51 protein-coding genes and 2 pseudogenes (1 of these 53 running past the window's edge) are annotated in these 57,671 nt (G+C 70.5%); 28 read left to right on the forward strand and 25 right to left on the reverse strand.

The genetic code is table 11. The features are described 5' to 3' along the window. Together ACIQRW_RS35930 and ACIQRW_RS35935 are read left to right on the forward strand one after the other, a co-directional pair. On the forward strand, positions 1-1,405 hold a 1,405-nt coding region (locus tag ACIQRW_RS35930; protein ID WP_403768890.1), incomplete at its 5' end, for an AMP-binding protein. Then, positions 1,402-2,229, forward strand: a complete 828-nt coding sequence (locus ACIQRW_RS35935; protein WP_403768893.1) for an N-acetyltransferase — start codon at positions 1,402-1,404, stop codon at positions 2,227-2,229. The genes ACIQRW_RS35930 and ACIQRW_RS35935, both read left to right, overlap by 4 nt. A gap of 130 nt (positions 2,230-2,359) precedes the next feature. Here ACIQRW_RS35935 and ACIQRW_RS35940 read toward each other — a convergent pair whose 3' ends face one another. The 9 genes from ACIQRW_RS35940 to ACIQRW_RS35980 all read right to left on the reverse strand — a co-directional run bounded on the left by ACIQRW_RS35940 (position 2,360) and on the right by ACIQRW_RS35980 (position 23,250). Then, positions 2,360-3,388 (reverse strand): SAM-dependent methyltransferase, encoded by a 1,029-nt coding sequence (locus ACIQRW_RS35940; RefSeq protein WP_403768896.1) that lies wholly within the window; start codon positions 3,386-3,388, stop codon positions 2,360-2,362. Between the two features lie 171 nt (positions 3,389-3,559). Next, complete coding sequence (locus ACIQRW_RS35945) at positions 3,560-4,552, reverse strand: TauD/TfdA family dioxygenase (RefSeq protein ID WP_403768899.1); 993 nt, start codon at positions 4,550-4,552, stop codon at positions 3,560-3,562. Positions 4,553-4,638: 86 nt separating this feature from the next. Next, on the reverse strand, positions 4,639-5,469 hold the full coding sequence (locus tag ACIQRW_RS35950; RefSeq protein WP_403768902.1) for a DUF6071 family protein: 831 nt from the start codon (positions 5,467-5,469) through the stop codon (positions 4,639-4,641). Positions 5,470-5,519: 50 nt separating this feature from the next. Then, a complete protein-coding gene (locus tag ACIQRW_RS35955) occupies positions 5,520-5,717 on the reverse strand; it encodes an MbtH family protein (RefSeq protein ID WP_093436133.1) in 198 nt (65 codons plus the stop codon). 36 nt (positions 5,718-5,753) lie between these two features. Further along, on the reverse strand, positions 5,754-7,577 hold the full coding sequence (locus ACIQRW_RS35960) for a non-ribosomal peptide synthetase (RefSeq protein WP_403768905.1): 1,824 nt from the start codon (positions 7,575-7,577) through the stop codon (positions 5,754-5,756). 83 nt (positions 7,578-7,660) lie between these two features. Beyond that, entirely contained in the window at positions 7,661-8,668 is a 1,008-nt protein-coding gene (locus ACIQRW_RS35965; RefSeq protein WP_403768908.1) for a cupin-like domain-containing protein, read from the reverse strand. 1,233 nt (positions 8,669-9,901) lie between these two features. After that, the gene (locus ACIQRW_RS35970; protein ID WP_403768911.1) at positions 9,902-20,623 is read right to left on the reverse strand and encodes an amino acid adenylation domain-containing protein; all 10,722 of its coding nucleotides are present in this window, start codon (positions 20,621-20,623) and stop codon (positions 9,902-9,904) included. Then, positions 20,583-21,887 carry an MFS transporter gene (locus tag ACIQRW_RS35975; RefSeq protein ID WP_403769052.1) on the reverse strand — a complete coding sequence of 435 codons (1,305 nt, stop codon included), beginning with the start codon at positions 21,885-21,887 and terminating at the stop codon, positions 20,583-20,585. Before ACIQRW_RS35975 ends, ACIQRW_RS35970 begins: the two co-directional genes overlap by 41 nt. Positions 21,888-22,365: 478 nt before the next feature. Next, positions 22,366-23,250: a transposase gene (locus ACIQRW_RS35980; RefSeq protein WP_403768914.1), complete on the reverse strand. Its 885-nt coding sequence runs from the start codon at positions 23,248-23,250 to the stop codon at positions 22,366-22,368. Between ACIQRW_RS35980 and ACIQRW_RS35985 the strand changes: the two genes are divergently transcribed. The 8 genes from ACIQRW_RS35985 (at position 23,226) to ACIQRW_RS36020 (ending at position 29,539) form a co-directional block, all read left to right on the forward strand. Next, a complete protein-coding gene (locus tag ACIQRW_RS35985) occupies positions 23,226-23,471 on the forward strand; it encodes a response regulator transcription factor (RefSeq protein WP_403768917.1) in 246 nt (81 codons plus the stop codon). The two genes, ACIQRW_RS35980 and ACIQRW_RS35985, sit on opposite strands and share 25 nt — an antisense overlap. A gap of 475 nt (positions 23,472-23,946) precedes the next feature. Further along, entirely contained in the window at positions 23,947-25,410 is a 1,464-nt protein-coding gene (locus ACIQRW_RS35990; RefSeq protein ID WP_403768920.1) for an aminopeptidase P family protein, read from the forward strand. 87 nt (positions 25,411-25,497) lie between these two features. Further along, a complete protein-coding gene (locus tag ACIQRW_RS35995) occupies positions 25,498-26,940 on the forward strand; it encodes an aminopeptidase P family protein (protein ID WP_403768923.1) in 1,443 nt (480 codons plus the stop codon). Between the two features lie 311 nt (positions 26,941-27,251). Next, positions 27,252-27,545 (forward strand): hypothetical protein, encoded by a 294-nt coding sequence (locus ACIQRW_RS36000; RefSeq protein ID WP_403768926.1) that lies wholly within the window; start codon positions 27,252-27,254, stop codon positions 27,543-27,545. 225 nt (positions 27,546-27,770) lie between these two features. Next, positions 27,771-28,055: a DUF3253 domain-containing protein gene (locus tag ACIQRW_RS36005; RefSeq protein ID WP_403768929.1), complete on the forward strand. Its 285-nt coding sequence runs from the start codon at positions 27,771-27,773 to the stop codon at positions 28,053-28,055. Positions 28,056-28,168: 113 nt separating this feature from the next. Then, complete coding sequence (locus ACIQRW_RS36010; RefSeq protein ID WP_403768931.1) at positions 28,169-28,546, forward strand: ArsR/SmtB family transcription factor; 378 nt, start codon at positions 28,169-28,171, stop codon at positions 28,544-28,546. Then, on the forward strand, positions 28,543-29,052 hold the full coding sequence (locus tag ACIQRW_RS36015; RefSeq protein ID WP_403768934.1) for an SRPBCC family protein: 510 nt from the start codon (positions 28,543-28,545) through the stop codon (positions 29,050-29,052). The genes ACIQRW_RS36010 and ACIQRW_RS36015 overlap by 4 nt, the downstream gene beginning before the upstream one ends. Before the next feature lie 202 nt (positions 29,053-29,254). After that, the gene (locus tag ACIQRW_RS36020; protein WP_403768937.1) at positions 29,255-29,539 is read left to right on the forward strand and encodes a hypothetical protein; all 285 of its coding nucleotides are present in this window, start codon (positions 29,255-29,257) and stop codon (positions 29,537-29,539) included. Between the two features lie 135 nt (positions 29,540-29,674). Here ACIQRW_RS36020 and ACIQRW_RS36025 read toward each other — a convergent pair whose 3' ends face one another. Continuing rightward, a complete protein-coding gene (locus ACIQRW_RS36025; protein ID WP_403768940.1) occupies positions 29,675-31,453 on the reverse strand; it encodes an acyl-CoA dehydrogenase in 1,779 nt (592 codons plus the stop codon). A 352-nt stretch (positions 31,454-31,805) separates the two neighbouring features. Here ACIQRW_RS36025 and ACIQRW_RS36030 point away from each other — a divergent pair. Next, a pseudogene (locus ACIQRW_RS36030) lies at positions 31,806-32,680 on the forward strand (aldo/keto reductase). A gap of 25 nt (positions 32,681-32,705) precedes the next feature. Here the strand turns inward: ACIQRW_RS36030 and ACIQRW_RS36035 are convergent. Beyond that, entirely contained in the window at positions 32,706-33,854 is a 1,149-nt protein-coding gene (locus ACIQRW_RS36035) for a DUF475 domain-containing protein (protein WP_403768943.1), read from the reverse strand. 462 nt (positions 33,855-34,316) lie between these two features. On the opposite strand from ACIQRW_RS36035, the gene ACIQRW_RS36040 reads away from it, so the two are divergent. Further along, positions 34,317-34,571, forward strand: coding sequence for an LLM class flavin-dependent oxidoreductase (locus tag ACIQRW_RS36040; RefSeq protein ID WP_403768946.1), 255 nt, complete (start codon positions 34,317-34,319; stop codon positions 34,569-34,571). Beyond that, a complete protein-coding gene (locus ACIQRW_RS36045) occupies positions 34,568-35,143 on the forward strand; it encodes a hypothetical protein (RefSeq protein WP_403768949.1) in 576 nt (191 codons plus the stop codon). The genes ACIQRW_RS36040 and ACIQRW_RS36045 overlap by 4 nt, the downstream gene beginning before the upstream one ends. A gap of 107 nt (positions 35,144-35,250) precedes the next feature. Here the strand turns inward: ACIQRW_RS36045 and ACIQRW_RS36050 are convergent, their stop codons facing one another. The 3 genes from ACIQRW_RS36050 to ACIQRW_RS36060 are packed head-to-tail and all read right to left on the reverse strand — an operon-like array spanning position 35,251 to position 36,571. Next, positions 35,251-35,508, reverse strand: coding sequence for a hypothetical protein (locus tag ACIQRW_RS36050; protein WP_403768952.1), 258 nt, complete (start codon positions 35,506-35,508; stop codon positions 35,251-35,253). Next, entirely contained in the window at positions 35,469-36,023 is a 555-nt protein-coding gene (locus ACIQRW_RS36055; protein ID WP_403768955.1) for an FAD-dependent oxidoreductase, read from the reverse strand. The genes ACIQRW_RS36050 and ACIQRW_RS36055 overlap by 40 nt, the downstream gene beginning before the upstream one ends. Next, on the reverse strand, positions 36,020-36,571 hold the full coding sequence (locus ACIQRW_RS36060) for a hypothetical protein (protein WP_403768958.1): 552 nt from the start codon (positions 36,569-36,571) through the stop codon (positions 36,020-36,022). Before ACIQRW_RS36060 ends, ACIQRW_RS36055 begins: the two co-directional genes overlap by 4 nt. Positions 36,572-36,766: 195 nt before the next feature. Here ACIQRW_RS36060 and ACIQRW_RS36065 point away from each other — a divergent pair. The 3 genes and pseudogenes from ACIQRW_RS36065 to ACIQRW_RS36075 all read left to right on the forward strand — a co-directional run. Further along, positions 36,767-36,889 (forward strand): annotated as a pseudogene (locus tag ACIQRW_RS36065) (TerC family protein); the annotation flags it as partial. Positions 36,890-37,056: 167 nt separating this feature from the next. After that, complete coding sequence (locus tag ACIQRW_RS36070) at positions 37,057-37,518, forward strand: NAD(P)/FAD-dependent oxidoreductase (RefSeq protein WP_403768961.1); 462 nt, start codon at positions 37,057-37,059, stop codon at positions 37,516-37,518. Between the two features lie 214 nt (positions 37,519-37,732). Continuing rightward, the gene (locus ACIQRW_RS36075; protein WP_403768964.1) at positions 37,733-38,182 is read left to right on the forward strand and encodes a Rieske (2Fe-2S) protein; all 450 of its coding nucleotides are present in this window, start codon (positions 37,733-37,735) and stop codon (positions 38,180-38,182) included. Here ACIQRW_RS36075 and ACIQRW_RS36080 read toward each other — a convergent pair. After that, a complete protein-coding gene (locus tag ACIQRW_RS36080) occupies positions 38,169-38,849 on the reverse strand; it encodes a cysteine hydrolase (protein WP_403768967.1) in 681 nt (226 codons plus the stop codon). The genes ACIQRW_RS36075 and ACIQRW_RS36080 overlap by 14 nt on opposite strands. A 173-nt stretch (positions 38,850-39,022) precedes the next feature. On the opposite strand from ACIQRW_RS36080, the gene ACIQRW_RS36085 reads away from it, so the two are divergent. Then, positions 39,023-39,493, forward strand: a complete 471-nt coding sequence (locus ACIQRW_RS36085) for a pyridoxamine 5'-phosphate oxidase family protein (RefSeq protein WP_403768970.1) — start codon at positions 39,023-39,025, stop codon at positions 39,491-39,493. Between the two features lie 57 nt (positions 39,494-39,550). Here ACIQRW_RS36085 and ACIQRW_RS36090 read toward each other — a convergent pair whose 3' ends face one another. Further along, the gene (locus ACIQRW_RS36090; protein ID WP_403768973.1) at positions 39,551-40,465 is read right to left on the reverse strand and encodes a LysR family transcriptional regulator; all 915 of its coding nucleotides are present in this window, start codon (positions 40,463-40,465) and stop codon (positions 39,551-39,553) included. A 74-nt stretch (positions 40,466-40,539) separates the two neighbouring features. On the opposite strand from ACIQRW_RS36090, the gene ACIQRW_RS36095 reads away from it, so the two are divergent. Beyond that, positions 40,540-41,685 carry a DMT family transporter gene (locus ACIQRW_RS36095; protein ID WP_403768976.1) on the forward strand — a complete coding sequence of 382 codons (1,146 nt, stop codon included), beginning with the start codon at positions 40,540-40,542 and terminating at the stop codon, positions 41,683-41,685. On the opposite strand, the gene ACIQRW_RS36100 is transcribed toward ACIQRW_RS36095, so the two are convergent. Continuing rightward, entirely contained in the window at positions 41,672-43,003 is a 1,332-nt protein-coding gene (locus tag ACIQRW_RS36100) for an aminotransferase class I/II-fold pyridoxal phosphate-dependent enzyme (protein WP_403768978.1), read from the reverse strand. The two genes, ACIQRW_RS36095 and ACIQRW_RS36100, sit on opposite strands and share 14 nt — an antisense overlap. A 36-nt stretch (positions 43,004-43,039) precedes the next feature. Between ACIQRW_RS36100 and ACIQRW_RS36105 the strand changes: the two genes are divergently transcribed. Next, entirely contained in the window at positions 43,040-43,735 is a 696-nt protein-coding gene (locus ACIQRW_RS36105; RefSeq protein WP_403768981.1) for a pyridoxamine 5'-phosphate oxidase family protein, read from the forward strand. Between the two features lie 80 nt (positions 43,736-43,815). Here ACIQRW_RS36105 and ACIQRW_RS36110 read toward each other — a convergent pair whose 3' ends face one another. The 3 genes from ACIQRW_RS36110 to ACIQRW_RS36120 form a co-directional block, all read right to left on the reverse strand. Further along, the gene (locus ACIQRW_RS36110; RefSeq protein ID WP_403768984.1) at positions 43,816-44,775 is read right to left on the reverse strand and encodes a DMT family transporter; all 960 of its coding nucleotides are present in this window, start codon (positions 44,773-44,775) and stop codon (positions 43,816-43,818) included. Positions 44,776-44,934: 159 nt separating this feature from the next. Further along, positions 44,935-45,966: an EamA family transporter gene (locus tag ACIQRW_RS36115; RefSeq protein ID WP_403768987.1), complete on the reverse strand. Its 1,032-nt coding sequence runs from the start codon at positions 45,964-45,966 to the stop codon at positions 44,935-44,937. A gap of 111 nt (positions 45,967-46,077) precedes the next feature. Then, positions 46,078-46,620 carry a Clp protease N-terminal domain-containing protein gene (locus ACIQRW_RS36120; RefSeq protein WP_403768990.1) on the reverse strand — a complete coding sequence of 181 codons (543 nt, stop codon included), beginning with the start codon at positions 46,618-46,620 and terminating at the stop codon, positions 46,078-46,080. Between the two features lie 244 nt (positions 46,621-46,864). Between ACIQRW_RS36120 and ACIQRW_RS36125 the strand changes: the two genes are divergently transcribed. Both ACIQRW_RS36125 and ACIQRW_RS36130 read left to right on the forward strand, forming a co-directional pair. After that, complete coding sequence (locus ACIQRW_RS36125) at positions 46,865-47,059, forward strand: hypothetical protein (protein ID WP_398068782.1); 195 nt, start codon at positions 46,865-46,867, stop codon at positions 47,057-47,059. Between the two features lie 79 nt (positions 47,060-47,138). Further along, positions 47,139-47,570, forward strand: coding sequence for an SRPBCC family protein (locus ACIQRW_RS36130; protein ID WP_403768993.1), 432 nt, complete (start codon positions 47,139-47,141; stop codon positions 47,568-47,570). 110 nt (positions 47,571-47,680) lie between these two features. On the opposite strand, the gene ACIQRW_RS36135 is transcribed toward ACIQRW_RS36130, so the two are convergent. After that, positions 47,681-48,289 (reverse strand): PadR family transcriptional regulator, encoded by a 609-nt coding sequence (locus ACIQRW_RS36135; protein ID WP_403768996.1) that lies wholly within the window; start codon positions 48,287-48,289, stop codon positions 47,681-47,683. Positions 48,290-48,749: 460 nt separating this feature from the next. On the opposite strand from ACIQRW_RS36135, the gene ACIQRW_RS36140 reads away from it, so the two are divergent. The 3 genes from ACIQRW_RS36140 to ACIQRW_RS36150 all read left to right on the forward strand — a co-directional run bounded on the left by ACIQRW_RS36140 (position 48,750) and on the right by ACIQRW_RS36150 (position 50,252). After that, positions 48,750-49,130 carry an RNHCP domain-containing protein gene (locus tag ACIQRW_RS36140; RefSeq protein WP_403768999.1) on the forward strand — a complete coding sequence of 127 codons (381 nt, stop codon included), beginning with the start codon at positions 48,750-48,752 and terminating at the stop codon, positions 49,128-49,130. A 24-nt stretch (positions 49,131-49,154) separates the two neighbouring features. Continuing rightward, positions 49,155-49,586, forward strand: a complete 432-nt coding sequence (locus ACIQRW_RS36145) for an RNHCP domain-containing protein (RefSeq protein ID WP_403769002.1) — start codon at positions 49,155-49,157, stop codon at positions 49,584-49,586. A 123-nt stretch (positions 49,587-49,709) separates the two neighbouring features. Continuing rightward, positions 49,710-50,252 (forward strand): FBP domain-containing protein, encoded by a 543-nt coding sequence (locus ACIQRW_RS36150; protein WP_403769005.1) that lies wholly within the window; start codon positions 49,710-49,712, stop codon positions 50,250-50,252. On the opposite strand, the gene ACIQRW_RS36155 is transcribed toward ACIQRW_RS36150, so the two are convergent. After that, on the reverse strand, positions 50,249-51,217 hold the full coding sequence (locus tag ACIQRW_RS36155) for a helix-turn-helix transcriptional regulator (RefSeq protein WP_403769007.1): 969 nt from the start codon (positions 51,215-51,217) through the stop codon (positions 50,249-50,251). The genes ACIQRW_RS36150 and ACIQRW_RS36155 overlap by 4 nt on opposite strands. Before the next feature lie 134 nt (positions 51,218-51,351). On the opposite strand from ACIQRW_RS36155, the gene ACIQRW_RS36160 reads away from it, so the two are divergent. Together ACIQRW_RS36160 and ACIQRW_RS36165 are read left to right on the forward strand one after the other, a co-directional pair. Then, positions 51,352-51,747, forward strand: a complete 396-nt coding sequence (locus ACIQRW_RS36160) for a RidA family protein (protein ID WP_403769055.1) — start codon at positions 51,352-51,354, stop codon at positions 51,745-51,747. 452 nt (positions 51,748-52,199) lie between these two features. Beyond that, positions 52,200-53,456, forward strand: coding sequence for an MFS transporter (locus ACIQRW_RS36165; protein ID WP_403769010.1), 1,257 nt, complete (start codon positions 52,200-52,202; stop codon positions 53,454-53,456). A gap of 16 nt (positions 53,457-53,472) precedes the next feature. Here ACIQRW_RS36165 and ACIQRW_RS36170 read toward each other — a convergent pair whose 3' ends face one another. Continuing rightward, complete coding sequence (locus ACIQRW_RS36170; protein ID WP_403769013.1) at positions 53,473-53,739, reverse strand: dihydrofolate reductase family protein; 267 nt, start codon at positions 53,737-53,739, stop codon at positions 53,473-53,475. A 66-nt stretch (positions 53,740-53,805) separates the two neighbouring features. On the opposite strand from ACIQRW_RS36170, the gene ACIQRW_RS36175 reads away from it, so the two are divergent. Then, complete coding sequence (locus tag ACIQRW_RS36175; protein ID WP_403769016.1) at positions 53,806-54,627, forward strand: PhzF family phenazine biosynthesis protein; 822 nt, start codon at positions 53,806-53,808, stop codon at positions 54,625-54,627. 60 nt (positions 54,628-54,687) lie between these two features. Here ACIQRW_RS36175 and ACIQRW_RS36180 read toward each other — a convergent pair whose 3' ends face one another. Further along, positions 54,688-55,467, reverse strand: coding sequence for a CPBP family intramembrane glutamic endopeptidase (locus ACIQRW_RS36180; RefSeq protein ID WP_403769057.1), 780 nt, complete (start codon positions 55,465-55,467; stop codon positions 54,688-54,690). 185 nt (positions 55,468-55,652) lie between these two features. On the opposite strand from ACIQRW_RS36180, the gene ACIQRW_RS36185 reads away from it, so the two are divergent. Continuing rightward, entirely contained in the window at positions 55,653-57,443 is a 1,791-nt protein-coding gene (locus ACIQRW_RS36185; RefSeq protein WP_403769019.1) for a substrate-binding and VWA domain-containing protein, read from the forward strand. A 53-nt stretch (positions 57,444-57,496) separates the two neighbouring features. Here the strand turns inward: ACIQRW_RS36185 and ACIQRW_RS36190 are convergent, their stop codons facing one another. Further along, positions 57,497-57,671, reverse strand: the 3' portion of a protein-coding gene (locus ACIQRW_RS36190) for a glutamate--cysteine ligase (protein WP_403769022.1). The gene runs 1,331 nt beyond the window's last position; only the last 175 of its 1,506 coding nucleotides appear in the window; the start codon falls outside the window, past its right edge; the stop codon is at positions 57,497-57,499.

Here is a 57,671-nt window from a genome sequence, read left to right on the forward strand (position 1 = left end):
CACCACACCCCACACACCCCAACCCCACGACCTCGCCTACGTCATCTACACCTCCGGATCCACCGGACAACCCAAAGGCGTAGAAATCACCCACGGTTCCGTGGCGAACCTGGCGATGGCGTTCCGCAAGGAGTGGGGCGAGCGCAACGTCTACGCGCCCGGCATGCAGAGCCTGTTGCTGTCCTCCCTGTCGTTCGACTCCGCCGTGAAACTGTTGCTGCTGATGTGCGAGGGCGTGACCCTGCACGTGCTGGACGAGGCGACACGACGCGATGCCTCCGCGGTCGTCCGCTACATGCGGGAGCAGCGGATCGATGCGTTCAGCTGTACCCCGTCTCTCCTCCGCGGCCTCATCGACTCGGGCGTATTCAGCCGCGAGTACGCGCCGCGCTTCAGCCTGATCGGCGGCGAGGCCATCGATCCCGAGCTGTGGCTGATGCTCACCGCACTGTCCGCGCGCCACGGGCACGAGGCGTACAACCTCTACGGCCCGACCGAGTGCACGGTCGACGCCACCGTGGCACGGGTGGAAGGCAACCGCCCGGTGATCGGCAAGCCGATCACCAACACCCGGCTCTACGTCCTCGACGCCCACCAGGCCCTCACACCCGCCGGCGTCCCCGGCGAGCTCTACATCGGCGGCGCCGGCGTGGCCAACGGCTACCGGAACAACCCCAGGCTCACCGCCGAGCGGTTCGTGCGCGACCCGTTCGGGGGGCCCCGCGACCGCCTTTACCGCACCGGCGACCTCGTGCGCTACCTGCCCTCGGGAGACCTGGAGTTCCTCGGTCGAATGGACGACCAGGTCAAAATCCGCGGCTACCGCATCGAGCCGGGCGAGATCGAGGCCGCCCTGCGCGACCACACGAGCGTGGGCCAGGCAGTCGTCGTGGCACGGGGGAACGGACCCGACGCCCTACGGCTCGTCGCCTACGTCACGCCCGCTCCCGGGCACGGGCGACTGGCAGGTACGGCCGGCCAAGAGTTCCCCGACCCGCAGCTCCGCGAGGACCTGGCTCGTCGCCTGCCGAGCTACCTGGTCCCCTCCGTCATCGTCGGTCTGGAGGAGCTCCCGGTCGGCCCCGGCGGAAAGCTCGACCGCCGCGCCCTGCCCGAACCCGACGGGGCGCGCCCCGAGCTGGACGCAGCCTTCCAGGCGCCCACCAATCCCGCCCAGGAGGCCATCTCCGCCATCTGGTCCGAGCTCCTCGACATCACCCCCATCGGCATCCACGACGACTTCTTCCAACTCGGCGGCCACTCCATGCTCGCCATCCAAGTCATCTCCCGGGTCAACGAGACGCTTGACAGCGAGGCCAGTCTGCAGGCGGTCTTCGACCACCCGACGATCGCCGCGCTGGCAGCCCATATCCATCCCATACCCTCCGCCGGAGACAGCGCATGAGCCCGCGCGAGGTGACGCCCGAGCAGGCCGGTCGCGGCCAACTGGCAACAGAGCAGAGGAACATCATGATCGAAGACCTTCGCTTGACGACCCTGGCAGAGCGGCCCGAGCTGACCGGACGCGCCGAAGCCCTCAAAGGCAGCTGGCCCGAGTTCATGACGCACGAGCCGATCGGCGAGAGGTTCTACATCGACGCGGCCCGGCACTACGCCGAGTTCACGCTCGTCGCCTTCTCGGCCGATGCACCCGACAAAGTGCTTGCACGGGCGCATTCGATACCCGTCGGCCTGGCCGACGCCCCGCCGGACGGGCTACCCGACACCGGATGGGACGGCATGGTGCGTCAGGCCCATCTCACGCGGCTGGCCGGCTACAGGGGCGACGCCGTCTGCGGTCTGGAGGTCATGGTGCGCCCGGAACTGCGGGGGTCGGGGCTCGGGACCCAGATGCTCCGCGGACTCCACGCGAACGCCAGGGACAAGGGCTTCCGCCACTTCATCGCGCCGGTCCGACCGCCAGGGAAGGCGGATGCCCCGCACGTCTCCATGAGCGACTACGTGGCGCGGTCGACGGAGGCAGGACTGCCGGCGGACCCGCTGCTGCGCGCACACGTCAAGCTCGGCTCCGACATCGTCGGGATAGCCCCTGCGTCGATGGTCATCCCCGGATCGGTGGATCAGTGGCGGCAGTGGACCGGCCTGCCCTTCGACGAGAGCGGCCCGGTGATCGTTCCGGACGCCTTGACGCCCGTTCACTGCGACCTGCTCAACGACTTCGCCGTCTACGTCGAGCCCAACGTGTGGGTGCACCAGCGTCTTTCCTGATCGGCACGGCGCCGGCGCCGCATGCCCCCCATTACCGGGCGGGCACGCAACCGGGGGCGGGTCACCGGGCAGCTGCCCGGTGACCCGCCCCCGGTTGTGCGCTACGCGCAGCAGGCGTGGACGGTCCCGCTCACGCCTCCGTCACGGGAATCAGCTCGAAGAAGTAGCCGTTGGGCGGAGTGGTCGTCTGGTGGACCGCCGCGCGCTTCCAGCCGCTCTCTACGAAGGCCTCCTGCCACTGGTCGTACGTCGGCAGGTAGTCGCCCATCAGCGCGTGGACCGACTCGAAGCCCAGGGTGAAGATGGTGGTGTCGGGGCCGGGCAGTTCGCTGGTGCGGACGACGTCGCAGATGAACAGCCGCTCGACCGCGGGGAACGCCGTCCGCAGCCGGCGCAGGGTGTTCACGCAGCTCTCGTACGGCCAGAAGTCGTGCCCCATGAAGACGCAGGTGATGGTGTCAACGTCGGCGAACTCGGGGAGCGGTTCGAGCTCTAGAGCATTCCCTTGGAGCACGGTGATCCGGTCCGCGAGATCGGCCTCCTGGACCGACTCGGTGGCCAGCTGGACCGCGGCGGTCGACAGGTCCACTCCGACGCCGTTGACGCCTGGGTGGTTTCCGGCGATGCGGATGAGGCGCTGCCCCGACCCGCATCCGAGGTCGGCAACCTTCTTGACGGGGAGGTCGGCCAGGACCTTGTCGAAGAGCCGCTCGACCTCCTCCTCACCGATCAGCCGCGACCCGATGGCCACCGCGCGCATGTCGCGGTGGTAGAAATCGCCCACCCGCTGGTCTTCACGGGCCACGTCCGGTGCGAGGCTGAAGAGCTCGCCACAGCCCTTGACCAGCCAGTAGAAGTAGCCGCGTGCGGCGTAGGCCTCCTCGAAGCGCGGTCCTGGTATGACCAGGCCGTTGTCCTTGACCTGGACGATCTTGGCCCAGTGGAGCGCGCGGTAGACGTTCCGTACGACGTTCACGTCGAGTCGGTCCTCGGCGCTGTCTCTGAGGCGTGCCTCGCCCTTTTCGGCCAACCGGTCAAGGAGTCCCAGCTGGCACGCTGTGGACATCGCGGAGGAGGCCACGTAGGAGGAGTACAGGTCGGCGACCGGACCACGGGTCCAGTCAGACGGGGACAGGGCGCTGGCGTGGGAAGAAGACATCTAGTCATACCCTTCAATCAGCTGGTGCAATCCGGGCCGCCCGGGCGACCGGAACCGTGCTCTTAGCCGGTAGGCGGTTATGAGGCATGCGGGATGGTGATGAGGCGTGTGGGATGGTCAGGGGCGTCCAGGAGTCCCCAACGCGCATAGGACACGGTGCGCGGGCGGCCGTCAGAGGTCAGCCGTGCGCGGCTCCGTCATCCCGACGATGATCTGGCGGGGCGGAGTGAACGACTCGCGGGCATGGGCCACGAACATGTTGTCGAGCATCAGGACGTCACCCTCGCGCCAGGGGACGACCACCTTCTCCGCCAAGTACGCCGCGCGGAGCTCCTCGATGACTTCCGGCTCGATGTCGGCGCCGTCGCCGTAGTAAGTGTTGTTGGGGAGCTGGTCCTTCCCCATCGACATCAGGGCCTTCACGGTGGCGGGGTCGAACATCTGGACGTTGAAGAAGACCAGGTGGTTGAACCACGTGACCTCACCGGTGACAGGGTGCCGCGCGACGACCGGGCGTATCTGATGGGTGGTCAGCGCGTCGTTCTCGCCCCAGGCGTAGCTGATGTCGTTCAGCCGACAGTACTCCTCCACCTCACTGCGGTCCTCCGACTGGAAGGCCTCGCGCCAGCTGAGGCCGAGCCGGCCGCCGAAGTGGCGCACGTAGCGGTACTTCCGCTCTTCGAGCTTGGTGCGGGTGGCCTCGGAGATGCGGTGGTAGATCTTGCGGGAGTCGGCGATCGGCGTGCCGCCACCCGCGGCTGGCTGCACCACGCAGTGGAAGAAGATGCGCAGCGGCCACGAAGTGTTGTATGACTGCTCGTTGTGAAGGAAGATCTCCTGCGCCGCGGGGTAGTCCGTCGAGGTGTAGACCTTGTTGCCCACCTCATGGCGCGGTGAGGTCCGTTCAAGGTATTGGAGCGGCTCGCCGGACAGCTCGGTCATAAGGCTGCGGAACGTCTCGGCCGTGACGCCGGAGAAGCCGCGGAACAGCACCCCGCCGTAGCGCAGCATCCGATCCCGGATCTCCTCCTTGTGCCGTGCGGCGAGCTCGATCAGGTCCAGCCCCGCCACCTCGGGTTCGAGGATCAGCGGCAGGTGCTGTCCGGGCGCGGCCCACGACTCCCGTACCTGAGGCAGCCCGGGATCGTCCGTTCCAGCGACCACGAACTCGTGATCAGTTGCGTGAGAATACGATTGCGACATGTTTCGAAGCACCCTTCTCGAGTTCTGCAGTCTCCGTCGTCCCCCGGCTAGACAATGCCGGATTCCTTCATCTCCGAATGGAGCAACGTCGCCCAGAGCCGGTGCGCTTCGGAAAGCGGATGCTGGGCGGATGCGCGGGGCGCCCCAGAACGCACCAGCCATTCCTCGAAGGTGTGTCCGTCCTTGAAGCCCATTTCGCCGTGCCCGATGGAATACACGGATCGGTGGACGCCCGGCCGGATGAATCGGAGCAGATGCTGCGTCAGGAGCGAGAACCGGGCAATGGGCTCGGCGTTGGTCGCCAAGGCGTCGTGGAAGTGGAAGCGCACCCCCATCGAGGACAGTGCGAACTGCATGTTCAATATCTGGTGCACATAGGTGACCGTTGCCTGCTCCTCGCGGAACAGGTGTCGGTAGTAGAGCCTGTTGGCACGTAGGGCGGCGCGGTTGGCGCCGTGCTTCTGCGGGGAGAGGTTGGTCTTCATCAGTCCCCAGCCGTCGTCGAACGGCGCGTCGGACCTGACGTCCACTCCGGGCATGCTCTCGAAGCGCTCGGTCCTGACGAGGTCCGTGAATCCCAGGCAGACGAGAAGTTCATCGGCCTCGCCGCCGGCGGCGAGGTAGCTGCACACGTAGTCGTACGCCATGCGCACCGCGCGGGCGTTGGATCCCCCGCTGCGACCTGCGTTGACGACCGTGTCGACGCCCAAGATCTTTCCCAGGTGGCTGGGCCACGCCTTCTTGTTGCGATAGTCGCGGACCAGCAGTTGGGTCTTGATGTCCTTGCTGCTGCCCGCCAGGCGCAACTCGGGGTCCTCTTCCTCCAGTTCCTTCCCCTCGGTGAAGCTGCATCCGTTGGCGTAGAGCGTTTTGATCACGTCAGTCGTCCCCTCGAAAAACCAAACAGCCATTGCCGCCAGACCTGCGTCTACTGACCGCGCAAGCTCAGGGGGCGCATGTCCGTCCATTCCCGCTCGATGTGGTCGAGGCACTCTTCCCGACTGCCACGCACGTTGATGTCCTGCCAGCCTTCCGGGACGTCACGATGGGCCGGCCAGATCGAGTGCTGTCCCTCGGCGTTCACCACTACGACGTACGCCTGCGCATTCTCCACGGTTCCATCCATGAGTCGTCTCCCTTTCACAAGCGGTAGCCCTCGCGGTCAGCTGGTCTGAGCGCGGGCCCTCAACTCCGTCACGCGAGCGGCGAGCGCGGCGAGCGTGCGGCCTTCCAAGATGTCCCTGAACCGGATTTCCACGTCGAACGCCTCATTGAGGCGTGCGGCGATGCGCATTCCGGAGAGCGAGTTCCCGCCGAGCTCAAGGAAGTCGTCTTCAGGCTCGCTCTCTGCGATGCCGAGCGCCTCGCACCAGACGGCCTGCACCTCGTCGTCGCGGTGGTGTTCCCGCAGGTGCTCCTGCCGGAGTTCCGGCACGCCCGGGGGCGTGCCGGCAGCGGCGGACGCCCTGCTCGTGAGGGAGCTGACGTCGATCTTGCCATTCGGCAGCAACGGCATCTCCTGCAGGACCTCCACCGTTGTGGGCACCATGAAGCCCGGCAGTCGCGCCTTCAGGTGGTCCTTGATCTGCTGGATGTCGCCGTCGTCCGTGACGAGTTCGAGGAAGGCGACCAGTCCAGTGAGCCCCGAGGATTCCCGTCGCGGGATCACGCACGCCCTGCGGACCTGCGGATGCACCGCGAGCACCCCCTCGACCTCGTTGGGGTTGACCCGGAATCCGTTGATCTTGGCCTGTCGGTCCACACGGCCCTCGTAGTGCAGCAGGCCTGAGGCGTCCTCCCGGGCCAGGTCGCCGGTCCGGTAGTGGCGGCCCTTGCCGTCAACGGCCGGCATGAAGGACGCTGCGGTGCCCACGGGGTCGCGCCAGTACCCCCTGGCCACGCCGGGGCCCCCGATGTAGAGCTCGCCAATCTCTCCGGTCGGAACCGGCTGCATGTCGTCGTCGAGGATGGCCGTGCTCACGCTGGGGCACGCGCCTCCCAGCGGCATCCCCCGGAACTGCTCCGCGGGAACTCCCCTGTCGTCGCGGTAGATCGTGGAGGTCACGCAGGTCTCGGTGAGTCCATAGCAGTTCCACAGCTCCACCTCCGCGGGCACGGCGCCGCGCCAGGTGGCCAGGTCGGCGGCGGACGCGCCCTCACCGCCGATCAGCACGCTCCGCACGGACGACGGGAAGGGCACGGTGCTGCGGCTCAGCTCCAGGCAGATCTCGTGCCAGTACGAGGTGGGCAGGTAGAGGTGGGAGACCGACTGGTTCTGCAGCTCCTGCAAGAAATGCGGAACCCCGAAGTCGGCCTCGTCGGTGCGCATCACCAGGGAGGCTCCCTTGTACAGGGGGAGGATGACCTCTTCGATGCTCGAATCCCAGCCGAAGGCGCCGAAGTGCAGCGCCCGATCGGCCGCGTCCGGTGCGTAGGGGAGGGAGACGGCCGTCATGAGGTTGCTCAGTGCGCGATGGTCGATCATCACGCCCTTGGCCGGCCCACTGGACCCACTGGTGTGCACCAGGCAGGCCAGCTGCGCCCCCGACGGATCGTGAGGCGCCACGATCGGGACGTCGGGCCCGCCAGGCTCTGCCGCCTGCTCGATCTCCACCACGGGGCAGTCGCCCCACGCGCTCCGGAGGTGATCGGCGTTCTTCTTGTCCGTCAGGATCGCGCCGGGCCGCACGCTGGTGAGGATGGAGCGCAGACGCTGCTGGGGGGTGTCCTCGGCGAGCGGCACGTACAGGCAGTTGGCCTGCCAGATGCCCAGCATGGCGACGACGGCCCATTCGCTGCGGTCGGTGACGACGACGACGGGGAGCTCCTGGGCGCGCCGGACGGTGGTCGCCAGAGTCCTCGCGGTGGCGAGCACCAGCTCGCGGAGTTCGCCATAGGTCGTCCAGCGTCCCCTGGACGCGATCGCCAGTGCGTCAGGCCGAGTTGTCGCGTGCCCGGCTATGGCTTCGTGGACGCGCTCTTGCAAGGAAACTCCCCATCAGCAGAAGTGGGTGGTCTGCGGAGGACCTTCGTCCCCCGTTGGACGGCTGTCCTGATCCCGGCTCCGTGTCAGGCCGAAGGATCGTTGTCATGGTTGAAGTTGCCGGTCCGCAGCGCGTGGTACAGGCGCTTGCCGGTGGACGGCGGCGAGAAGAAGAACCGGGTCTCCTCGCGGCGGCCGAACAGGCCGTGGCCGATGAAGTCACTGGCGGTCCGCCGCCAGTACTCCGGGCCCAGGCGGGCCAGCAGCGCCAGGTACTCGGTGAAGCTCTGGGCAGGTCCGAACCAGTGGTTGACCGAGACCGACGGCGTGTGGGAGCGGATGTCGTGCCAGCAGCCGCGCGGGATGAACACCACGTCACCGGGGTTGACGGTGGTGCTGTAGAACGTGGCGTCACGCAGCCGGGGAAAGCGCGCCAGGTCCGGATGCGCCACGTCGATCTGGCTGTTGACGAGGTTGTCCGGGAAGGGGTACGCGGATCGACTGTCCTCCCAGGAGAGGAGCGTGACGGTCTTGCGTCCCCATATCTGGCAGAACAGGTTGTCCTTGAGGTCCGCGTGGAGCATAGAACGGGTGCCCGCAGAGCCGATCCACACCCGAGTGTCACTGCCGGGGCCGTCGGCCGGTCCGAGTAGGGCGGCCAGGTCGCAGTCGGAGAGGTCGAGGAGGTCCGCGGCACGCTGGTAGGCCAGGTAGCTCGGCGCGACCGCGGTCTCGTCCATCATCACGTCGATGAACTCGGCCAGCAGCAGGGTGCGTTCGTACGACTGCTGGTCCTGCGGGTAGAGCACGCCGTCGGTGGGCAGGCCCATCAGCGCCGTGACCTCTCGTTGCCCGCGCGTGCGGCGCAGGTGCTCGGGTTCCCAGGACTTCCGGGCGGGCCACTCGTCGGTCAGCCCATTGAAGATCATCGGGACCGCGCGCTGCTTGACGGCCTGTTGCAGTCCGGCGGGGGTGTGCTCAGCGGCCCGGGGAATCGGCCGTACGTCGAGTCCGGCATGTCGGAGCGCCTCTCTCGGGTCCTGGTCGGAATCACTGCGCTGTGCAGGGCCGGCGCTACCGGGAACCGCGTTCACTGGGTGTCCTCCTACAGTTGATGTGCAACGTAATGCTGAGCCGGTGTGAACGCGACCGGTTTAGTTGTGGCGTGATCGCTGCTCGCCGCGGCGCTCGGGCGGCTTGTCCCTTCCGTCCTCGGCTCCGTTCGCAGTTCCGTCTCCGGCCCCGCTTTCGGTCCCGCCCCGCGCATCAGGGGCGATGACTCATGTACAAGTGATGGGACCACCGCTCCCGTTCGCCCGCGCTCAGGGTCGAGTGGCCGCTCGGGGCCATGGGTGAGTACGCCGCATGCCGTCGGGGACGGAGCTCTCCACGGGTAAGAGCTCGACGGCGCCGCGGAACCGCGAAAAACGGTTAAGTGCAGGGGCATTGACGGATCGACCATGACCGGCACCATACTGGCCCGCAAACAAGCTGGCGGCAAGAGCTCTGTCCGGTTGATGACCACTCCAACCGTCACGACAGACATGTTCAGAACGGTTGCGAGGAACGATGCTGAACAGTCCCCGGCCGCACGAGGAGCGCCGGTGGGGACGCGTCCCGCTGTGCTGCGCCCCCCGACGCGTCCCCGCGTCGCCGGGCTGCTCCTGCGGCCGGTTGTCATCTTCCTGCCGACCTGGGCGATGCCCCTCGTCGACGGCGGTCTTCTGGCTCCATCGTCGGACCATCTTGTCAACACCTGCATGACAGACGCCTCACTCGATGCCGACGCCCCCCCGCCAAGCCGCCCCGCAGGCCGTGAGAACGACACGTTGGTAATGGCATTCCCAACCGGCTCAAACAGCCTTTGCCCCCACGCGCAGGGATGACACGACCGCAGCGCCGACTCTTGGCGTCCCTCGATCCTTTGCCGCACGCGCAAGATGGCTCGATCGTCGCGGACCTGTGACTGGACCTGTGGCGCTCCGACCTACCCAAACGGTCGCTCGTCTGAATGGCCTGAGGCACACCGGCACTGATCGCGCCGATGGGCCGCCGAGCCGTCCCGGCAGACCACCTCGATGCCGGGATGGGCGGGCGCCCACGACGCAGCGCAAAGTCGTCCACGGCGACCACCCGCAACGTCGGTTCCGGCGAACAGACAGGTGAGCAGGCTTGCCCAACTCAAGGCGTGGTGCAGATGAAGCAGCAGCCGCGAGCCGGCCTTCCCTGCCAGCGCCGTCGCCACCGCCTCAACGATCGCCTGCAGTTGCGGGGTGCGGCGCTGGTAGCGCACCGTCAGTTCGTCGATCTGCTCCGCGAACGTGGCCTTAGGAAGGGAGGAAGCTCTGCAGCGGGCGCTCAGGATCCTCCGTGGCTTCGTGCAGGAGCTCGGTGAGTCTTTTGCTCCACCCCTCGACGGTCGTACGGGCGAAGAGATCCGTGGAGTACTCGAAGGTGACGGTGATGGCGTCCTCCCCAGGTACCAGGACGGCGTACAGCTCGTTGCGTGCCACGCCCGAGGTGGGGAGGCTCCGTACGGAGGCCGACACCGACGCCAGGTCCAGAGCGGGTGGCGGCGTGGTGACCACGGTGAACAGCACGGTGGGGAACAGGGAGTCCCCGGTACCGGGCGCGACCAGCTCGACGACGTCGGTCACCGGGAGGTCCTGGTGGTCGAGGACGGCGAAGAGAGTCGACCCGAGCCGGGTCACGAGGTCGGCGAAGGTCGTGGCCTCACCGAGCCGGGCCCGCAGGAGTACCGCGTCGCCCAGCAGCCCGACCACGTCCGCAGTCTCCCGTCGCATGCGGTTCGCGCTCGACGCGGCCAGCACCACGTCGGCCGGGCTGCCGCACAGTCCGCCCAGCCAGGTGGCGAAGGTGGCGGCCAGCACGGTGTACGGCGTCGTGCCCAGGCGCGTGGCGGTCTCCGCGACCAGCCTGGGGGCCGGCCCGTCGATGACCCAGGTGTGCAGCTCGCCCCGGCCTGACAGGGCTTCGGGGCGCGGCCGGTCGTACGGCAGCGCCGGACGCAGTGGTACGCCGTCGAGTTCGGCGAGCCAGAACCGCTCGAGCTCTGCCCGGCGTTCGCCGCCCATCTGGTGTTCGGCACGCGCGCAGTCCGTGAACTGTACGGCGGGCGGGGCCGGCGGGTTCGCGCCGTGGCGCCGGGCGTTGTAGAGCTCCTGCAGTTCACGCCGGATGACGCCCATGGACCAGCCGTCGCAGACGGCATGGTGGAACACGGTCACCAGGACCCAGCGGGCAGGACCGAGCCGCGCCAGCCGGTAGTGGAACAGCGGCGCGCGGTCCATTGCCAGCGCGCGGGAGGCATGGCCGGTGCACCACCGCTCGACGGCATCCGGGGCGTCGGCGTGAGCGGTGAGGTCATCGACCGGGAGTTCCACGGGCACCTCCGCCAGCACCTCGACGACGTACCGCCCATCGCGCCGTACGGCCCTGCTGCGCAGTGCGTGATGGCGCCCCACCAGGTCCTCGAGGGCCCCCGCCAGACTCCGGGGATCGAGGTCACCGTGCAGGTCGATGCGGTGCGCGACGTTGTAGACGCCCGGGTCGGCACGCTCGTGGTGCCGGTGCCACAGCCTGCGGAGAGTGGAGGTCATCGGCACGGTGTCCACCACCTGCTCGGCAAGCGCGGGACGTTCGCCGCATCCCGCGACGCCCCGGATGGTGGGGTCGAGGAAGAACCGGGCCATGGACAGCTCGACGTCCAGCTCGTCCGCCATGCGGTTCAGCAGCCTCATCGCGCTCAGGGAGTGACCGCCGAGTTCGAAGAAGGACCGGCTCACCGGCACCTGGGACAGGCCCAGTTCGTCGCACCACAGCGCGTGCAGGGCCTTCATCAGCCGGGTGGCGGGCTGTGCGTCGGGGTGCCCGGTATCGGCGTCGGTCCCAGAGCCGGGCTCGGGCAGCCGGTCCCTGTCCAGTTTGCCCGAGGCGTTCACCGGGAGCCGGTCCAGGCGCACCCAGTGACGGGGCACCAGGTGGTCGGGAAGCCGCGCGGCCAGCGCCGCGCGCAGCTCGCGGAGGTCGTCCGCCGGCAGTGCGGGAACGACGTAGGCGACCAGTTCCCAGTCACCGTACCGGTCGCGGCGTGACACCACGGCGGCGTCGCGTACCCCCGGGAGGGCGCTGAGCGCTCCTCGGACCTCGGCGGGTTCGACGCGATGGCCCCGGATCTTGACCTGCTCGTCGATGCGGCCGCAGTACTGGAGCGTGCCGTCCGTGCGCCAGCGTCCGAGGTCCCCCGTCCGGTACGACAACGACGAGTCCGCGTCGGGGAGGAACGCCGCGGCCGTCTCCGCGGGCCGTGCGTGGTAGCCGTGCGCGACCGGTGTGCCGCCCACGTGGATCTCCCCGACAGCTCCCGGAGGCACCTTCCTCCCGGCGCCGTCCAGCAGCAGGATCCGGGCTCCCGGTATCGGCGTGCCGATCGGCGGCAGCTCCTCACCGTCGGGGTCGACCCGGTGGGAGGTGACGATGACGGACGTCTCGGTGGGTCCGTACTGGTTGTACAGCGCGCACTGCGGGTGCGCGGCGAGGAAGCGGCGGAAGGCGTCGGTCAGCCGCAGTGCCTCGCCGGCCGAGAACAGCTCCCTCAGGGCGGGCAGTTCCGGCCCGGTCTCGATCAGGTACCTCAGCGGGGTGCTGGGCATGAACATCCGCTGCACTCCGTGGCGGCGCGCCATCTCCGTGACGGCCACGGGGTCGTGCCGGACATCGTCGTCGATAAGTACGAGCGCCGCCCCGGATCCCAGCGTGGTGAAGATCTCCTGCACGCTGACGTCGAAGGCGGCTGAGGTCCACTGCAGGGTGCGCAGTGCGGGGTGCCGATCCAGGTGTCCGCGGACGAGATTGACCGGGCCGCGGTGCGGTACGACGACGCCCTTGGGAAGGCCGGTCGAGCCCGAGGTGTAGATGCAGTACGCCGGGTCCTCGGGCCCTGCCCCACCGGTGGGGGGATCTTCCGCGAGGGTGGCGTCGACGTCGTCCACGAGCTGGCGGGGCAGCCCGGTCGCGAGCTGCGGATGCCTGGCGAGAGTGGCTTCGGAGGTGAGCAGCAGCAGGGGCGCGCCGTCGTCGAGGATCGTGTCGAGCCGAGGGGTGGGCACGGAGGGGTCGAGGGGCAGATAGGCGGCCCCGCTCTTGAGCACGCCCAGCAGAGCAGTGATCAGCTCCGGTCCGCGAGACAGCAGCAGCGCCACGCGCTCACCGCGTGAGGCGCCCCGCTCGCGCAGACGCCGGGCGAGTGCGTTCGCGCGCATGTCCAGCTCCCGGTAGCCCACGCTCCCCCGGTCGCCGACCAGGGCGACGGCGTCGGGGGTGCGCCGCGCCTGCTGCTCGAGCAGCCCGTGCAGGGTGCCGTCGACGGCGGGCGGCGGCTCCTCAAGACGCCCCAGACCCGCCAGGAGGGTGCGCTCGGCGTCGGTCACGGCGGTCAGCTCGCACAGCGGCGCGCCGGGGCCGTCGAGCGCGCGGCGTAGCACCTGCTCCATGGAGTGGACCAGGCGGCGTACGAACGGCTCGTCGAAGAGGGCGGTGTCGTATTCGACCATGCACCGCACGCCGTCGCGGTGGTGCGTCAGGTAGATGCTGAGGTCGAACGGGGCGCGTGCGCTGGGCACGTCAAGCAGCGTGGCCGTCAGCCGGGTCGGGTCGAAGGTCACCTCGCTCTCGTTCTCGTACTCGACCATCACCTGGAAGAGCGGGTTCCGTCCGGGGTCGCGTCGTGGGTTGAGCGCCCCGACCAGTTCGTCGAAGGGGACGTCACGGTGTTCGTACGCCGCTGTGCTGCTGGCCCGCACGCGGTGCAGCAGCGTCGGGAAGTCCGGGTCGCCCGTGAGGTCGAGGCGCAGGGGCACGGTGTCGAGGAACACGCCGATGGCGTGTTCGGCGCCGGTGGGCCGGGCGGCGACGGCGGTGCCGACGACCACGTCGTGCTGTCCGCTCAACCGGCTGAGCACCGCTGCGACGGAGCTGGTCAGCGCCATGAACAAAGTGGCCCGGTGCGCGGCGGCGAACGCCTTCACGCCCTGTACGAGTTCGGCGTCGAGTTCATGTGTCAGGGCGGCCCCTGCTCCGGATCTGACCAGGGGACGGGACCGGTCGATGGGCAGGGACAGCTCCGGTGCCCCGCCGAGTTCACGCCGCCAGAAGTCGAGGGATCCGGCGGTGTCCGACGGACGAGCGGGGAGCGTGTCGGGCAGGGGCGGCAACTGCGGGTCGCCGTGCGGGAAGGAACGGTAGAAGGCGGCGAGGTCGCGGACCAGCACCGCTGTGGAGGAGGAGTCGAAGGCGATGTGGTGGACCAGCAGGAAGAGCAGGTGCCGCTCCTCCGACAGGCGCAGCAGCCGGGCAATGATCAGCGGCCCGTCGCGAAGGTCGAGGTTCCGGTTCGCCTCGTCGTCGAGGGCGGCGCGCAGCGCCTCTTCCTCCGTGGCCCCGGTGTGGTCGTCGACCGGGCACGCGATCCGCATCCGGTCGTGCGTCTCCTGGTAGGGGGTTCCCTCGGTGTCGCGGAAGACGGTGCGCAGCACCGGGTGCCGGTCGGCGACCCGCTGCAGTGCCCACTGCAGCGCCGGCACGTTCAGCCGGCCGTCCAGGCGGATCGCCTTGGGCTCGTGGTACATGGAGGTCCCGGGATGAAGCTGCTCCAGGAACCAGATGCGGCGTTGCGCGGGTGAGAGCGGCGATCGCCTCGGGACGAGCGCCGCCACCTCCTTGCCTGCCCCTGGCGATGCCCGGCGGCGGACCCGGTCGAGCACCGGCAGCGCGGCAAGAACCTGCTCCTTCGGCACGCCGAAGTCCACGAAACAGGCGATTTCGTTCGCTCCGGCGTCCACCAGGCGGCGCACCATCTCAGCCGCCGCGTGCTCGTCACCGATCAGGGCGCGGGAGTCGCAGTAGCGCGCGTAGGCGCGCTCCAGCAGGAACTCCACGTCCTCCTCAGGGGTGTTGTCGAGGTCGGCGGTGAAGCCGAGGCTGTTGGTGACCTGGTCGAAGAGGGACAGCGAGGAACGCAGGTACGAAACGAACGGCCGGAACGCCTCGGCGCGGGCGCGAGCCGCGTCGTCGCCGAGGTAGGTGTGCACCAGCACGACCACCCGGCCCGTGGCGGGATCGAGTCCGTGCTCGGCTCGTGTACGCCGGTACAGCGCAATGTTCTCCGCGAGCTGCTCGACGGTCTGCGTCATCAGGTTGGTGACCACCCCCAGCCCCTCGGCGGCTGCGCGGCGGTAACTGTCGGGGTTGCCCACCACGGCGACGTACAGGGGCAACTGCCGCTGCACGGGGCGCGGGTGCAGGCGTATCTCCACGGGTTCGCCGTCTCCCGCGGTCGTCAGCAGAGGCTGCCCGGACCAGAGATGCCGCACGGTCTCCAGCTGCTCGTACATCACCTCGCGGTGCCGGCCAAAGTGCTGGGGCGCGAGCGCGAAGTCGGTGGCGTGCCAGCCGCTCGCGACACACAGGCCCGCTCGTCCGCCGGAGATGTTGTCCACCACGGACCAGTCCTCGGCGACGCGGACGGGGTGGTGCAGTGGGAGGACGACCGACCCCGCGTGGAGCCGGATGCGGCTGGTCCGGGAGGCGAGCGCGGCGGCGAGCACGGAGGGGTTGGGGAAGAGGGCGCCGAAGGAGTTGAAGTGGCGTTCCGGGAGCCACAGGGCGTGGAAGTCGTGCTCGTCCGCGAACGTCGCGGCCTCCATGATGAGCGCGTATTTGTCACGCTCGGTGTCCTGGGGGTAGTCGCCGAAGAAGTACAGGCTGAAGTCGGTCTCGGTGGCGGACGCCGGATCGGAAGGGGGCGCGGGGACGGCCGGGATGGGAAGGGAGGCCTCAGCGCGCGGGTGAGCCGGTGCCGAGGCCGGCGTCGGCATGGGAGGGGGAGACGTGGTGGCGGGCTTGAGGACGTCGAGTTGCCGGGAGATCACACCGGTCACCTGGTCGATGAGCTGTCCGGCCAGTTCCAGCTGCCGGCCGAACAGCTCGTGGAGCCCCGGTGGTGGTGCCGCCGCGGAGGCGGGTGCCGCGGGCTCCGGGGCGGGGCGCGGCTGCTGCCGGTCCTCGCCCCGGTGCGGCTCCACGGGGCCGGCCGCGTCCCCGCGCAGCTGCGCCAGGCGTTCGGTCAGGCGGCGTGGGGTGTCGGCCGAGGAGAACAGCTCCCGTATGGGGATGCGCACTCCGTACCGTTGCTGGAGTTCCGTCGTCAGTCCCATCAGGGAGAGCGAGTCCGCGCCGAGGTCGAAGAACGAGCTGTCGGGCGCGACGTCGGCTGTCTCTCTGCCGAGCTGGTCGGCGGTCAGCTGCCGTACTTCGGTGAGCAGGTCGTCCGGTGCGCCGGGCTCCTGGAGAGTGTCCGGTTGCCGCCGCGAGGCCCCCTCTGGCTCTGGTGCCTGGGCCGGCGACGCGGCCTGGTACGGCACCGGGCGCCGCCGCAGGGGGTGCCCGGGCAGGGGCACCCTACCCCCGACGCCGTTGACCGTACGCCAGTCCAGTTCGGCTCCCCGGCAGTACAGCGAGCCCAGCGATGTGAGGAGCCCAGTCAGCTGGTCGACCGCGCCGGTGCCCGGCCCCTGGCCGCTCAGCCAGCGACTGTCCGGCCGGCAATGCCGGCCCATGCCGGTGAGGGTGTGTCCGGCGCCGATCTCCAGGAAGTCCTCGCAGCCCTCCCCCGCCGCGGTGGCCATGGCCAGGTCGAAGCGGACCGGCTCCCGCGCCTGGCGGCAGAGGTACGCGGCGTCGGGCGTCCAGCCCGCCGGGCGAAGTCGGCCGTCAGGCGCGGTCACCAGGGGGGTGTGCAACGGGGCGTACGCCACTCGTTCGGCGTGGGCGCGGAAGTCGCGCAGCGCAGGTTCGACCGAGGCCGAGTGGAACCCCTTGTCGACGGGCAGCGCCCGCCATCGCACACCCTCCCGGTCGAGCAGCCGCGCCGCCTCCTCGATGGCCTGCGTCGGCCCGGAGATCACCTGGGCGCGTGGGCCGTTGACCGCGGCCAGTTCGGCCCCGGACGCCTGTGCGACGGCCTGCGCGCGGGCCGGGTCGGCGACGACCGCGAGCATCCCGCCCGGCGGGCACGCCGCGTGCATCAGCCGCCCGCGCCACGCCGTGAGCCGCAATCCGTCGTCGAGTGTCACGGCGCCGCCCTCGTACAGGGCCGCGTACTCGCCCACGCTGTGGCCGATCAGCAGCGCGGGGCGGACTCCAGTGGCGCGCCACACTTCGACGAGCGCCGATTGGTGGGCGAACAGGGCGGCCTGTGCCGTCTCGGTGGGCCAGACGTCGTCCTCGGCGCCGGACTCGTCGAGCAGGAGCCGGAGCAGGGAGCCGCCGAACTCGTCGGCGTAGACCTCCTCGCACCGGTCGAGTGTCCGCCGGGCCGTCGGCCATGCGGCGTAGATGCCGTTCGCCATGCCCCGGCGTGCGCTTCCCTGCCCGGAGAACGCGAAGGCGAGCGGGCCGAGCGCCGGTACCTGCGGCTGGCCGTCCAGCGCGCGGGCGAGGTCCGCCGCCGTCCGGCCGACGGCCGTGGTCCGTGCCGCGTGGTGCGTTCTGCCGAGTGCCATGGTGGCGGCCACGTCCGCAGCCGCGAGTTCCGGCCGCTGCCGCAGCCGGCCGCGGAGCCTGTCGGTGAGTTCGCCCAGGGCGCGTGCGTCGCGGGCCGACACCGGTACCAGTACGGGTAGTTCGGCAGCGGCCGCCGGGTTCCCGTACGGTACGGGGGCCTCCTCCAGCACCACATGGGCGTTGGTGCCGCCCACACCGAGCGCGCTGACCCCAGCCCGGCGCCGCACACCCTCCTGGGCGGGCCATGGCCGCAGTTCGGTGGCCAGGACCAGTGGGCCGCCCTCGAGGCGGAGTTCGGGGTTGGCGTGGGTCAGGTGCGGCGTCGGCACGAGGGTGCGGTGCCGCAGCATGAGGACCGTCTTGATCAGACCGGCCATGCCCGCGCAGCTGTCGAGGTGGCCGATGTTCGGCTTCACCGATCCGACGGTGCAGAAGGCCGTGCGCCGCGTGCCCTCGCCGAGAGCCCTGCCGAGTGCCTCAAGTTCGACCGGATCGCCGAGTCGCGTGCCCGTCCCGTGCGCCTCCACGTAGGTGATCGTGTCGGCGGGGACGTCCGCCCTGCGCAGCGCCCGGCGTACAACCTCGACCTGCCCGGCGACACCCGGCGCAGTGAATCCGACTTTGCCCGCGCCGTCGTTGTTGACGGCGGAGCCCAGGATCACCGCGTGCACGGTGTCACCGTCGGCGAGGGCGCGGTCGAGCCTCTTGAGCAGAACTACGGCCACTCCGTTGCCGCCCACGGTGCCGTCGGCCTCCGCGTCGAAGGCGCGGCAGCGTCCGGTGGGAGACAGGATGGAGCCCGGGTGGCTGCGGTAGCCGGTCTCCTGGGGGAGGTGCACGGCCGCGGCTCCCGCCAGGGCCAGGTCGGCGTCGCCGCTCAGCAGGGCCTGGACCGCGAGATGCACGGCCACCAGCGAGGTGGAGCAGGCGGTCTGGACGCCGATGGCGGGGCCGGTGAGCCCGAGCCGGTAGGCGACCCGGGAGGCGAGGAAGTCCGGCTGCTGTCCGATCGCGGCCTGCATCCCGGTGGCGGGGTCGGCGTCGTCGTCCGGAACACCGGTCGTGGGCGGGTGCTGGTGGTCGTAGAGGTTCATGCCCGTTCCCGCGAACACGCCGACCGTCGTGCCCGGTTCGGTCGCCGCGTAGCCGCCGTCCTCGAGTGCCTCGTGGCAGCACTCCAGGAACAGCCGGTGTGCGGGATGGGTGAGCCTGGCCTCCTTGGGGCTCATGCCGAAGTGGTCCGCGTCGAAGGCGTCGACATCGTCGAGGACGCCGCCGACCGGCACCAGGCCGGGGGCGTGCCGCTGCCGCGGGGACAGGCCGGCCGACGCGAGTTCCGCGTCGTCGAAGACGCGGACGCTGTCCACGCCGTTGCGCAGGTTGGCCCAGAACTGGGCCGTCGAGTTCGCTCCCGGGAAGCGCAGCGACAGTCCGACGACAGCAATGCGCTGTTCCGCGGTACCCACCGGGGCGGTGCCGGTGGCGGCGGGCTCGGTCTCTTCCCGGGGCGCAGCGGCCAGATGCGCGGCAAGCGCGCCGGCCGTGGGATGTTCGAAGAACGCGGTCTGAGCGATGGTCTTGGCGAGCCGCTGCTCCAGGCGGGACCGCAGGCGTATGAGGAGCAGGGAGGTCAGGCCGAGCTCGTAGAACGGCACGCGCGCGTCAACCGGGCGTCCCAGTAAGGCGGCGATCTCCTCCTGGACCGTCTGTGTCATGTCGGCGGAGACAGAGACACTTCGGGCGCTCCGGGCGTCCCCGGCGCTCCGGTCGATCAGACGGTCGCGGAGCTCGGCGCGGCGCACCTTTCCCGCGGGGGTTCTCGGAAATTCATCTCGTGGGACAGAGAGGACATGAGTGGCAGTGAGGCGGAGCCGGGCGAACAGCACCGCTCTCACCTCGCGTCCCATACGCGCATCTTCGTCGGCGTCGCCGTGGCTGACGAAGAACACCGCCAGCTCTTCGGTACCGCTGTCCGCGTGCGGAATGCCACAGGCAGCTACTTCCCCCTGCCGGACGCCGACGACCGCGGTGACGGCCTCCTCAACCTCGTGGCAGTAGACGTTGTGCCCGTTGAGGATGATCATGTCCTTGCGCCGACCGGTGATCACGACCTGTCCGCCGTCGAGGAAGGCCAGGTCACCGGTGTCCAGCCACTCCGGTCCGGTGGGGAAGGCTGCGGCGTCCGCCTCCGGGTTGTTCACGTAGCCGGGGATGAGACGGGCCGGGGCGTGCACCTGGAGCCGGCCGATCCTGCCCGCGGGCCCGGGCTCGCCACGGTCGTCCACGACACGCAGGGTGACCCCGTGCGCGGGCGAGCCGGCCGCGACGAAGGTGACGCAGTCGTCCTCCGGTGTCTGCTCGTCGGCCCGGACCAGGTCGCCGCCCAGGCTGCTCTTGAGCAGGCGGTGCACGCTACCCGGCTGGTCGAGCCGCCCGTAGGTGACGGCCGTGACCGTCTCGGCCATCCCCCACACCGGTACGATGTGCCCCTCCCGGATCCCGGACGCGGCGGTGGCGTCGAGGAAGCGGCGCAGCACCGGAAGCACAATCTGTTCGCCCCCGCACAGCAGCGACTTGATGCCACTGAGGTCCCGGTGGCCCTCCGGGCGCTCGGCGAGCGCGTCCGCGACGAGCCCGTACGCGAATGTCGGCGCCCAGCTGTGCTGCGCCCCGTGCTCCTCGATGAGGTCCAGCCAGCGCAGCGGCTCGGCCAGGACCGTCGCGGTGGGCGCGTGGACATTGGTGCATCCGACGAAGACCGCGAGCAGGTGGTACAGCAGGAACGCGCCGCTGTGATCGACCGGAAGCCAGTTCACCATGGTGTCGTTCGGGCGTACGTCCAGGATGCGCCTGCTGCTGGCGGCGAAGTCCGCCAGGCCTGCGTGGGTGAGCCGGGCGGCTTTGGGCACACCGGTACTGCCGGAGGACAGCATCAGCAACGCGACGTCGGAGCCCGCCGGATCGATGCGGTCGTCCGCGGGTGACGCGTCGGCGCAGTCCCTCGCGACCACCACCCGCAGCTCGGGAGCGGCGTGAGCCAGGTCCTCCGCCCCGGCCGCATCACTGACCACCAGCGGCCGGTCGAGTGTCGCAGAGGCGTGGAGCAGGCGTTCGAGCGCCGGGGAACCCGGCGTGGCACGGTCGGCGATGGCGACGGGCCGGGCACCGCCGAGCAGGCAGGCCCAGAAGGCGGTGAAGAACTCCGCGAGGGGCAGCCCGCACAGCACCACCGTGTCACCGGTGCACAGCCCGTGCTCCCGCAGCCCGGTGAGCATCCGGCGGGCCTGTGAGAGCAGTTCGGGGTACGACCGGGTGGTGGTGGAACCGTCGGGGGCGACGGTGACGACGGTCGCGCCGGTGGCCGAGTGCGCGGCACGCAGCAGCGCGTCCACCGCGTTCCGCGGGTCGCCGTCGGTGTGTTCCGGCTCAGGCCCCCGGCAGAGCGCCTGTCCCCGTACGCGTTCCATGCGTGTCCCCTTTTTCCCCACTTGTGGACGACAGTCGAGCCCTGCGGGGGCGACCGGCGGCGAACAACAGCAGAACCAGTGCCCCACACATCGCCGCACCGTGGAAGGCGCCGACGACCGTGAGAGCAGGCAGCACTTCGAGAGCCGCCGCGGCCAGCACGGCGCCCAGCGCGAATCCGGCGGTCTCCGCCGTGGCGGACAGCCCGAACAGGCGGCTGCGCTGCCGGTCGGGCGCCGCCTGCAGACGTGAGGTGTAGACGATCTCGGTCCAGCCGTCCGCGAACCCCGCCGCCGCGGCGGCCAGCATCAGCGCCGGTGCGGCCAGACCGGTGAATGCCGCCACGAACGAGAGCGACATCGCGAACGTACCCACTGCGAAGGCACGATCGCCCCACGCCGAGCTGCGTTGTCTCCGCCTGAGCACCAAGTGGGCGGCGATGGTGCCCACGGCCCACGCGGCCCAGAACCTGGTCATGAAAAGTGCCGGTTCGGACGGAGCCCTGAAGTGCGCAACTATGGGCAGAGCGACATTGTGCGACGAAGAGGCCAAGGCATCGACACCTCGGAGCAGGATCATGCCGAGCAATAGGGCCGGCACGCCGACGATCCCGCGCCATGGACGTGAGCCGCGAACCGCCTGCGGCTGAGTCGTGGAGCCTTGTCCGCCTTCCTCCTCTGCGCGTTCGTAGCCGTCCTCGCCCTCCGTACGCGGCCGTAACGCGAGCAGAGCGACTGCGGACACCACGAAGGTCGCGGCATTGACGGCGAACGCGGTGGCGAAACCGCCGAATCCGATGACCGCAGCCGCCGAAGCGAAGCCGAGCACCGTGGCTATCGACCGCGCCGTGACCAGCAGCCCATTCGCCCGCGCGCGGCTCTCCTGACCGACCATCGCGGGTACCGCACTGCGCAACGCGACGGTGAAGAAGGTGTTCCCCGCACCCAGGACAACGGCCGCGCAGCCGAGCAGCCACGTCGGTGTGTTGGATGTGCAAAGTGCCAGTACGGTCATGGCGGCGGCCTGGGCCATGTCTGTGCCGATCATCATCTGTCGGCGGGAGGCCCTGGCCAACAGCACCCCGGCGACGAGCCCTGCCAGGAAGCCGGAAAACAGGCGTAACGCCAACAGCATGCCCACACCGAAAGCGGTACCGGTGACCGCAAAGGAGAACAGGCTCAAGGCGATCAGGTTCAGGTAGTTGCCGTAGCTGGAGACCGCGTGCGCAACGACGATGGCACGGAACTGCCGGTCCACACCCTCCACTACGCCCCCGCCGCATCCGAAATCGATCACCAGTTCCTGGCCGGTGACCCTACCAGGCACTCTGAGGCTTGTCCGGCGGATCGTGTAGGCCCCTGGGGGCCCGAGGTTGTGCCCCCAGGACGCAGATAAAAGCGGGACATCGCTATACGAACCCGGAGCCCGTGAAGCTGCATACGCATATCTGTTCTCGCTGCTGATGCGGTGGAAGCTGATCAATGCCGCACGTCGTGCGACGGGCCGAGAGTGCGTTGCGGGCCGGGGCCGGGTAGTCAAGGCGTACTGCATGGTCGACGGGGTGTTCCGGTTGTAGCGTCAGCAGTCGGACCTGATCGGCGTCAGCGGTGGCGACTTCGATCCGGGCGCGATGTGGCGGGCTGGAGGCGGAGATCGCGCCGCGCGCGAAGGTGGGGGCGGCGTCCGCGCTGGTGCGTGAGCTGATGAGCTTGCTCCGCTTTGACGGACACCATTGGTGTGGTGGTCAGGCTGCGAGTGCGGTCTCGTACTCGGCGGGGCTGAGGTAGCCGAGGCTGCTGTGCAGTCGGTGCGAGTTGTACCAGCCTTCGATGAAGTCGAAGATCGCGGTGCGGGCTGCGGCCCGGCTGGCCCAGGCGGAGGTGCCGAGCAGTTCGCGTTTGATGGCTGAGAAGAACGACTCGGCGAGCGCGTTGTCCCGGCACTGGCCGGTGCGGCCGACCGACAGCCGGACCTCGAACCGGGCTGCCAGGGCGGCGAATTGCTGGCTGGTGTATTGGCAGCCTCTGTCCGAATGGAAGATCACGGGGTGGGTGGGGCGACGCTGCCGGCAGGCGGCTGTCAGCGCCTCGGCAACACCGGCGTCGTGCTGACCTCCGCCGCTGCTGCCGTGGCCCGTGTCCATCTGGCGGCCGCCCGCCCCGCGCAGGCCGTCCAGGCGGTGGAGGGGGCGCTGCGCCACATCCGCCGTACGGGCGCGTGGATATGGGCGACCGCCCTCGCGCCACCTGCCGTCGAGGCTCTGATCCTGGACGACAGCCCCGACGAGGCACACCGCCTCGTCGGGGAGCTGGCCGAAGGCATCGCCGACCGGGACGCCCCGGCCGCCCGGGCCGCTCTGCTCACCTGCCGGGCACTGCTCACCGCTTCGGACGGCCCGCAGGCCGTCGGTAGCGGTGAGCCCGTCGCACTGTACGCGGCCGCCGCGGACGCCTGGACGCTGCTGGAGCGGCCCTATGAAGCCGCCTATGTGCGGGAGACCTGGGGGCTCCTCCTGCTGACCGCCGGGGCGGAGGAAGGGCTCACGGTCGTGCACGACGCGATCGGGGCCTACCAGGACCTCGATGCCGTCTGGAATGTGCTGCGGTGTCAGCGCGGGCTGCGGGAGCACGGCCGAGTCACCGTCCGCAGGCCGGGCGCGTTGGGGTACGGCGACCACCTCTCGCCGCGGGAGAGGGCGGTGGCCCGGCTGGCGTCGCTGGCCGGTCGAACCGTGAGATCGCGCACGAACTGTTTCTCTCGCACCGGACGGTCGAGCACCACATGGCTCGTGCCGTGCGGAAGCTGGGAGCCTCGTCCCGCACCGAGATCGGCTTGCTGCTCGGATGCTGACACCACGCCCGCAAGGCGTGCCGCCCGGGCTGTCGCGTGCCCGTGTGGCGTTGTCCAGCACGGCGTCCGGGGTCCTGTCCTTCACCCGCTGCGCGTGTGGCCCGGCCCGCGGGTGGTGGCGACCGCTCGAGGAACACGAGGTCGACCGGGCCCGCCCAGCGACAAATGACGCAAGGGCACCCGCGAGATTCCATACATGTGTATGAAGTGCGGATCCGAGGGGGCTGCGAGAGTGCGGCTACGGCAAGGAGCCGTACTGCCACCGGAGTTGAGGTCGCCGGGCCGGCACTGCCCGGACCGTACGGGGCCCCCGTGCCGAAGTGGCACGGACGACCGCGCTCACCGCACGCCCCCGCTCCGACTCAAGGCGTGGGCCCGAAAACGCCGTTGCCGCAGCGGGCGCGCTTCCTGGAGATGCTCCGGTCGGTTCCCCGAAGGGCATCGACTTCGACTTCTGCGATGGAGAGGAACACGCGTGACGGATTCGCATCAGGAGGACGTCGTGGCCGGTGAGACGGATGAGAACAGGATACGGAAGAACGGCCTGTACGCGGATGTGAGTGCCGAGCTCGCCGAGAACATGAGGCTGGGCTGGGCCGACACCGAGCGCCGCGACCTGGAGCCCATCGCCCAGGCGGTGTACACCGCGCGGCGTCGGGCGGCGCTCTCCGCACTGTTCCCCGGTGAACTGCTGGTGGTCCCGGCCGGCAACCCGAAGGTGCGGGCCAACGACACGGACTATCCGTTCCGGCCGTCCTCCGACTACGTCTACCTGACGGGTGACCAGTCCCAGGACTCCGTGCTGGTCCTGGAACCCGGTGCGGACGGCGAGCACCGGGCGGTCGCCTATCTGCTTCCCCGGTCGGACCGCGAGAGCGGGGAGTTCTGGCGCGACTACCACGGTGAGCTCTGGGACGGCCGTCGCAACAGCCTCACCGAGAACGAGCGGCTCCTGGGCCTGCCCTGCCGTGATGTCCGCACGCTGACCGATCGGCTCGCCGTGGCCACCGGCCCGATCCGTCTGCTGCGCGACTACGACGCCGGGGTCGACGCCGCCCTGGACGACAAGGTGACCGCCGAGCGCGACACCGAGTTCCGCGTCGCCCTGTCCGAGATGCGCCTGCTCAAGGACGAGTTCGAGATCGCCGACCTGCGTCACGCCTGCCAGGCGACGGCGCGTGGCTTTGAGGACGTGGTGCGCGTTCTCGGTACGGACACGCCGACCGCGGAGCGGGCCATCGAGGGCACGTTCTGGATGCGTGCGCGGATCGAGGGCAACGACGTGGGTTACGCGTCGGTCTGCGCCGCGGGATCGCACGCCACGACGCTGCACTGGGTCCGCAACGACGGCGAGACCCGGCCGGGCGAACTGCTGCTGATCGACGCCGGAGTGGAGAGCCGCAATCTCTACACGGCCGATGTCACCCGCACTCTGCCGGTCGACGGCCGTTTCACGCCGGTCCAGCGCAAGGTGTACGACGCGGTGTACGAGGCACAGTCGGCCGGCATCGCCGCGGTCAGGCCCGGGGCGAAGTACCGGGACTTCCACCACGCCGCTCAGCGGGTGCTGACCGAACACCTCGCCTCCTGGGGCCTGTTCGGTGAGCGGTCGGTGGACGAGGCGTACGAACTCGGGCTGTACCGCCGCTGGACGCTGGCCGGCACGGGCCACATGATCGGCCTGGACGTTCACGACTGCGCGAAGGCCCGTACCGAGCTGTACGTGGACGGGACGCTGGACGCCGACATGGTGCTCACCGTCGAGCCCGGCCTGTACTTCCAGTCGGACGACCTGACCGTGCCCGAGGAGCTCCGCGGCATCGGCGTGCGGATCGAGGACGATTTCCTGGTCACCGACGAGGGCAACGAGAACCTCTCGGCCGACCTTCCCCGGGCGGCCGACGAAGTGGAGGCGTGGATGGCCCGGCTTCGCGGCTGACATCGGCCGCCGCGGCTCGAACAGTTGCGTTCTCCGTGTTGGGTGAGAACGCACCACCACGGAACGTTATGGACGGGGAGGCATGCGATGGAACGGCAGGACGGCCCGCGCGGGGCACGGAGTCACGATCGTCGAGCACCGGCGGCGGTGGCGGAGGTCTTTCGGCAGGGGTGGGCGGACACGGGCAGGACGCTTCCGCCTGTCTCCGGAGCGGCGTGCGCGGCCAAGCGGCGTGCGGCGGTGTCCGAGCGGTTCCCCGGGGAGCGGATCGTCGTCCCGTCGGGCGGGCTCAAGGCTCGCAGCAACGACTTCGACTACGCCTTCCGGCCGCATTCCGCGTACATCCACCTCACGGCCGAGCAGGGGACGGGGGCGGTGCCGGACAGTGTGCTCGTCTTCGAGCCCACCGGCAGCGGGCACGAGGTCACCCTGTTCGCCCGGCCCCGGTCACCGCGCGATGCCGGTCCGTCCGGTGCGGAGTTCTACAGTGACCGGCAGCACGGCGAGTTCTGGGTCGGCCGCCGCCGGACGCTCCGGGAGACCGCCGAAGCCCTCGGCGTCGAGGCGGTCGCCCGGGAAGGGCTGGAGCGGGCACTTGGCGGCGGCGTTCCGACCCGGGTGGTGCGCGGCGAGGACGCGCTCGTCGACGCTCTGATCCCGCCCTCCGCACCGGCCGACGCCGAGCTGCTCGCCTTCCTGTCGGAGTCACGGCTGGTCAAGGACGCGTGGGAGATCGAGCAGCTGCGCGCCGCCGTGGGGCACACGGTCGCCGGCTTCCACGACGTCGTCGGCGAACTGCCGCACGCCACCCGCCTCGCACGCGGGGAGCGCTGGGTGGAGGGCACCTTCAACCGGCGGGCCCGGCTGGAGGGTTACGGCCTGGGATTCGAGACCATCGCGGCGGCCGGCGCGCACGCGTGTGTGCTGCACTGGATGCACAACGACGGCCCGGTGCGGGAGGGTGAGCTGCTCCTGCTGGACGCGGGCGTCGAGGCCGACTCGTTCTACACCGGGGACGTCACCCGGACGCTGCCGGTCGGCGGGCGCTTCACGGATGTGCAGCGCCGCGTCTACGACCTGGTGTTCGCCGCCCAGTCGGCGGGCATTGCCGCCCTGCGGCCGGGTGCACCGTACGGCGCTTTCCACGACGCCGCGACGCGCGTCATCGCCGAGGGACTCGATGCCTGGGGTCTGCGGCCCGGTGGCGCGGCGATCCCGCACGAGCCCGACCTCTACCGCCGGTACACCGTGTGTGGTACAGGCCACATGCTCGGCCTCGACTGCCACGACTGCGCCGCCGCCCGCAGCGAGACCTACCTGGGCGGTGTGCTGGAGGAGGGGCATGTGCTCACCGTCGAGCCCGGGCTGTACTTCCAGCCCGACGACCTGACGATCCCCGAGGAACTGCGCGGCATCGGCGTGCGGATCGAGGACGACTTCGTCATCACCGCCGACGGCGCACTGTGTCTGTCTTCGGGCCTGCCACGCGACGCGGACGCGGTCGAGGCATGGATGCACGCGTCGCGGTGAGGACGTGCCGCCCACTGGTCGACCAGGTCTCCGGAGAGCTGCGGGGGGCAGGCGCGGTGGCGGTGGTCGGATCCACCGGGTTCCGAACAGGGTTGTGGCGCCCCGGCCTTCTGGACCCGGAGACGACGCCTGACACAGCCATCAGCCCGCCGCCGCGTCCTACCGGCCTGTCCACGTCCACTGCGCCGCACGGCGCGTTCCGGGCGCGCCACAGAAGCCTGATCCGTGGGCTGTCCTCGGCGGTGGGCCCCGACGCGAAGCACACCTGAAGACCGTGACCAGCTCCCCCCCGGAGGGCTACAGTGCGCATCGTGGACATACCCGACTGGCTTCTCTGGCCCGCACTCGGCGCGGCGCTCCTGCAGGCCCTCGCTCTCGTTCCCGGCATCCGACGGTTGCGCGGACCCAACCCCGCAGCCCGAACCAAGGCCCGCCTGGACCTGCTGGACAGTATCGCCAGCCTGTTCCTCATCACCGGCCTGCTGCTGAGCATGACGGTCGGGGAGTCCTGGCTCTGGCTCTCCTTCACCGGCCTCACTCTCCTGACCCTCGCCTATGCGGTGAAGGGCCTGCGTCTGCTTCGTGCCCGCCGCGCCGCAGCCTGACCCCCTGCACCGTGACCGTTCACGCGGCCACCACCCACTCCACCCGGAGCGCGGCCAGCTGCTCGCACTCGGCCCCGCCCGCATCGTGAGCCACTTACCCGTCATGCCCGCGCCCGCCGCGCCTGCCGTATCCGACTCGCCCGTACCCGCCGCACCCCACCCCAAGCGAGGGCGCGCAGCATCTGCCCGGGTTCGCATGTCCATCGCCGATGTCATCCTGGCGATGTGACCGGAAACGAGCAGCAGATCGACACGCGGTTGGAGCAGGCGATCCGCGACCTTCTAGAGCGCCGCAGCCCGTCCGCCACCATCTGCCCCTCCGAAGCCGCGCGCAGGGTGTACCAGGGCGACGATGACGGTTGGCGTTCCCTGATGGAACCAGCCCGTCGCGCTGCTCGGCGGCTGGCCGAAGCAGGCCAGGTGGAGATCGTGCAAGGCGGCCGCCCTGTCGGGCCGGCCGAAGCCCGTGGCCCGATCCGTATCCGGCGCGTCCGCCGCCCCCCTCGGTAACGCCTGGTTCTCGACGACGAGGGCCCATGGACTGCGATCATGAGCGACGGCTGTGCCTACCAGGGCGGGCCGAGGGCTTGCCCAATTGGTAACCCATGGGTTACCAATGAGGGGTGGACCCGTTCATCGCCCTGGCCGACCCCATACGCCGTGACCTGCTGCGCGCCCTTGCCTCCGGCCCGGCCCGAGTGGTCGACCTCGCGGCGCGGCACCCGATCAGCCGACCCGCGGTGAGCAAACATCTGCGACTGCTCACCGAGGCAGGGCTGGCCACCGTCGAGGACCACGGTCGCGAGCGCCACTACGCACTCGCGCCCGCAGGCCTCGCCCCGGTCCGCGCTCTGCTCGACGAGCTCGCCGGGCGACGCCCCCCGATCCCCGAAAGCGCCTTCGACGCCCTCGACCTGGAGGTCCGCAGAACCGTCCACGACCGCCGGGCCGGCACCGACGCCGCTCGAGGCACCGCAAGTTCTCAGGAGGAATCCGCATGACCAGCACCCCCACCGGGCGTCGCGTGACCATCGACGGCCTGGACAGCATCGCCTTCGACCGCACCTTCAGGGCCGGCATCAGGGACGTCTGGGCGGCAGTCACCGAGCCGGACCGGCTGGCCCGATGGATCGGCGAATGGACCGGCGACCCGTCGACCGGCTCGGTCGACTTCCGGATGCTCTACGAGGGCGACGAGCACCAGGCCGAGCTCCTCACCATCCAGGAGTGCCAGGCCCCCCACCGCCTCGTCCTCAAGTCCCAGGTTCCCGGACAGGAACTCATCTGGCACATGACTCTCACGCTCGTCGAGCACGAGGGCACCACCACGCTCACCTTCACCCAGTCCGTCGGCGACGACCCAGCGATGGCGGGCGGAGTCGGCCCCGGATGGGACTACTACCTCGACCGGCTCGTCGTCGCCGAGTCCGGCGGCGACCCGGCATCCGTCGACTTCGGCGACTACCACCCGGCCCACGAACAGCACTACCTCGACATGTTCAGCTGAACCCGACGACGCCGAGTACCTCGGCAGTGGGGTGACAAGCAGCCTCTCCCGAAACGGAGAAGACCCCTTCGCGACGAGCCTCTCGTTCATAGGATCGACTCCAGACCCGGGATGCCCGGGACGTCGACAGAAGGAGGGGTTCATGTCGGATATATCGAGACGCAAGTTGCTGGGGTACTCAGGGACGGCCGCAGCAGGAGCCGTGTTCGCGTCCGCCTCGGCGGCCGACGCCACGGAAGCGGACCCGGCCACATCAACAGCCCAGTTCATGGAAGGCACCGAGTTCCGGGCCGACGTGCGCATGTCCGAGAGCGACCTGATGATGGACATGAGCTTCAAGCTCCGCGTCGACAAGCCGAACGGCTACCCTTCAGCCCAGGACATCACGCCCCTCGAGGTGGCCGAGGCGTTGTCAGCACTGGCTCAGTCGAAGGGCTGGCCGCCTCTCACCTTCTACGGCACACCACCTCCCGTCGCGCTCAACTGACGTCGAGGCGCAGCACTCGCGCTCCCCGGGCCGTTCATCGCCAAGTACAGGATGCACGGGTCCCCGTACCTCTGACCCGTCACTCCGGCCGCCGCCCCCGTCCGGCGGCCGGGGCCTGTTTCCCCGTGATGCTGGTCAGGCGCTGAGCATGGGGTGTGTCTCCAGCAGCGCATCGGACACGCCGAAAGCGCGGGTGAGGGTCAGCGCGTGTGGCTCCAGGAAGCCGAGGACCGCGTCGACCGCGTCAGGCAGGTGTTCGACCTGATGGGCCGTCACCCGGCCCCGTGCCAGCAGATCTCCGCTGTGCGCGGCGACCCGGCGCAGGGCGAACAGGGCATGCAGCCCGCGCAGCAGGTCCTCCGGCAGCCCGGAGGGGACCTGGCTGGCGGCGGTCAGCAGGGACTCGCCGGCGAGCCGGTGGACGTGGGCGTCGGCCAGCGCCACGGCGGGCGTCACGGTCGCGTTCCAGCGGGCGAGCGGCGACGCGGCGCGCTGCCGGAGCCGGGCTTTCGCACGGCCGTGGGAGATGCGCTCGATGTCGGCCAGGAGGTCCTGGAGGAACTCGGGGTCGGTCAGCTCCCGGTACTCGGGCGCGAGCTCGCTCTCCGGCTTGAGGTCGACGCCGCCGAGCAGCATCTCGCCCCCGGCCTTCTCCATGATGACCTTGTTGTCGCCCTCGGCCGTGATCGTGCCCTCGATGGAGGCGAGCTGTAACGCGATGCCGTTCGCCTGGATCAGACCCTGGGCGCCGCACCGCTCGCGGCACTCGGTCATGACCGCGCGGGCCCGCCAGGTGATCCATGCCTTGCTGATCGCCGTCAGTCGCTCGTACGCCTCGCGTTCCTCACCAGTGGCCCGGTCCCACTGCCGCACGACCGACCGCTGGAGCAGCGTGGCGGCGTAGGTCGTCGCCGCGGCGTCGAGCAGGGGCGTGTGGTGGCCGCGGTGGGCGATCAGCGGCACCCGCTGCCCGTTCGTCATGCCCGAGGTGACCCGGGTGTGGGCGTAGCGCATGGCGACGTCGAGAGCGTGCCGCATGACGCCGAGGCTGTGGGCGGTCATGCAGAGCTTGCCCATCGTGACCCGTCCGATGGACTGGAGGAACCGCCGGCGGGGGCTTCCGAGCGCGCTGGTGAACTCGCCGTCCGGGGTGAGGTGGCCGTGCTTGCCCTGGAGGAGAGCGCTGAACGGGAGGCGGACATGGTGGAACGTCGTGGCGCAGTGGTCGACGGGGCTGCTGGCCGTCTGGGGCAGCGGCCGCACCTCCACACCCGACAACGGGCTGCCGTCGCTGTCGCTGAGCGGCGTCAGGAAAAGAAAGACCCCGTGGTCGGTCCCGCCGACGATCAGGCGGGCCGCGACGACGGCCCCCTTCGCCCCTCCGGCCGGGCTGGTGTTGGGCATGAACTTCGCCGCGGTGGGCGTGGGGGTGTTCAGCACGAACCCGGCCGTCGCCCGGTCGAACGTCGCCGTGGTCTCCATATGCACGGCGTCATTGCCATGGGCAATCTCGGTGCAGAGAAACGTCCCTATGCGGTCCGCGCGGATGTACTCGCTCAGGTCGCGTCCGGCCGGGTCGTGGTCGACGAGGCTGCCGAAGAAGAGGTTGTAGTGGATGGCGACGATGGTGGCCATGCCGGGGTCCACCGCACCGGCCCACTCGTGGATGGCGGTGAGTTCGACCGGATCGCTCGCGAGGACCTGCGGAGCCTCTACGGCCTCGTTGACCAGCCGGAGCCGGTCGTAGCTCAGGTCTATGCGTTCTCGGTGAGTCAGCCCCTCCTGGAAACGGAACGGGGCGGAGCTGAAGAGGTGCCTCCATCGATCGTGCGTTGTGGACAGCTGACCAGCGAACAGGACATCGGCGAGCGCGGCGGAGACGGATGCGGAATCCGGAATCTGAGAGACAGTCACACCCGAGAAAACTAGCCTGATTGATCAAGAGTGACAGAGTGAGGATCAACACGATTGCGATGGGCGAAAACACGGTAGGCGCCCGCTCCGCCGCTCACTTCCACCTGCTCGGCGGCCGGGCGTGATCATGGTCAGGGCGCGAACGGGGCCGCTCCGGCTCACCACACAGTCACTGGCAGCCGGCGGCCGAACGGGCCGGGCTTATGCCGCAACGGGCGTGCTCACGACCCAAATCCGCCCTCTACCCGATGCCCGGGTGATGGGGCATGCTCGGTGAGGTTGCTGGGGAACCCGCCTACCTGTGGGCCCCTGCGACCAGTGTCCCTTTCGGTAGGCGACTTCGAGGATCATCGTGGGCACGCAGTCCACCACACGTCCGGCCGACGCATCCGGCGTCTTCGCCCTGGGCGGCGACCTTCCCGTGAACCGTCTCGGTTACGGGGCCATGCGACTGACCGGCCCAGGCGTCCGGGGCGAACCCCGCGATCCGGACGAGGCCGTCCGGGTCTTACGCCGAGCGGTCGAGCTGGTCGTCACCTTCATCGACACGGCGGACGCCTACGGCCCGTGCGTCAACGAGCAGCTGATACGCAAGGCTCTGCACCCCTACGCCGATGGCCTCGTCATCGCCACCAAGGGCGCGGGGTGGCACGTCCGGGTCCGGACGACTGGCGGCCCAACGGCCGGCCCGAGTTTCTGCGCGAGCGGCTGGAGCTGAGCCTGCGGCACCTCGGACTCGAACGCATCGACCTGTACCAGCTGCACCGTATCGATCCCGAGGTCCCGTCGGCCGAGCAGTTCGGCACGTCGGCCCAGCTGCAGCAGGAGGGCAAGATCCGTCACCTCGGACTGTCCGAGGTGACGGTCGAGCAGCTCAAGGAGGCCCGCACGCACGTGGACATCGTCTCCGTGCAGAACCTCTTCAACCTCGCGAACCGGTCGGCCGAGGATGTACTCGACTACGCCGAGTCCGAGAACATCGCCTTCATCCCCTGGTTCCCGATCGCCACCGGCGAACTCGCGCGCCCCGGCGGCCCACTGGACGCCGCGTCCCGGGTGCACGACGCGAGCCCTGCGCAGCTCGCCCTCGCCTGGCTGTTGCGCCGCTCCCCGGTGATGCTCCCGATACCGGGCACGTCCAGTACCACCCACCTGGAGGAGAACGTCGACGCCGCACTGGTGCGACTCGACGACGAGGCGTTCGAAGCCCTCACCACCGCCGGCTGAGGGCCGAACCGCGGTCCGCGCCGGCTCAGACGCCGGAGGGGACCTCGGCCTTCTCGGGGGGACCCGTCTGCTCCCCTCCGTCCGCCGCCAGCCTGCGGTTGCGGCGGACGGAGGACCAGAAGGACCCGGCGATCAGCAGGACACCGATGAGACCGGTGACCACCTCGGGGATCTGGTAGCGGATGGAGATCATGAGGATCACGGCCAGCGCGCCGATGGCGTAGTGCGCGCCGTGCTCCAGGTAGACGTAGTCGTCGAGGGTGCCCTGGCGGACCAGGTAGACCGTCAGCGAACGGACGTACATGGCGCCGATTCCGAGGCCGAGCGACATCAGGACGATGTCGTTGGTGATCGCGAAGGCGGCGATGACGCCGTCGAAGGAGAAGGACGCGTCCAGGACCTCCAGGTAGAGGAACATGAAGAACGCGGCCTTACCGGCCATCAGGACCACCGGGACGTTCTTGCCGCTCCTCCTGGCCTCTTCCTCGGCCTCGTGCTCGCGCTCCTCTTCCTCCTCCAGCTTGTTCTCGAAGTAGCCGGAGAGACCGCCGACGACGAGGTACGTGATGAGGCCGAAGACGCCCGAGAGGAGGACCGTCGCCGCCTTGTCGACATGCAGCCCGCCGTGCTGGTGGGCCTGGGTCGCGAACGTCATGGCACTGATCGCCAGGATGATCAGGGCGATACAGACCGACACCATGTCGATCTTGCCGAACTTGGCCAGCGGGCGCTCCAGCCAGCCGAGCCACTTGATGTCACGGTCCTCGAAGATGAACTCGAGGAAGATCATCAGCAGGAACATACCGCCGAAGGCCGCGATCGACGGGTGGGCGTCGGTGACGAGCTGCTCGTAGCGCTCGGCATCGTTGATCGCGAGATCGACGGCCTCGATGGGGCCGACCTTGGCACTGATCGCCACGATCACGACGGGGAAGACCAACCTCATGCCGAAGACGGCGATGAGCACACCGATGGTGAGGAAGATCCTCTGCCAGAAGGCGTTCATCTTCTTCAGGATCCCGGCGTTGACCACGGCGTTGTCGAAGGACACCGAGATCTCGAGGATGGACAGGATCGCCACGATCCCGAACGCCGCCCACCCCCCGTACAGCACCGCCACGACAAGGCCGAGCGCGGTCACCGCGAACGACCAGCCGAACGTCTTCAAAATCACTGGCTACCCCATCATTTTGTGCGGGGCTCCCCCGCGGGCCGTATCTGGCTTTACCAAACACTGACCGAAGTCTAAAGCGAAACCTCGGCACCCTGACACGTACCGGCCAACCCATGGACCTCCACCGCCGACGACAAACCAACACCACACCCACACAGCCCACTTGAAGACGCATCGGGCGCGGGACGCCCTTGCGAGCCACTCTCCGCCGGTCCATGATCTTCACGGACCCGTGCCTGCCCGAGCGCTCAGCCGATGTGAGACGGCGTCATTTCCACGCTTTTGGACTTACGTTCACGCGGCGTATCCACGGCCTGGCCGAAAAGGCCTCGATGGGCGAATGATTGAGATCATCCCGTTTCGCTCGACGGGATGACGGGAGAATCAACGTGTGGTACACAGGCATGCTGCCTTCCCAACTCCCCTTACGCTTCTGCGTCAACATGTTTCGTCCCCGTCTCGATGCACGAGTGGCGCGCGAAGTGCCGCAGGGCCGAGGAACTCGGATTCGACGTAGTCGGAGTGGCCGACCACCTCGGATTCCCCGCACCGTTCCCGGCCATGGTGCTCGCAGCCGAGGCGACCGAGCGAATACGGCTGACCACATTCGTGTTGAACACGCCGTTCCACAACCCCGCTCTTCTCGCACGTGATGTGGCGAGTACCGACCGGTTCATCGACGGGCGGATGGAACTCGGGCTCGACGCCGGCTTGTGAAGGCCGAGTTCGACACCGCGGGAATTCCGTTCCCCAGCGGTGGCAAGCGGGTCGAGCAGCTGGAGCGGACGGTCACCACGCTGCGTCGTCTCTTCGACGACCCCGCATACCAGCCACGTCCGGCCCAACCGTCCGGCCCGCCCCTGCTCATCGCGGGCTGGGGCGACCGGCTGCTGCGCGTGGCCGCCACGCACGCCGACATCATCGCCTTCCCCGGTGGCTGGGCCAACGCCACGGGCGATGCGCTCCATCTGGCCGGAGCCGCGCAGATGGAAGAACGCATTGCCTATGTGCGCGACCTGCTCGGTGACCGCGCCGACTCCGTGGAGCTCAATCTCCTGGTGCAGCAGGTGATTCCGCCCTCCGACGGCGCTTCGGTGCCCGACAGGTTCGCACCGCAGCCGCCCGACGCCGAGGACCGCCCCGAAGAGGCGCCCAGCGTCCTGGTCGGAAGCCCCGCGGACATGGCGCAGCAAATCAAGGAACGCCGTGAACGCTACGGCTTCACCTACTTCACCGTCATGGAATACACCATGGAGAATTTCGCGCCGGTCATCGCCACGCTTCGCTGAACCGCGCACTCCGCCACATGGCCGCCGACGACGGGGGCTATGATCGAAAAGGGACAGTCGGCGTGAATCCCGCACTCGCTGCCCGGGGCAGCTCCACGACGCTGGTGCTATTGCGCCACGGTGAGACGGCATTGACACCGGAGAACCGGATATCCGGCAGCGGCGGCGTCGACCGCACCGGCCGGCCGCGCGTTCGCCACGCTGTGGCGGATCCGCTCGGCAGCCTGTGCGATCTCCAGCTCGTCCACCACGTTGGGAAACAGGCTGAGATCGTCGAAGTCCCGGACGTCGGTCAGGGGATCAAAGTCGAGACCCTCGACCCGTTTCAGCCAGAACGGGACCCGGTCTCCGGGCTGAAGTGCCACCGCATCATCTCCCGGACGAACTCTCCGCCCGTGTGCTCGACCATGGGTTTCCTCTCGAGATGGTTGAACAAACCGAACGGCGCTCGGCGCAGGGCCGCGGCGCCGGCCCACCCGGCGCCGCGACGCAGCCTGCGTCTGTCCACGGCCGCACGGTGGGCGCGTGCCGCGGTTGCCCTCTTTACCCGGTCCCGGCGGAACCGCCGAGGTGGCGGGATGGCCCCGGCCTGCTGGGCCGCTGTGGCGTAGGCGCGCACGATCGAGACGGAGTCACAGGCGTAGGCCTCGGGGGCCCGGTAGTCCGCCAGGCTCCGGACGGCGAGGCTGCTGATGAGCGCGTTGCCGGGAAAGTAGGTACGCACCACGCCGGCGGTGTTGCTGGACGATCCCGATCCGAGCTCGCCGCGCTCCAGCAGGACGGTACCGACACCCGACTCCGCGAGTTGGCAGGCTATCGAGGTGCCGATGACACCGCCGCCGATGACGACGACGTCCGCGCGTTCGGGGAGGCGGCTCACGACTGGAGGACCGGTTCATCGGAGCGCAGCTGACGCAGGTGGTCTCCGGCCTCCCATGGATACAGGTGGAGGTTCCAGCCACCCAGGCAGTTGATGTAGAGGGCCAGCTGGCCCACCACGCTCAGGAAGTCCTCGCGGTCGAGTTGGTCGAGGCAGTTCAGGAAGCGCTGGGTGAAACTCCACAGCTGCTCCAGGCCGCAGTAGCCGAGGAACTCAGCCGGAACACCGACCAGGAGGCGCGTCATATGACGCAGCGAGTCCATCGGCATGCCCTGGACCGCGCCCCGGACCAGACCGCCGTAAGTGGCGTACCCCAGCGGGCGGGTCTCACCGTTGACGAACAGGAGCGTGGGCAGCACCGTGTCGAAGCTGCCCGCCCCGGACGGGATCAGCCCCGCGTGGAGATCGGCGAGTTCCTTCGGTTCGGAAAGCCAGGTCTTCTCGGTCGCGGCGTACACATCGTCAATGAGACGGCTCGCGTCGGGATGTGCGGCGACCAGTTTCGGAATACGGTGGCCGCCCGCTGTTCCGGCCCTGCGGACCTCCATCAGGATCGGCTTCTTCGTCGCGTAGACGGAATCCCAGATCGCCTTACCGGCCTCAAGGGGAGTGCCGGAATGTCCTCTTGCCGGATGCGGCCCACCGGAGTTGCCGGCATCGGTTCGGTCAGCGTTCCGTACTTGATGCCCACATGCTGGAGACCGGAGCAGAATAAGGTCCCATGGGGGCCTCGCGTCGATCTGCTATCCGGTGTGGGCCTGCTGATATGGGGCGGCGGGCAGGCCGCCGGTGAGTTCTTCGCGGGCTACGTCACCGAAAAGTCGCTCAGCGTCGACAATCTGTTCGTCTTCGTGCTGATCATGGCGAATCGTGGTGGCGGGCGGGAGCATAGCCGGGCTCGGCGCCGCGCTGCTGCTGGCCCGCCAGGGGTACGCGGTGGACCTGGTGGAACGGGACGGCCCCCCGGCCGAAGGACCTCGGCGACGTTCAGAAGTGGCGGCGGCCGGGGGCGCCGCAGGTCCGCCACCCGCACATGTTCCTCGGCCTGTTCCGGCGCCTGCTGCACACCCGGTTGCCGGACGTGCACGCGGATCTGCTCGCGCACGGGGTCGACGAGGTCGACATGACGGCGCCGCCCGGGGTCGAGGCTCCGGCCGCCGCGACCGAGCTGGCGAGTTTCGGCTCACGCCGGGCGACCGTCGAGCGGGTACTGCACCGCGCCCTCCAGGGACAGCCCGGCGTCCGGGTCCACCACGGCCTCTCCGTCCGTGAGGTCGTGGTGGACCGGGGACGCGTCCGAGGTGTGCGGGTGGACGGCGCGGTGATCGACGCGGACGCGCTGGTGGACGCCACGGGGCGTCGCTCACCGCTGGTCGGCGCCTTCACCAAGGAGGTGGAGGAGAGCCCGTGCGGCAACGTCTACCACAGCCGTTTCTACCGGCTCCTCGACGGCGTAACCATCACCCAAAGCCTGCCAATCGTTTCATTCCGCTGATATCACACAAACGGTCGGCAATTGATTGCGAGGACCCGAATACCGACTGCACCGCGGTCCGACGGCTTCCCGGATCAGCCGGGCCCTGCCGACGGGGCCGTCCAGCGGCGATACGGCGTCCCGGCGTGAACACCGCGCCCCGGGGGCACGTACCACTGACCGAAGTGACCGAGCTGGGAAGCCAGACGAGAAGACCGACGAAGGGAATGCCGCGATGAGCGCAACGCAGGAGCGCCGGAGCCTCCTCGGACGCCGCACCATCGTCGCCGCGGTGGGAGCGGCCGGAGCGGCCGCCGCCCTCACCGCGTGCGGCGGATCGGACGGTTCGGAAGGTTCGGACACGGTCGAGGAGCCCGGTAGCGGCGGCGGGAAGGGTGGAGAGGTACTCGCCGCGACCGCGGACATCCCGGAGGGCGGCGGGGTGGTCTTCGCCGCGCAGAAGGTCGTGGTGACCCAGCCGCAGCCGGGCGAGTTCAAGGCGTTCTCGTCCACGTGCACCCATCAGGGCTGCGCGGTCAAGGACGTCTCGGACGGCACGATCACGTGCCCCTGCCACAACTCCACGTTCGACGCCGCCACGGGCAGCCCGACCGGCGGGCCCGCCACACAACCGCTGCCCGCCCGTGAGATCACCGTCGAGGGGGACTCGATCAGGCTGGCGTAGCCGCTCCCTGTCCCGTCCCCTGCCTGCGCGGTCGCTTCCAGCCGCCGAGTACGGCGTCCGTGGTGGTGACGGTGGCGACGAGGGCGAGCGTGTTGCGGACCATCGCGGGGGTGTACTCGGCGGGCACCCCCGCGATGGCGTCGGCCGGTACGACGGCCGTGTAGCCGAGGTTGACCGCGTCGAAGACGGCGTTGGGGATCGCGATGTTGGCCGATACGCCGGTGACGACGAGCGTCCGGCAGCCGAGGTTGCGCAGCAGCGGGTCGACGTCGGTGCCGGCCAGCGGCGAGAGACCGTGCAGCCGGCGGACGACGAGGTCCTCGTCGGCCACCTCGATGGGGGCCGCGACCCGGACGGCGGTGCTGCCGGTGTGCTGCTGGACGGGCAGCCGGGCGGCGGCGCGGAAGAGCCGGGCGTTGCGGTTGCCGCCGCGACCGTCGGGCCGGCTCTCGGCGACCGCGTGCATCACCTGGACTCCGCTCCCGTGGGCGGCGGCGACGAGGCGGGCGATGTTGTCGAGCGCGCCCGACGAGCGGGCTGCGGCGGCGAGTTCGGGCAGGGCGCTGTCCGGCCCCACGACGCCCTGCTGGCACTCGACGGTCAACAGGACGGTGGTGGCGGGGTCGAGCAGTTCGGTGAGCCGCTCCTGTGATGACCTCGACGGCACGGGCGCTCCTCCCTTTCCTGCGTCCGCCGCACGGGAAGACGGGCTCCTGCGTCGGACTTCAGTGGACGGACTTCTGTGGACGGACCGGGCGCGCGAGAGTAGCGGCCATTGCGTCACGAAGGAAGAGCGTCCATGATTTCTGACACTCAGTCAGATCTCGGGAGAGGGCGACCATGACCGACACCCAGCGACGAGGCCGCCGGATCATGATGACGCCCGGGGAGCGTGACGCCTATCTCGGCGAACAGCGCACCTGCCGGGTGGCGACGCTCGGCCCCGACGGCGCCCCGCACATCGGCGCCCTGTGGTTCGTCTGGGACGGCGGCTCCCTCTGGCTGTACTCCATCACGCGCAGCCTGCGCTGGTCCCAGCTGCGCGGGGACGCCAGGATCGCCGTGGTCGTGGACGACGGCGAGGGGTACGAGGAGCTGCGCGGCGTGGAGCTCACCGGCCGGGCGGAGTTCGTCGGCGAGGCGCCCCGCACGGGCGAGCCCTGCCCCGAACTCGTGGAGCCGGAGCGGCTGTTCCCCGTGAAGTACTTCGGCATGACGGAGATGCCGCACGACGGACGGCACGCCTGGCTGCGGCTCACCCCGGAGACGATCACCTCCTGGGACTTCCGCAAGCTCGCCGATCTCGCCTGAGCTCCCGCCCGCGGCCGCTACGGCCCCGGACCCCGGGGCTCATCCACCGCCCGGGGCTCATCGACCGTCCGCCGCCACATCCGCCCCCGCCGCCCGCAGCGCCTTCACCGCGGCGCGGACCGACGGCCGGCGGTCCGCGTCCGTGCGCCAGACCGCGTGGACGTGCCGCCGCATGGTCTGCCGCACCGGCACCAGCCGCACGCCTTCGGGGACCGGACCGCGCCCCAGCCGAGGGGCCACGCAGACGCCGAACCCGGCCGCGATCAGCGCGAGTTGCGTGTGGTGCTCACCTGCCAGATGGGCGATGCGGGGCTCGATGCCCCGGGAGCGCAGAGTGAACATCAGCCACTCGTAACAGAATTCGCCCTCGGGCCAGGACACCCACGGGTCGTCCGCGAAGTCCTCCAGCTCCACCTCGTCACGGTCCGCCAGCGGATGCCCGGCCGGCATGGCGATGTCCGGTGCGTCGTCGAGCAGTTCTGCCTTGGCCAGCCCGCCGGGCACGGGCAGCCGCTTGTTGCTCCAGTCGAGCACGACGGCCAGGTCGACGTCCCCGCGGAGCACCGCGCGCAGCCCCTGTTCGGGCTCCAGCTCCCGGGTGCGGACGGCGAGATCGGGGTGGTCCGCGCGCAGGGAGGTGAGCATCGCGGGGAACAGCCCGCGGGCCGCCGTCGGGAAGGCGCAGATCCGTACCTCGCCGACGACCTCGCCGCGCTGTGCCTCGATGTCGGACTGAGCCAGCTCCACCTGCGACAGGATCCGCGCGGCGTGGTCCGCGAGCAGCCGGCCGGCGTCGGTGAGCCGGACGCCTCGGCCGTTCTTGGCGAGCAGCCGCTGCCCGACCTCACGCTCCAGCTTCGCCAGTTGCTGCGAGACCGCCGACGTCGTGACGTGCAGCCCGTCGGCCGCCCCGCTCACCGAGCCGTGCCGGGCGAGGGCGTCCAGCGTGCGCAGCCGCTCCAGGTTCAACATGTAAGCGATGCTACGTGAACGAGCACAGAAAGATTCGCTTGCCCTACGACGTCTTCTTCGTCAGGGTTGACCTCATGAGCGCTCCCTGCGAGCCGAGGGTCACGGCCCCGGCGTCAGCACCTCCCCCGCCACCTCCGCGGCCCGCCCCGATAGCGCCCGCCGTGCGGCGCCCCGCCCTCGACTGGCGGATCCGGTTCGCGGGGCTCTCGCTCATCTGGGGGTTCAGCTTTCTGCTGATCAAGGTCGGGACCGAGGGCTACGCCCCGTTCCAGGTCACCTTCGGCCGGCTGCTGGCCGGTACGGCGGTGCTGGTCGCCGCCATGGCGATGCGCCGGGAGCGGCTGCCGCGCTCCACTCGGACCTGGGGGCACCTCACGGTCGCGGCGCTCCTCCTCAACGCACTGCCGTTCTCGCTCTTCTCCTACGCGGAGTTGACGATCCCCTCGACGCTGGCCGGGATCTGCAACGCGACCTCGCCGCTGTGGGGCATGGCGCTCTCGGTGATCGCCCTGTCGGAGGACCGCCCGACCCGCCGCCGGGTGGCCGGCCTCGGCGTCGGCTTCCTCGGCGTCCTCACGGTGCTGGGCGCCTGGCAGGGCTTCTCCGGCCTGGACCTGCCGGGTACGGGCATGGCTCTGCTCGCCTCGTTCTGCTATCCGGTCGGCTGGATCTACGTACGCCGCACCCTGGCCGGGACCGGGTCGTCGACGCTGGCGCTGACGGGCAGCCAGCTCTTCCTCGGTACGTTGCAACTGGCCGTGGTGACCCCGCTGTTCACCTCGCCGCCCACGTCCTTTCCGCTGCTCCCGACGGTCTCGGTGCTCGCCCTGGGCGCGCTGGGCACGGGCCTCGCCGTCCTGCTCCAGTACGGACTGGTCCAGGAGGTCGGTCCGACGACGGCCCAGATGGTCACGTACTTCATCCCGGTGATCGCGACGGCGGCAGGCGTCGCACTGCTCGGCGAGCAGCTGAGCTGGAACACCCCGGTCGGGGCGCTGATCGTCCTCGTCGGGGCGGCCCTCACCCAGAGCCGGGCCCGCCCGGCCGTCCCACCGGAGCCCGCAGAAGCTCTCGCCGCCGCCCCACGGGAGCCCGCGGAAGCTCTCGCCGCCGCCCCACCGGAGCCCGCGGTCGTTCCGGTCGCCGCCGCCCCACCGGAGCCCGCGGTGGACCGAGCCGTGCCGCCGGACGCGGACGCCTCCGGGCTCAGCCGTAGCTGACCGGCCGTGCGGGACCCGCGGCCGCGGCCACCGCGTCCGCCAGGGGCCCGATTTCCGCCGCGGTCAGCGGGGAGACGGTGAGCCGCACCCCCTGGGGCGTGTCCAGCCGGAAGCGTGCGCCCGGGGCCGCCGCCCAGCCCGCGTGGAGCAGCCGGGCGACGGCCCCGGTCTCGTCGCTCACGGGCACCCACACGTTCATGCCGCTGCGGCCCCGGGCGCTCACGCCGCGCTCCGCGAGCGCATGGATGAGCGCGTCCCGGCGGTCCCCGTAGGAGCGGGACACCGCACGGGTGTCGACGGCGCCCGAGGTCCACAGATGGAGCACGGCACGCTGGAGCAGCCGGCTGACCCAGCCGGGCCCGAGCCGCTGCCGCCCCGCCACCCGGTCGACCGTGACGGCGTCCCCGGTGAGCGTGGCGACCCGCAGATCGGGGCCGTACGCCTTGGCCGCCGAGCGGATGAACGCCCAGTGGGCCGTCACCCCGGCCAGCGGGTGCAGCGGCAGGTCCACGATGGCGTGCCCGTGGTCGTCCTCGATCAGCAGCACGTCCGGGTGGCGCCCGAGGACCGCGCGCAGCTCCCGGGCGCGCGGCGCGTCCAGGGACGCGCCGGTCGGGTTCTGCGCCCGGTCGGTGACGACGAGGGCCCGCGCCCCGGCCCGCAACGCCCGCTCCACATCCGCGGGCAGCGGACCGGAGTCGTCCACGCCGACCGGTACGGCGCGCAGCCCGAGCGCCGGTACGAGGTCGAGCACGCTGCCCCAGCCGGGGTCCTCCACCGCCACCGCGTCGCCCGGCTTCAGGTGCGCCGCGAGGACCCGCTCGATCGCGTCCAGCGCTCCGGACGTCACGGCGACCGGCCCGGCGGGCACCCCGTCGGCGTCCAGCACGGCGCGGGCGTACGCGGCGAACTCCGCGACCACCGCGGCCTGCCCGTACAGACCATGGCTCTCCGCGTCGGCCGCGGCGGCCGCCGCGAGCGCCGGCCCGAGGCCGGGCAGCAGCTCCGGATCGGGATTGCCCTCGCCGAGGTCCCGTACGCCCGGGGGCGCTTCGATCCGCAGCGATCCGCGCGACGTGCTGGCCGGGGCCGGACGCACCCGGCTCCCCCGCCGGCCCGCCGTCTCGATCACGCCGCGCTCGCGCAGCGTCCGGTAGGCGGCCGCCACGGTATTGGGGTTGACCTCCAGACGCGCGGCCAACTCCCGCATGGGGGGCAGCACATGGCCCGGCGGAAGGTCTCCGGAGCCGACCCCGCGCTCCACACTGGCGGCAATCTCCGCTGCGCGCCGCCCACTGATCCGATACTCTCCTAGCACAAACAACAGTATGCACTAGTGCAATGGAGTCAGCAAATGCAGCACACCGCAACGCCCGACGACACGGGCTCCGGCGTCGCCGCCCCCTACCTGCCCACCGACCGCACGGTGCCCACCCGGTCCAAGGACCGCGCCTCCTACGACCGCGAGCTGGTCCACTCCATCCTCGACGAGGCCTACCTCTGCCACCTGGGCTTCGTGCGCGACGGCGCCCCGGTCGTCCTGCCGACCCTCTTCGGCAGGATAGGAGAGCGGCTGTACGTCCACGGTTCGACGGGCTCGCGACCGCTGCGGTCGGCGAGGAGCGCCGACCCGGGGCTGCCGGTCTGCCTGACGGTCACCCATGTCGACGCCCTCGTGCTGGCCAGGTCCGCCTTCCACCACTCGATGAACTACCGCTCGGTGGTGGTGCACGGCACGGCCGTGACGGTGACCGACCCCGAGGAGCGTCGGCTCGCCCTGGACGCGATCGTGGACCAGGTCGTGCCCGGCCGCTCCCGCGACTCCCGGCCGGCCGACGCCAAGGAACTCGCCGCGACAGCGGTGATCCGGCTGGACCTGAACGAAGTGTCCGCGAAGGTCCGCACCGGCGGGCCCAACGACGAGCCCGAGGACAGCGCCCTCCCCCACTGGACCGGCATCGTGCCGCTCACCCGGGGCTATGCGGCGCCGGTCCCCGCGGACGACATGGATCCGGCCATCGCCGTACCGGACTACCTGTCCGCTCTCTGACCGAGGCCGCGACGGCACTCCGACCGAGGTCGCGGCGGCCATGGCCGCCGCGACCGGCACCCGCCCCGCCGGGCGGGTCGTCACACGGCCAGGGCCTCCTTCCGGCGGGCCGCCGCCGCGCCGCGCGCCTCCGCGAGGGCCAGGCCGGCCACCGCCGTCAGCAGGAGCAGCGTGCCGAGGACCGTGGCCGTCGTCAGCCGCTCCCGCAGGACGGTCACCGCGATGACGGCCGCGCTCACCGGCTCCAGGAGCATGATCACGGAGACGGTGGCCGATCGGACGGCGGCCGCCCCGGCGAAGTACAGCGCGTAGGCGAGGGCCGTGGGGACCGCGGCCACATAGACCAGCAGCCACAGCACCTGCCCCGCCTCGGCGGTGTGCGGCACCAGCCCCTCGGCCATGGCCATGGGCAGCAGGCCCACCGCTCCGATGCCGAACGCCCAGGCGCTGGTGGTCAGCGCGTCACCGCCGCCGCCGTCCCGCCCGAGCCAGCGCGTGAGCAGCGTGATGGCCGCGTACCCGGAGGCGGACAGCAGCGCGAGCAGCACCCCGGCCGGCACGACGTCGCCGCCCTCGCCGCCCAGGACCAGCACGACGAGCCCGGTCAGCGCGCCGGTCACGGCGACCAGGCCGCCCCGGCCGAGGCGTTCGCCCAGCAGCAGACGCGCCCCGACGGCGATCAGGACGGGCCCGGCACCGAGCGTGACAACGGTGCCGACGGCGAGGCCGGTGACCTCGACCGCCGCGAAGTACGCACTCTGGAACACGGTGAGACCGATGCCCGTACCGAGGATCCGAAGCAGTCGGCGACGCCGCGGTTCGGGCTCCCGGGGCGTCCGGCGGGGGCGCAGTGCGAGCGCCCCCGCCAGCAGGAGGAGACCGCCCACGCAGCGCCAGAAGGACAGGGCGAGAGGGCCGAGATCGCTGACCCGGAAGATGAGGGACGCCGCCGCACCGGCGGTGCCCCAGGCGACTCCGGCGACGACCAGATACAGCATGCTCCGCCCGACGGGCAGCGCGGAAGCAACAGGGATGGACATACGACTTCTCCAGAGGAGGACAGGGTGGCAGGTCGCTCGGCTCCGCACGCGGGCAGCGACGAGCCGCTCGGGGACTGCCCGAGCCCGGTCTTCGTCAGGAGTGGCCGCCCGCGCTAGGCGGCAGGGGGCGGCAGCACAGTCAGATGCATGGTCGGCACACTAATGCGGGGCCCGGCCGCCGGACAACTCGCCCTCGACGGGCCCGACCACCGCTCCGGCACCGGCGCCGGAGGCGACGGGACCCGACGGGGGCTTCGGCGCGGCGGACTGGGCGATGAACGCGCCGGTCAGGACCACGAATCCACCGATGAGCTGCGGTGCGGAGAGGTGCTCGCCGAGCAGCACCCAGGCCAGTCCGGTCGCGATGACCGCTTCGAGGCAGGCGACGACTCCGGCCACCTGGGGCGAGAGCAGCCGGACCGAGACGACCCCGGTGACGTACGCGAGCACGGTGGCGAGCAGCACGATCCAGCCCAGCAGCAGCCAAGCGGGGACCTCGTTGCCGTTCATGCCCGCGCTGCCGCCGAGCAGCGACCAGTCCATGCCCCAGGGGCGGGCGACGACGGTGAGGACGGCCGCGCCGACGATCAGTCCGTACGCGATGACCCCGACGGGGTGCGGAGGCTCGGCGTGCTTGCCCCCGCCGTCCCGGCCGTCCTGCCCGCCGTGGTCGGAGAGGACGAAGTAGCCGACCTGGCAGCAGGCCGCACCGAGGGCGAGCAGCAGGCCGAGCAGGTCGAACTTGAGCCCGGACCAGACCTCGACGACACACGCCAGGCCGCCCACCGCCAGCACCACGCCGACCGCGGCGGCCCGGGTGACGGGCCTGCGCTGCACGAAGCGGACCCAGCCGAGGACCAGCGCGGGCGCCAGGTATTCCACCAGGAGCGCCACACCGACCGGGATACGGGAGATGGAGGCGAAGTAGAAGGCCTGGACCCCGGCCACCGCGAACAGGCCGAACCCGGCCAGCAACGCGGGGCGTTCCCGTACGAGATTCCGGTGTCGCCAGGCGACCGGGAGCATGATGACGGCGGCGCCCGCGACGCGCAGCCAGACCACGTGCAGCGGGTCGAGTCCCGCCTCGATCAGCGGCTTGGCCGCCACTCCCGAACCGCCGAACGCGAAGGCCGAGACCAGTGCGAGGCCCAGCCCGGCACTTCTGCCCTGAAATCCCGAAGACGCTTGCATCGGCACATCATGGCAGCAGTCGACAGCACCGTCATCCCCATGACACCTGTCGAGACGGCCCCCCGGCCGCGACCGCGGGAAGGGGGTGAGGCATCACCGTCACGGGGCGGCTCAAGCGTGTCGCGCCGCCTCGGCCGTGAGCACGACCACCCGGTCCGCCAGCCACCGCGCGTCCACACCCCCGCGGGCGAGCACCTCCACCGCACGGCACTCGGTGTCGGCCGCCAGGGCGGCGAGCAGGTCGAGGCCGGCGGCGCGCGCTTCGCCGCGCGACGCGGCGCGGTACAGCGCGCCCTCCATCGCGGCGAGGGCCGAGGGCGACCAGCCGTCGACCGCCGGGTCGCGCACCACCGGAAGGGCGCCGGAGTCCTCGACGGAGCCCTGCCAGCGGAGCCCGTAGCCGATGCTGCGCTGGACGAGATAGCCGAGCACCTTGGCCAACTGGGGCCCACCGTCGAAGGCCTCGCGGACTTCGGGGTCCGTCTCGATCAGCGAATGCAGGAGGTGGGCGGTGTCGATCTGACGGTCACCGTCGCGCAGCGCGCGCCTGCGCGCACCCGTCAGCACCGATGCCAGTTCCACGGTGAAGCGGGCATCGTTCTCGGCGTGGTTCGGTGCGGGCTGGTCAGGCATGCGCGGCGTCCGGTTTTGCACACCTCTACCCCATCAGTCCCACGGCCGAAAGACATCCCCGGAGCGACCCATTGGGCATCCCACCGAAGTTGGGGACACCGGCGCGGTCCGTCATCCTTGCGGATGAGATCGTGCCGAACGGCACAACCATGACGGTCCGGGGCGCGCGCCGCCTTGCATCTCACGCCCCCGCGGCAACCGCGGGCCCTCGCGCGCACGTCCCCCACGCCACACGGACGCGGCGGGGGCGGGAGGGGAGGAACGGGTGTTCTGGATGGTCGCGCTGCTCGCCCAGGACGGGCTGCAGTACGTCTACCGCGTGTACGCACCCGACGACGCCCTGCCCGCCGATCTCTTCTGGGCGGCCTTCCACTGCCACGACGAGGGCCCCCACCCCCGCGCGTCGGACAGGTTCGACTCCGCGGTGATCTGGCGGAACAGGCAGCCCCAACAGATCTGACGGTCCATCAGTATTGAATGTTGACGCGGCCCCCGCTACCTTCCGCGACACCGAAACCGGACGAACCAGGGGTGGTCGCATGGCTGGAGTCAGCGCCGAGGCACGCATCGAGGCGCCCGCCGAGAAGGTCTGGGGCCGCCTGACGGACTTCTCGTCGTACGGGGAGTGGAACGCCACCCACACCAGCTTCCCCAAGGGCGGCCCGGCCGAGCTGGAGCTCGCGGCCACCTACGAGGAGAACATCAAGCTCATGGGCTTCCCCGCCGAGGTGACCTGGACGGTCGACGGCCTGGAGGAGGGCCGCCTGCTGGCGACTCGGGGCAAGGGCCCGATGGGGGTCATCCTGGCCATGCGGTACTCCCTGACCCCGGAGGGCGACGCCACGACGATGCGCATCGACGGCGAGTTCACCGGTGCGGCGGTCTCGCTGATGGGCGGCAAGCTCAAGGACTCCGCGACGGCAGCGCTCCAGGAGTCGCTGCGCAAGCTCGCCGGACTCGTCACCTCCTGACCGCGCCCGCGCGGCACGCGAAAAGGCCCTACTGGACGATTCCACACGGCATGCGAAGGGCCCCGCGGAATCGTCCCGCGGGGCCCTTCGCACCCGGCCGGCGAGCACGCTCAGTGCTCGTCGGCGAGGATCAGGTAGAGCTTCTTGCGCGCGTCGTTGATGACCGTCAGCGCCTTCTGCCGCTGATCGGCGGAGCCGGTCTTCCAGACCTGCCCGAACGCCTCCATCAGACCGAATCCGGCCTGCCGGATCTCATTGACGCCCTCCCAGTCCACGCCGCGCCCGGCCTCTTCCCACGGAGCCTCGGGGCCGGTCTCGGCCTCGCTCCGCCCGGCGTCGGTGAGCGTGAACAGCTTCTTGCCGCCCTCGCTGGCGCTGACGATCAGCCCCTCGTCCTCCAGCAGTTGGAGCGTCGGGTAGACAGAACCCGGGCTGGGCCGCCAGGCCCCGCCGCTGCGCTCGCCGATCTCCTGGATCATCTCGTAACCGTGCATCGGACGGTCCTTCAGCAGGGCCAGGATCGACGCCCGCACGTCACCGCGCCGCGCCCGCCCCCGACCGCCGCCGCCCCGGCCGCGTCCGCCACCGAAGGGACCGCCCCCGAACGGCGGCCCGAACGGCCCGAAAGCGGCCCGACGACCGTCGCCCTCGCCTCGACCGTGATGACCGGGCCCGCACTGCCCCGGCCCGTGCTCGTATCCGTGTCCGTGTGAACGCATCTCTACGCTCCTTCCATCGTTGATCTGTCGCGATGCGTCAACGATATATCGGAAGCTATCGGACGACAAGGCCGTCGCCGACGACGACACGAGCGCCGGAGACACGACTGCGCTGCTCACCGGGGCGAAGCGGTGCCCGGAAATAATCACTGGCCCCTCGACCGAGCCGTGGTTACGCTGACGGCGTTCCTCGGTCTGTTCTGGGCTTCCGTGCCCTGGAAAAGAGAGATTTTTATGTTCCGGCCCGCGCCGCGCGCGCCTCGCTGCACCGTCTAGCCAGTAGTCCGTCTTTCTGCTGCCGTCCTTCTCGGACGGCGTCCGGACGTGACTCTCCGGTGCACTGAATCAGCCCCTGCCTCCGCCCGCACGCATGTCGCGTCGTACGGGGTGGGCGTCTTCGTCGAGGCCGCTCGGCCTGCTCTTGCTGTCATCACAGACTTCCCAGCAAGGAGCACCCCGGGTGTCCAGCACCAACAGAACTCTCTCAAGCACGCCACGCACCACCCTGAGCAGCGTTTTCTCCTGCGCATGGTGCGGCCGGACCGTGTCCGCCGTGGCCGACGACGGCGCACAGCGCCATCACTGTCCGTCGTGCCTGCGGTTCCAGCATGTTCTCGACCCCGCCGACGGCGGCTCCAGTGACTGCCGGGGCCGCATGTCGCCGATCGCCGTCGCCGTGCCGCGTACGGGCGGCTGGGTGGTCATTCACCGTTGCGTGCGCTGCGACGAGCTGACCTCCCACCCCACCCGCACGGACGACAACCAGCTCATCCTGATGCGGTTGGCCGTCCGGCCACTGGCGCAACCTCCCTTTCCGCTCGAAGCGTTCGGCGACCTCTGAACCGGAAGGAGGAGAGGACCGGCCATGCCGAAACGAGCGAAGAACACCCGTCGCCGTGCCCGAGCCGCCCGGCGGCCGCAGCGGTACAAGGACATCCTGCACAGCCAGGGAGGACACCGGGGAGACGCTTTCCGGTGCGCGGGCTGCCGGCTGGACGTGTCCCTGGACGCACCCGGCACCACGCACCGCAATCACTGCCCGAACTGCCTGGTCAGCCTGCACGTCGACCGGCGGGTGCCGGGCGACCGGGCTGCGGACTGCCGCGCCCGGATGGAAGCCCTGGGCATGTCGGTCAGGCCCGACGGTGAGTGGATGATCATCCACCAGTGCGTGTCCTGCGGCGAGCTCAGCGCCAATCGCATCGCCGGTGACGACAACGCACTGGCCTTGGTGCGCCTGGCACTCAGACCCCTGCGGGACCCCGGCGTCGCCCATCGCATGCGACTCGCGCCGTGACCAGGCCTTCCCGCGCCATGCCGTGTCACACGGCACCCACCACCCCCACACCTTGACGCTCGGGGTTCCCACACCCCCGTCCCCCTACAGATCGCACCCGTGTGCGACTCGCAAGGAGAAGCCATGCGCCCCATGACCAGGGAAGAGGTGCGCGGCGCGATCGTGAACCTGGACCCGGCCGCGAAGAAGGTCCGCCTGCCGGCCCGGTTCGACGACATCCGATGGCACCGGATCGACTACCTCGGCTGGCGAGACCTGCGCGCCCCGACCCGCGCCTACCTCGTCACCGAGGCCGACGGCCGAGCGCGGGGGGTGCTGCTGCGCCAGGCCCCGAACGACTCGACGCACGGTTCGCGCGCGGTGATGTGCGACCTGTGCCGGTTCGCCCGCCGCTTCAACGAGGTCTCACTGTTCACCGCCCAACGCCCATCACGTGACAAACGCGAACGCCTCGACGCGATCGGTCTCCTCCTGTGCACCGACCTCGACTGCGCGGTGAAGGTGCACGGCAAGCCGGTCCGCGAAGCCTTCGACCGTCCGGTCGACGAGATCATCGCCTCGCGCCGGGAAGGCTTGCGCTCTCGCACGATCGCCTTCGTCCGTTCGGTCGCTGAACCGCGGCAGGCCCCGATCGGCGTTAACAACGCTCGTGATCAATACACCTAGGTCGCGTAGCGGGCCGCGAGGGTGATGGCGAGGTCGCGCAGGGCGCTGCGCAAGGACTGCGGGGCCAGGGCCTCCGCATCCGTACCGAGCCGCCACAGCGCCCATTCGGCGTGCCGTGCGTCCTGGAAGGTGACCTCCAGCCGCGGCCAGCCGTCCGTGCCGGGATCTTCCGCGCGGACGGCCAGCACGGTGCCCAGCAGTTCCTCCCGCCGCGCCGGATTCACCCGTACCAGCGCGGTGACGTGGTCGCCGCCGGCGAGGAATCGCGCGGAACGGTCCCGCCAGATCCGGTCCAGGTCGACCCGGTTCGGCCGCTGGGCCGGTTCGGGCAGTTCCTCGGCGGCCAGCACCCGTGACAGCCGGTAGGTGCGGTCCGCGCCGGATCTGGTGGCCAGCAGGTAGCCCCGGTCCCGTACGGTCACCAGGCCGATCGGGTCCACCGTGCGCCACTGCGGCGCCCGGCCCGTGGCCGCGTAGTGGATGCGCAGCTTGCGGCCGGAGAGCACGGCCCGGCGGACCTCGATCATGGTGGTGCCCGGTACCTGATCGGTGACCGGCCGACGCGAGAGCAGGTCGGTCGCCGGGTCGACGAGAAACCGCTGGGCCGCGTCGCTCGCGGCGGCCTGATGGCTTTCGGGCAGCGCGTCGACCACCTTCCGCATGGCCGAGGCGAGCGCCGGCCCGAGGCCGAACACCTGCTCCCCGCGCCCCGATCCGGCGGCCAGCAGGGCGAGGGCCTCGTCGTGGTTCAGCCCGGTCAGCTCGGTCCGGAAACCGGGCAGCAGGGCGAACCCGCCGTGCCTGCCGCGTTCGGCGTAGACCGGGACTCCGGCCGCGGACAGTGCCTCGATGTCGCGCAGCACGGTACGGGTGGACACCTCCAGCTCACGGGCCAGCGTGTCGGCGGTCAGCCGACCGCGCTGACGCAACAGCAGTACCAACGAGACCAATCGGTCGGCGCGCATGCGGGAACGGTAGCGAAATACATGACCAAGGGTGTCGTCATTTGTTGGAAGGCTCCCCCGTACGACGTCGAGGCCGGCGACCGCCGGCCGACGGACCTCCGCACTCCCATGAATCGAATGGAGCTGAAGTGGCACTGGAACGAACGGCCGTGAACCCGGTGACGTGGTCGGTGGACCTGGGGTTCAACCAGGGTGAAGTCGTTTCCGGGCAGACCCGGACCCTGTACGTCTCGGGGCAGACCTCGATGAGCGACGACGGCAAGCCCCAGCACGACGGGGACATGGCGGCGCAGTTGACGCTGAGCATCGACAACCTGGAGGCCGTGCTGAGCGAGGCGGGCATGTCTCTCGCGAACCTCGTTCGCCTCAACGTCTATACGACCGACGTCGATCTGCTCCACCGGCACTACGGCGTACTGGCGGGGCGGCTGGGCGCGGCCGACGTGGCACCGGCCAGCACCCTGCTCGGGGTGACGCGCCTGGCGGTCCCCGGCCAGCTGGTCGAGCTCGAGGGCACCGCCGTCGCGTGAAGCGGCCTCACCGCCCGTACCGTTCCCGTCGTCCGAACCGGCGGGAGTGGTACGGGCGGTGAGCCGATCTCCGGTGCTTTGCATCGCGGACGCCGAGGGGCACCGCCCGGTCGCACCCGTCCGAGCCCGAGCGCGCCCTCCCGTAATCGCCTTTCGCCCCCGCCTGCGGGGCGCTAGCGTTCCGGGCGACGAGTAACCCACCAGGAGCGGAGAGACATGCCCGGTCGTCCGAGCGCGCGCTGACGTCATAGCCAGACTGCCCGTCATCGCGTGCTGCCCCTTGAGGTCGCGGCACAGCGAGCCCTTTCCCGCCCGGTCGCCCGGGTGCGCTTTCGTGCGCCGGGCCGCGGGTCTCGTGCCCGGCGACCCCAGAGGTTCCTGTGCAGCCCACCTCCTCCCCCTCTCCTTCCTCCCCCGCCCCTTCCTCCGGCGTACCGGATTCCGGCAGGGCCGTGCCGTCAGGTCCCTGGCGGGACGCCGACTTCCGCAGGCTCTGGGCGGGTCAGACGGCCTCCCAGCTCGGCGAACACACGACGCTCGTCGTGCTGCCGCTCTACGCCGTCCTGACGCTCGACGCGGGCGCGGGCCAGTTGGGCGCCCTCCGCGCCGTGGGGCAGGCGCCGATCCTGCTGCTCTCGCTCCTCGCCGGTGCGTGGGTGGACCGGTGGCGGGCCCGTACGGTGATGGTGCTCACCGACGCCGGCCGCGCCGTGGCCCTGGGGGCGGCCGCCGTGGCCGGGCTCCTCGGACTGCTCGGTCTGCCCGCGCTGTTCGTGGTGGCGTTCACCGTCGGAGCCCTGTCGGTCCTCTTCGACGTGGCGTACCAGGCGTCCCTCGTACGGATGGTGCGGCGCGATCAACTCGTTCGGGGCAACAGTGCGTTGGAGGGCAGCCGGTCCGCGGCGCAGATCGGAGGCCCCGCGCTCGGCGGCGCGTTGGTGTCGCTGTTGTCGGCCCCGGTCGCCGCAGCCGCCGGCGCGCTGTTCTTCGCGGTGTCGTTCGGGTCTTTGAGGCGGATCCGCCGCCCCGAAGCCGTACCCGGGCGCGTGGCACCAGTACCGGAGCGCGCCTCCCCGGTCCGGCGCCGGATCCGGGAAGGTCTTCGCTTCGTCGCCAAGAACGCCTGGCTGCGGGCCGTGTGCCTGGCCTCTGCCGCCTTCCAGCTCTCCTTCGCGGCCACGATGACCGTCTATCTGCTCTTCCTCCCGCACGAACTGCGGCTGACGGGCGTCACCGTGGGCCTCGCGCTCGCGGCGACCGGTCCGGGCGCGCTCCTGGGCTCGGTCCTGGCCGCACGGCTGCCGGGCCGGTTCGGCCACGGTGTCGTGCTCGTGTCCGCGGCGTTGCTCGGCAACGGTGCGCTGCTGTGCGTACCGGCCCTGCACGGCCCCTCGACCGCGACGGTCCTCGCGCTCCTTGCCGTCAACTTCGTGTTCGGGACGTTCAGCCAGTTGGTGAACGTCACGGTCATGTCGGTGCGGCAGGCCGTCACACCGGACGGGATGCAGGGGCGCGCGGCCGCGACGATCACCTTCGTCGGGATGGGGTTCACCCCGCTCGGCTCGCTGCTCGGCGGCCTCCTCGCACAGGGGTGGGGTCTGCGCACCGGCCTCCTGGTGTCGGCCGCGGGCATGATGCTGTCACCGGTCCTGATGGCCGTGTCCCCGCTCGCTCGCCTGGGACGGGTGCTTCCGGCCCCTCAGGCGTGAGGTACTCCCGGCGGGGTCAGGCCGGGGCGTACCGCCGCAGGGTGATCCCGCTGCGGAACGCCCTCGATTCCAGGAGCCGCAGCCGGGTGACTTCGTAACCCTCGGGGAAGAGACGCCGGCCGTGGCCCTGGACGGCCGGGTGGACGAAGAGGCGGTACGCGTCGACCGACCCGGCCGCGATCAGCGCGTGGGCCAGGGTGATGCTGCCGGTGAGGACGATGACCTTGCCGCCCTCCCCGGCCTTGAGCCGGCAAACCTCCTCGACGGGGTCGTCCGTCAGCACCGTCGAGGGCCGGCGACCCGGAATTGGCCTTGGCCCGCCGCCGCCCCGGCGATCTACGGTCGTCCCATGAGGATTCGCATCGTCGACGCGTTCACCGACCGCCCCTTCTCCGGAAACCCCGCCGGCGTACTCCTGCTGGACAGCGGTACGTTCCCGGCCGACGCACGTCTGCAGGAGATCGCCGCCGAGGTCAACCTCTCCGAGACGGCCTTCGCCCACCCGCTGCCGCCGGGCGGCACGGCCGACTGGGCACTGCGCTGGTTCACCCCGGCCACCGAGGTGGACATGTGCGGGCACGCGACGCTCGCCGCCGCCCACGTCCTGCACACGACGGGTCTGGCCACGGGCCCGGTGCGCTTCGCCGCGCGCTGCGGGATCCTGACCGCGACCGCCCGGCAGGACGGCACTCTCACCCTCGACTTCCCCACCTCCCCGCTGACCGAGGAGCCGGTGCCGTACGGCCTCGCCGACGCCCTCGGGGCGGACCCCGTCTCGGTGCACGACACCGGTGAGCACATCGGCGACCTGCTCGTCGAGCTCCGCGACGAGGCGGCCGTACGGGCGCTCGCCCCGGACTTCGCCGCGCTGGCGGCCCACTCCCGGCGCGGTGTCATCGCCACCGCCGCCGCCGAGGACCCCGCCCGGGGATACGACTACGTCTCGCGCGGCTTCTTCCCGGGCGTCGGCATCGACGAGGACCCGGTCACCGGCAGCGCCCACACCGCGCTGGCCCCCTTCTGGTCGGCCCGCCTCGGCCGCGACGACCTCACCGGCCTCCAGGCGTCCGCCCGCTCGGGGCTGGTCCGCACCGCGCTGCGCGGCGAGCGCACCCTGCTGACCGGCACGGCGGTCACGGTGATCGACGGCGAACTGCTCACCACGCTCTGACGGCCGTCGGGGTGCGCCGGCTCTCCGGCGCACCCCGTCACGGCCTTGATGGCACCGCGCTCAGGGCGTCGGCAGCCAGTCGACCCGGCCCGCGAGCAGGGCGTACCCGACGAACGCCCCGATGTCCAGGAGCGCGTGCGCGACGACCAGCGGACCCACCCGGCCCCAGCGCCGGTAGAGCAGCACGAACACGACGCCCATCACCACGTTGCCGATGAAGCCGCCGATCCCCTGATACAGGTGGTACGACCCGCGCAGCACGGAGCTGGCCACCAGCGCGGCCATCGGCGTCCAGCCCAACTGTCCGAGTCTGCGCAGCAGATAGCCGACGACGATGACCTCCTCCACCACGGAGTTCTGGATCGCCGAGAGGATCAGTACGGGGAATTTCCACCAGACCTCGGGCAGGGACTCGGGGACGACCGTCAGGTTGAATCCCGTGGCGCGGGCCACCAGGTAGAAGGCGAGGCCGGCGCTGCCGATGCCGGCCGCGACGAGGGTTCCGCGGCCGAGGTCGAACCAGGGTTTCGCCACGTCGAATCCGATGGCCCGCAGCCCCGCTCCTTCCCGGATCAGCAGGTGCGCGACCAGCGCGACCGGCACCAGAGCCGTTGCGATTCCGAACATTTGCCATGACAGATCAAGCCATGGACGGTCCGGAGCGTACGAGCCGTTGAGCGTCGCCGCCTGGTCCTTCAAACCTCCCGGTTTGGTCAGCGATCCGACAAAACTGATAAGGGAGGACACCGCGCTGGCGCCCAGCGAGAGCGCCAGGACCAGCAGCACCTCGGACCGCAAGATCCTTCGTGACACGGCCTCTTGGGGAAAAGAATCAGCCACGCGCCCGGCCTCCACCTGTACACCTGCCTTTTGTTCTGCAATCACGTCTCATCCCACCGACCACCGCACTAGGGTCTCGAATAAAGGTACGAAGATCATGCGCGACAGGCCGGGGGACGACCACCATCGCTGATGGTGCGGTCCCCCTTTTCCTTGTTCCATCCTCAACGAGGGGCGCCACCGACATGGGACGTCATAGCTTGCCCGACAGCCACGCGGCGGAAGGACGCCGGGATCACCCGAGCCCCCGGCGACGGCGTCGTACGGTCGCCATCGCCACCCTGCTCGTCCTCACCGTGGCGACCGGGACGGCCGTGGCGGCCAAGGCCGGCCTGCTGTCGTTCTCCCGGTCCTGCGAGGAGTCCGCCGTACGGCTGTCCGTGGTGGCCTCCCCGGACATCGCCCCCGCCGTGCGCTCCATAGCCGAACAGGCGCCCGCGGACGAGATGAGAACCGACGGCCGCTGTCTGGTCGTGGAGGTGCTGGCCCGCGATTCGCACAAGGTCGCCGAATCCCTCGCGGCGGGGGACGAGAAGCCCGACTTCCAGGTCTGGCTGCCCGACTCCGAACTGTGGCTGGAGCGAGCCAAGGGGCTGGGCGAGGGCATTCCCGTCTCCCCGTCCGACTCGGTGGCCTCCTCCCCCGTGGCGCTGGCCATGGTGCCGTCGGCCTCCCAGAAGCTCGGCTGGCCCGAGAAGACCTACTCCTGGTCCGAGTTGGTCGCGGCGCTCGGCTCCGACCGGGTCCGCCTCGGCGCGGCGGACCCGGCGCGCAGCGCCACCGGACTGCTGGCGCTCGTCGGCATCGGCGCCTCGTCGGCGCGGCAGGGCGGGGACAGCGACACCCGGGCCGCCCAGACCGCGAAGGTGCTCGCCGAGCGGATGTCGGACGGCGACGCCCAGGTCCTGGAGACGCTGGCGCGGAGCACGTCCGGAGCGGAGGAGGGCAATCCGAAGCGGAACCAGGCGGTCCTGATCTCCGAGCAGGCGGCCTTCGCGCACAACGCGGAGGCGACCGGCGGTGGCGAGCTGGACCTCTTCTACCCGCAGGACGGCACTCCGCTGCTGGACTACCCGTACACCCTGGTCAACGGGGCGGAACTCAGCGTCGCGGAGTCCCGCGCGGCCCTGCGCTTCATGACCCTGCTGGGTGACCGGGACGCCCGGGCCGCCTTCGCCGAGCACGGGTTCCGGGCCGGTGACGGGAGCGCGGAGGACTCCGTCGTCGCGGCGGCCGGAGGGAGGAAGCCCCAGCCGTACGCCACACCGGCCGCCGAGGCGCCCTCGGCGAAGGAGCTCCGGGAGACGCTCGGGATGTGGACGATCACCGTGCAGAGCGCCCGGCTGACCACGGTGGTCGACGCCTCGGGCTCCATGGCGACGCTGGTCCCGGGCCGGAGCCAGTCCCGGATGGACGTCACCAAGGAGTCGTTGATCCAGGCGCTGGGGCAGTTCACCCCGAACGACGAGATCGGCCTGTGGGAGTTCGCCACCACGCTCGACGGCGACAAGGACTACCGGCGGCTCATGCCGACGAAGCGGCTCGGCGACCCGGTCAAGGGTGGTGGGACCCACCGGGAGAAGCTCACAGCCGCCTTCGCGGGGCTGCAGCCGGTGCCCGATGGCGCGACCGGGCTGTACGACACGACGCTGGCCTCGTACAAGGAAGCCCGGTCGACGTATCGGAAGGGCAAGTTCAACGCCCTGGTGATCCTCACCGACGGCTCCAACCAGGACGAGCGGAGCATCTCGCGGAGCGGGCTCATCGCGGAGCTCAAGGCGCTCCGCGACCCGGAGCGCCCGGTCCCGGTCATCGCGATCGCGGTGGGCCCGGACGCGGACCGCGGCGAGGTCGCCGAGATCGCGCGGGTCACCGGCGGCGACGGCTACGAGGTGAGCGACCCGGCCGAGATCCAGGCGGTGATCCTCCAGGCCATCATGGCTGCCGGGCAGAACGGACTCGTCGCACAGGAGTGACCGGCCCGGGAGCCGGCGCCGGGCCCGTCACCGGCGCCGGCTTCCCGGGGGCCTCAGGGGGCCGGGAAGCCCACCGGCCAGGTGTGGACCGGCTCCCCCGCGTGCATCAGCTCGGCATAGCGGCGGGTGGTGGCCGCGAGCGCCGCGTCCCGCCCCAGCCCGGCGTCCACGGCCCGGCGGTACGTGGCCACCTGCCAGGAGGCCCCGTTGACGCGCCGCTTGCAGCGC

It is taken from the genome of Streptomyces sp. NPDC091287, from assembly GCF_044768525.1.
Classification (GTDB): Bacteria; Actinomycetota; Actinomycetes; order Streptomycetales; family Streptomycetaceae; genus Streptomyces.

Bases quoted from the DNA above. Each gene is read 5' to 3' on its own strand.
- ACIQRW_RS35935 (WP_403768893.1), top strand. From the start codon at position 1,402: ATGAGCCCGCGCGAGGTGACGCCCGAGCAGGCCGGTCGCGGCCAACTG.
- ACIQRW_RS36185 (WP_403769019.1), top strand. From the start codon at position 55,653: ATGGGACGTCATAGCTTGCCCGACAGCCACGCGGCGGAAGGACGCCGG.
- ACIQRW_RS35940 (WP_403768896.1), bottom strand. From the start codon at position 3,388: ATGTCTTCTTCCCACGCCAGCGCCCTGTCCCCGTCTGACTGGACCCGT.
- ACIQRW_RS36105 (WP_403768981.1), top strand. From the start codon at position 43,040: ATGCAGCACACCGCAACGCCCGACGACACGGGCTCCGGCGTCGCCGCC.
- ACIQRW_RS36135 (WP_403768996.1), bottom strand. From the start codon at position 48,289: ATGCGTTCACACGGACACGGATACGAGCACGGGCCGGGGCAGTGCGGG.
- ACIQRW_RS36115 (WP_403768987.1), bottom strand. From the start codon at position 45,966: ATGCAAGCGTCTTCGGGATTTCAGGGCAGAAGTGCCGGGCTGGGCCTC.
- ACIQRW_RS35970 (WP_403768911.1), bottom strand. From the start codon at position 20,623: ATGGAACGCGTACGGGGACAGGCGCTCTGCCGGGGGCCTGAGCCGGAA.
- ACIQRW_RS36015 (WP_403768934.1), top strand. From the start codon at position 28,543: ATGACCAGCACCCCCACCGGGCGTCGCGTGACCATCGACGGCCTGGAC.
- ACIQRW_RS35995 (WP_403768923.1), top strand. From the start codon at position 25,498: ATGGAACGGCAGGACGGCCCGCGCGGGGCACGGAGTCACGATCGTCGA.
- ACIQRW_RS36085 (WP_403768970.1), top strand. From the start codon at position 39,023: ATGACCGACACCCAGCGACGAGGCCGCCGGATCATGATGACGCCCGGG.
- ACIQRW_RS36155 (WP_403769007.1), bottom strand. From the start codon at position 51,217: ATGCGCGCCGACCGATTGGTCTCGTTGGTACTGCTGTTGCGTCAGCGC.
- ACIQRW_RS36060 (WP_403768958.1), bottom strand. From the start codon at position 36,571: ATGGAGGTCCGCAGGGCCGGAACAGCGGGCGGCCACCGTATTCCGAAA.
- ACIQRW_RS36040 (WP_403768946.1), top strand. From the start codon at position 34,317: ATGCACGAGTGGCGCGCGAAGTGCCGCAGGGCCGAGGAACTCGGATTC.
- ACIQRW_RS36070 (WP_403768961.1), top strand. From the start codon at position 37,057: ATGTTCCTCGGCCTGTTCCGGCGCCTGCTGCACACCCGGTTGCCGGAC.
- ACIQRW_RS35955 (WP_093436133.1), bottom strand. From the start codon at position 5,717: ATGGATGGAACCGTGGAGAATGCGCAGGCGTACGTCGTAGTGGTGAAC.
- ACIQRW_RS36130 (WP_403768993.1), top strand. From the start codon at position 47,139: ATGGCTGGAGTCAGCGCCGAGGCACGCATCGAGGCGCCCGCCGAGAAG.
- ACIQRW_RS36150 (WP_403769005.1), top strand. From the start codon at position 49,710: ATGCGCCCCATGACCAGGGAAGAGGTGCGCGGCGCGATCGTGAACCTG.
- ACIQRW_RS36175 (WP_403769016.1), top strand. From the start codon at position 53,806: ATGAGGATTCGCATCGTCGACGCGTTCACCGACCGCCCCTTCTCCGGA.
- ACIQRW_RS36145 (WP_403769002.1), top strand. From the start codon at position 49,155: ATGCCGAAACGAGCGAAGAACACCCGTCGCCGTGCCCGAGCCGCCCGG.
- ACIQRW_RS36090 (WP_403768973.1), bottom strand. From the start codon at position 40,465: ATGTTGAACCTGGAGCGGCTGCGCACGCTGGACGCCCTCGCCCGGCAC.
- ACIQRW_RS36075 (WP_403768964.1), top strand. From the start codon at position 37,733: ATGAGCGCAACGCAGGAGCGCCGGAGCCTCCTCGGACGCCGCACCATC.
- ACIQRW_RS36110 (WP_403768984.1), bottom strand. From the start codon at position 44,775: ATGTCCATCCCTGTTGCTTCCGCGCTGCCCGTCGGGCGGAGCATGCTG.
- ACIQRW_RS36095 (WP_403768976.1), top strand. From the start codon at position 40,540: ATGAGCGCTCCCTGCGAGCCGAGGGTCACGGCCCCGGCGTCAGCACCT.